Genomic DNA, 57,671 nt, shown 5'->3' with positions numbered 1-57,671 from the left:
GTGCCCGACTCTATATGGAGATTATCATGTGTTAGCGAAGTGTCTTTATTTATCATAATATTATTTATCCTCCTTATTCGAATTATTTATAAAAAAATAAGAGCCGCAAGAATTAATTATTCTTACAGCTCATAGATATACTTAGTTAAGCTAAGCATTATAGCATAGCACAAGTGTATATATTAAGAGAAAAAAGAATAACTTTCTTGCATGAGTACAACAAAACAAACAGAACATACCTGTCTATCTTTGTATTAATGTACCTTAAAAATTAGCAAGAAAAATTAATCATTTTTTCACCTCAAATTTCAATTTTTTTATCATTATACTATTATACGTCGAAAAAGTCAATAAAGAGTGAATCAACAAAATCTATTTCTTCTTTATCTTCACAACACACTCTACATGCTATTTTATATTTTTAGAGACTACTGGCACATAAAGGTCTGCAGTGAGTTGTCCCTGATTAAAATAGTAATATTCAATATCGTGAATACCAGCATGCTCATATTCCGATTCAATTAACCATACCGAATATATATAATCCCAGGTTTTTTGTACACTTTCGGTTATAGGGCCAAGAGTTCTAAAAATTGCATAAAGCGAAGATTCCAGTCTATATATCTCCATATTATCAGGAACGTAATTCGTGGAATTGACTTCATGACCTATCATATACTCAAAATCATCTCCACCAGAAAATATGCAAATGCCCATACATTCATCTGCATACTTCCGCTCTATTATTTTTTCGCCTTCCTTTTCACTATTCCACTTATGCCATAGCAGCGGTATATCCTGGAGGTTGCTCCCATCAGCCTTCACTTTTGCCCTTCTGCCTACTACATATCTTTCTGGAAGCTTCCTGTATAGAGGAGTTAATCCTTCTTTCATTAGTTTATACTTGAACAGCATATAATCAAAATTCATTGGTTCCCTTATAAAATAGAGCAATTTACTGTTTCGTACTTCAGAGGGATTTCTTCCATAAACCTTTTCAAAGGCTCGGCTGAAGGCCTCCCTTGATTCATAGCCATATTTTATACCTATGTCCACAATAGGCATGTTCGTATATACCAATTCCTTTGCTGCTTCCGTTATTCTTCTTTTCCTGATATAGTCTTTAAGTGAATCTCCTACTGCACCTTTAAAAATACGATGGAAATGATAAAGAGAATAGCCTGCTTCCTCTGCGATAGAAGATAAATCAATGTCATCATATAGATGACTCTCTATATAATTTATTGCTTTCTCTAGAGAATATACATAGGACATATTCAATCATCACCTTATTCCAGACCATTTATAACTTCACTTAAATCCTTGGGTACTTTTATTTTATCATTAGTTTGAACATATTTGTATAAGGCCTCGTAATTATTATCCACGTTTAAAGCAAGTATGGATAGTTCATCCATAACCTTATAATCTTTTTCTGTCCATTCTTCTATCGGAAGGCTCTTATACCCTTTCCAGATATCCCAAGGCTGCATAGGCACCTTTAGTAATGAATTAGCATCAAGGATTAGATTACATCTTAAATAATCATATCCCCACCATTTGAAAATGCCGAACAACTCAGGATTAAACCTTCCTTCTCTACACAACAACCAGGCTCTCGGCCCTGTTATAAAATAGTTCTCACTTACATCCAGAGGATCAAAAGACAGTTGAAGCGCCCTTTGCTGGAGAACATCCAGTTGTGCATCCACCATTACCCACTTTTTCTTCTCTTCATTCCAGTATTCAACTACCCAGTGGTCGATATATTTGTCTTTTACAAGGTAGCTTGCAAAGCCACATCTTGCTCTAGCAGGTATACCAGCTTCACGGCAAAGGGCTACAGCAACTATGGAAAAGTCACGACATATGGATATCATTTTATTTTCATTTGTTCTTTGCTCGGATACGTGAGTAAAACCTAGCTTATTTAAGAAAACAAGTTTATCTTCAAAACTCCGTATGAATGGTTCCTTCTTTCTTTCATCGCCGAGTTCTAATCCATAAACTTCACTCCAATGCTGATGTAAAAGGATATTTTGTACATAGGTAACAATAGTTTTGATATCTTTTGGTATATCTGCAACCATGTGTTTCATTGTTTTAATTTCTGTCATAATATCATGCTCTTGATAAAGCTTAAGGGTATCTTTCATTATAATCCTCACTCCAATCATCGATTAAATACTATATTACTTCTTACATTTCTTCTCTGTATTAATATAATTATAATGTGCCAGCCTACGATGATGAGTGATATTTTGTGCGGTTTATAATTAGTGCTTAAGGTCAATAAATATCTAGTATTTCTTTGGTGGTAGAATATACCTTGAAAACATGCAACTAAATCTCAATTATTCCATAACCACATTAAATTGTAAAAAATACAAACAAAGAGGCATTAATTAATGGGAAAAGGCGAATTATTATAAGATTTCATAAGTATCAGCTTCCCCAAAACTTCCATTAGAAAATTTCACATAAGTATATTTTTTATGTGATATAAGTCAATAGGTACTAACATTTTTCCAGTATATTAAAGACACCCATAATCAATTAAGGTGTCTTTAATATTTTAAGTCAAAAACATACAAGTGGGAAACTCCGCATATCGCAGCTACTGGGTTGACCTGTCAAAGAATTAAGATTGCTCCGTCTACCCAAATCGCTGCTATTTAACCTGGCACCGTTAGCATATCCCAGGCCACTTTATGAAAACCTATATTAATTTGTTTATCTTATACTAAATATTCTCTATTTTTAAGAAGCTGTAAAGTTGGCATCTCTATACACATTAGTATCTATAATTTGTCCATATCTATCAAAGGTATAGCCCTGATATCTAACAGTACATTTTCTATCTCCATTTTGAAGAGAATATCCATAACTCTCTGCAGCAAAACCAATATTTCCATTAACACTAGGAACGTAGCTTGTATAAGTATCATTTATTTCATTAAATCTCCATGCACCGCTATCCATCCCTACGACTGCTTCCAAATGAGCAGTCGCACCAGTAATCTTCTGTGTTTCATAATAGAATTTTGTATCTGACTGAATTCCAATTCTATTAATTGGTTTCCAGTCAGTAAAGTCTTCTTCATTATATTTAGATAATGCTTCCAATGTTTCTATATTAGATTTTATAGATTCTTCAACATCTGTTCTAAGTCTTTCTTCATATTCATCTAGAGGGATATGCATTATTCTCCCATAACTCCCATCATCTACATATAGTTTTAAATACTCTAATTCTTCTTCGGTACAAAATCTAACTTCTGTACCATACTCTTTGTTTATTTTATCCATTATTTCCTGATAAGTTTGCTTCTTTAATCTTATTTCTTCTTCAGAAGTTAAATATTCATACTCTAAATCATTCGAATTTAGGTCGCTAACGCCAGCAGTTTCATAAGATTTATTAGATACTTTATGTGCAAAAGTTGGAATCATTGAAGTTAATACAATTAGCATAGTTAAAAATACTACTGAAAATCTATTTTTCATAATGATAAATCCTCCTCATATAATTATAGTCTCTCGGAATTCTCCGAGTCGATAAGCCAAGGCTTTGCCTAACCCATTCAAACTTTTTTCCTCCTATTTATCTCCTAAAGGTGTCCCCATCTGTCCAATCGGTAAGAAGATGAAACCAAATGTATTCGATGTATCACAAAATCATCAAAAATGGAGATATCCTCTTGCATGTGTTACAAAAATACTTGTAAAAATCCTTGCTCTATTGCCAAATACGGTCGTACATTCCATACTTTTTCTGCGGCTGTTTACTAAAACGCCTAGGTCTTCAGACAAGTGGAAACTCAATTATAAACAATGTACTTCTGTTGAGCGTTCTAACAAAAGAGAAAAAATTGACTATCATTTGGAAGCAAGTTATCATCTGTCTACTAAAATGCGGTACATCCCATCTACTGTATTATAATGTACCAACACATAGATGTTTGATATAGTGAGCAAAAAGAAACTTTAAAGCTCTCTGACTTCATTTTCAACAAAACCACCTAGTTAGTACCATTTTTTGAAAATTCACATTGGTAGGTCTATTTGGTATGGCTTTTATCCTAAAAACATAGTTTTATTCTCTCAAATTAGGTAATTTCCAGTGAATTTTTCGCAATTTAACCTTTAAATGTCTGATGAACAACATCCTCTGATAAATATTTATCTCTGAGTATCCTATTGGCAACATAAAACATTGTTTGTTTATATGTAATATAAAGCTTTTCGAATTTATGCCTATCCTCTTCCAATTCAATCATAGCTAAATAAATCAGCATAAAATTCACCTCATTTTTTTAGTCCTGCACTTTATCATCTTAATCCACCATCATTCAAATTATATCTATGTCACCTATGTTTTACCCAAAAAACAAGGGTCAAAAACAGTGTTTTTTCACTGATTTTTGACCCCAAACTTGCTCCAAGACCACTATATATTATGGTCAAATCCTACTTTTTCTTCTTATCACCACAATACGTCCTCATTATTATACCCTCAGTTTTAGAATGTTACCAATCTCACTTCGCTTCACTCATGCTCTTGTAATTTCTGACATGAGACGCACATCTTACTTACTTCGACTTCAACATACCTCGAGAGTACAATAATGATGTCATAAGCATCTGGTATCCCCTTGCTGGTAGAATATCTTTCCTAAATATCATCAAAATGTTTATTCCTTAGCTTTAATAGACTTATTAATCTATCTAGTTTTTCTTTACATGTAACATAATGTCCATTATCTCTATAAAATACAGCATTTTTTACTCAAAGCAGAATTGTAACTCTTTTTATTTCATAACGATTTAATTCTGCCATAAACTCATTAGATTTTAATAAGAACTCTCTATTTTAAAACAATACATACAACATTTCATTTAAAATATTTTCTATTAATTCGTAAAAGATATTATCTCATAGAAAATATTTATTGTTAATGTAGACTAAAATTGACGCTTACCTTATTATAATATGGATGACAATACATCAGCCTTGGATAATATACCCTTTAGACTTCCATCATTATCTATTACAGCTATAGGATATCTAGTTTCTGCAGCCATGGGAATTATATCGTGTAATAATGTATCTGGAGCTGTGGTCATTATACTTTCTATAATTACATCTGATAATGATAATTTTTCATTTCTAGCTCGTACAGCATCATCAATTGTAACTATTCCCAATAATTTCATTTTATCCCCAACAACATAAGCACTAGAAACCCTATTGCTTCTCATGATATTTATAGCATAACTTAGGCTATCTGTTTTACGAACAATACTATTTGGAGTAGCCATTACATTTCTAACACTAATTACCTGAGTTTTATCTGCATCATTTATAAATTGTTTTACATAATCATTTGCTGGATGCTCAGATATCATCTCTGGAGTATCAAGTTGAATCAATTCTCCATCACGCATTATAGCTACCCTATCACCTAATTTAAAAGCTTCATTAATATCGTGAGTAATAAATATTATGGTCTTATCTAATTTCTTTTGAATAGACAGAAGCTCAAACTGCATATCCTTTCTAACTAAAGGATCTAACGCAGAAAATGGTTCATCCATTAGAAGTATATCAGGATCATTAGCTAGAGCCCTTGCTAATCCTACTCTTTGCTTCATACCTCCTGAAAGACTTGATATAGGTTCATTCTCCAAACCTTCCAAGCATACCATGGAAATCATTTCTCTTGCTTTAGCTTGACGCTCCTCTTTGGATACTCCCTTAATTTCAAGGCCATATTCTACATTCCCTAAAACATCTCTGTGAGACATAAGTCCAAAGTTTTGAAATACCATGGCTATATTATTTCTTCTATATTCATTTAATTCCTTTTTATTAAATTTACTTATATCCTTATCATTAAATAGGATTTCTCCTGAACTAGGTTTATTTAGCATATTAAAACATCTAACTAGTGTTGACTTACCAGAGCCTGATAGACCTATTATTACAAACATCTCACCTTTTTTCACATCAAAAGTTACATCCCAAAGTGCCACAGTTACCCCAGTTTTTTTATAGATTTCATCCTTAGATACTCCTGAGTTTTTCATTTTAAATGCTCTACTTTTTTCTACACCATATAATTTGCTTAAGTTTTTAATACTTAAAATATTATTATTCTTCATCTAAGATTACCTCCCTACCATTGACAAAGCCTTGGGTTATTCTATCTAATAAGACTGCAATAATTACAACCGCAGTACCAGATACTAGTCCTCTACCTATTTCTACTCGGTTAACACTTAATAGAACTTCCATGCCTAAACCAGTAGCTCCAATCATGGAGGTTGTAACAACCATGGACATTGCCATCATAAGGGTTTGGTTTACTCCAGCCATTATTGTTGGCAAAGCTTGTGGTATTTGCACTTTTATTAATGATTGTAATCTAGTAGAACCAAAAGATAAGGATGCTTCCACTACTTCTTTGTCAATTTGTCTAATTCCGTGACTTGTAAGCCTAATAATTGGTACTATAGCATAAATTGTTGTTGCTATTACTGCAGGTGGTTTACCCAAGCCAAAGAATAATAAAGCTGGAATTAGATATACAAATACTGGCATTGTCTGCATTGTGTCTAATACTGGTCGAATTATTCGATTTGCCCTTTCACTAGTTGAGATGATTATTCCCAATGGAAAGCCCAGCGCCAATGAAATTATAACTGAGGCTATGACTATGGATAGTGTTTCATTCATAAAATTCCATAGCCCTAAGGCTCCTATAAGGAACAGTAAACTCGCATATAGTATTCCTTTCACAATCTTTCTGCTTATTTTCCAACCTACTAAGAATACTAGTATTAAGGATATAAACCAGGGTATGAAATCTAATACCTTGTAGATTACATTTACTAAACTACCTAAGAATAATCTTATCTTACTAAAAAACGAATCATATTTTACACTAAAATTTCTAACCGAAGTATCTATATCATTAACATTTAAAGGTATCTTAAACGGAAAGTTCCTTAACCAATTTGATGTTTTAGCCTTTTCACCTGTATCTAAATAGGCTCTAATCTTTTGTGCATCACTTTGATTTAGCCACTGATCTATTAATTCATCATGTTGCTTTAGGAACCATTTTGCTGTTTCTATATAATTAGCTCCAGTTTCTTGCATATGTGCTAGAGCCTCTGAGGTTAAAGCACTTGAAGTCTTATATTTTGTAAGGAATTCAACCATTTCGGGACTTTGTTCATAGAATTTATTACTCACCCCTATATTTACTTTTACAGAAGGTAGTTCAGTTTTCCCTTCGAGATATGTGTTAGCATCAAAGGGTTTATCTTCCAATAATACAAAATCATATTTACCCATGAGCCAAGTTGGTTCCCAATAATATGCAACTATTGGTTCAGCCTTTTCATAGGCTGAAGTTAAGGCTGATGATAGAGCTGCATCTGAACCTGGTCTAAAATATACAAAGTTTTCGTCCAGATTATAGTGTAGATATTTATTGTGAATAATTTCATCAACTTCCCAGCCAGGAATTGCACCATAAACTCTACCCATATCCTTTATTTCTGCATCTGGAAATACATCTGGATATTTCTTTAAATCCCATACATATTTTAAATCAGGAGCCATTGCTTTAATTCCTCTTTCAGAATCCCCTTCAATTACATATCTTGGAACATAAAAGCCTTGATCATTATCATCAAAATTTACTCCTAAATCTTTAAATTTGCCTTCATTTAAATCCTTTTCATAAGTAGCTAGATTATCTGTCCACTCTTCCATATGAACATCAATTTCACCTTTAAGTAAGCCTTCGTGTAATACAGTAGTTGATCCAGGAACTTCTCTCCATTCGTACCCAAAGATTTGTTCTGCTATCAATCCTGCTACTGCATTGTGGAATTTCACACTATCCCAACCAACATCTGCAAAGGCTATCTCTTTTACTGTTACTTCTTCTGAATAAACAAAAGTAGATGTAATTACTAATATTAACAATAGAATTACACTGAAACACTTTCTCATAATTCAACACCCTCCCTTTTTTTATAATTGAAAAAAATCCATTAAGGGAATGATTAAGTTCACAAATATTGTGAAGCAACAAGGTTCCCGAGACCCATTAGCAACCTTTGATTGCGCTAATGGGTTGGGTTTTTATTATGTAAACTTAATTTTGGGTACAAAAAAGAACCATGGAGTTCCATAGTTCTAATAAGCAGAACATTACTCCCCTTTACACGCTTACGAGGTTAGCTGTCGGGTTAGGCTAAAGGGTTCTACCCCTCCAAAAATGGATACACCCCCGAAGATTGGGTCCCCCGCTTCATTTAAGAATTCAGCGATGTGATTTAATTTTCAATTGTAAATATTAAATTCGATTATAGCACACACTAATAATTTATGCAAATTACGTTTATTTTTGTATTTGGATATAAAAATAAATAAAAAACAAAAACAACCTTGATATTTTATCTATCAGGATTATTTTTAAATTTAATTTTTAATTGTGGTTTACCTTTACCTTCAAGAATTTCTCTACGTCTAAACTGTAAAAATTCATCAAGGGAATTATCCCAGTCATTCATTGTCATAGGTGTTTTACCTCCTGCCCTATCCGCTGCATGGTGTAAATATAAATATTATATCATATGGCTAATTGAATACCTTGCCTTTCAAAACCCACCTATGCTGTAATCTTTAATATTATTTCAATCTTAAATATATTATCTTTAAGACTAAATTCCAAATTATGATTCAATCTATGAGCTAACTCTTTTACTATAGATAAACCTAGACCACTTTTATTCGAACCTCTTGATAAATCCATAGCGTATGATCTTTCAAAAATCCTTTCCACGTTCTCCTGATCCATGAATACAACTTTATTCTCAAAAGAAATATAAGCATCTTTTTCCTTTTTAGCTAATTTAATTTTATATCCTCCAATACCATGCCTTAACATATTAGAAATCAAATTCGAAAATATTCTTCTCAAAGCGTCTATATCTGAAATTGTTTTAATCTCTTCCCTTGGAATATTAATATCTATTGAGCTATCTTTATCAGTAAAATCCTCATAATATTCAAATATTACTTCTTTGAGTAATTCGCATATAGAAACAAAGTCTATATTAATAGGATAATCTGTGCTCATAATTCTAGAAAAATCATAAAAATCCTGGATCAAATGATGCAAGGATTTTGCTTTTTTGTTGATTATATAGACATATTCTTTAGTTTCTTCTGTTAAATCAGATTTTAACAAAAGATCACAATACCCTAATATGGCTGTCAAAGGTGTCCTAAAATCATGAGAAATATTAGATATATTTTCTTTTAATTCTTGATCTATTTTCTTATATTCTAACTTCGTATTTTCCTTTTCTAAAAATAAATAATTTATTGTTCCAGTAAATTCTACAATCTCTCTGTTAGAGGATTGGGTGGTTAAAGTTGCTTTACTTTCCTTATCTAATCTATGTAAAATATCTTTGTTTAGTGCTTTTAAATCCTTCTTTAATAAGAAATATAGGGAAGCAAACACTAACGCAACTATCCCTACTATTATAGTTATGACTAACATTTACTCCCCTCCAATTTAAAAATCCTTTTTTCTAAATATGGTGATTAATAAAATTGTAGATATTGTAAACAATCCAAATCCAATAAGAACAGGAAATATAGCTATTACACAATATCCATCCATTCCTAGAACCCTCCTCATTTCTATTATATCTATCAAGCTACGCAATATTGAAAGTGGTTGTAATATATATAAAAATGTTAATTTAGGTTGTAAATATGCTATTACACGAGTTATATATGAAACTATGTATATGTATGTGAGTGCTATAAGACTTACAATAACCTGATTTTGTATAATTACAGAAAAAATAATATAAAAAGATATCAACCCTATCCAAAGTGGAACTGCAGACAAACAAACTAAAAAATATTGATTGATAAACTTAAGGCCTTCTTCATTTACTCCAAATAAAACTATGGATATAAGAATATGAACCCCTATGACAATAATAGAAAATAACATAAAAAAAGCTAAAATAGAAATAATTTTAGAAAATATTATTTTATCTCTAGAAATTCCATTAGCAATAACATTATTCAAAGTTTTATGCTTTATCTCATCTCCTAAAATAATATCGTGAATAATAAGAAGTATAATAGGTGATGCGAATAAAAAAATCAAAAGAAAGTCCATTGAAGTCAAAAATGGATCTGTGATTTTTGTTCCCAAAAATTTTAAAAATAAATTGACTACAATAGAAAATACAACAAATAATAATACAGTCATCTGATAATACTTACGGTGGATTATCCTATAAAATTCTGATTTAATATAATTACGCATTTATATGCCCTCCTATCAGTTTTATAAAATATTCCTCTAAGGTTTGAGTACCTTCATTAATCGATTTAATCTCTACATTGTTTTCAATTAGGATTTTTGTAATGAGATTTAGATTGTTTAATTCTTCATATATTTCTATTTCATTATTATTTAAAACCTTATAATGCAAAATATCTAATTCTTTTTCAAGAATAACAGTTGTTTTCTTTGCATCATTGACTTTCAATTTTAAATATCTTCTACATTTTTCATCCAATTCTTCTTTGCTTACTTCTTCTATTAACGTACCATCATGGATAAAAGCATATCGATTAGCAATCATGGACAGTTCATTTAATATATGACTTGATAATATTATAGTAGTACCTAGCTCCCTATTAATTTTCAATAGTAGCTCTCTTAACTCTACAATTCCTGTAGGATCCACTCCATTAATAGGTTCATCTAAAATAAGCAAGTCTGGTCGCCCCATAATAGCTTGAGCAATCCCTAATCTTTGCTTCATTCCCAATGAATACTTGCTAAATTTCTTCTTGTTTACATCGTAAAGTCCTACTAATTTCAGTGTTTCTTCTACCACTTTTTTATCTTTTAATCCCTTTTGAATACGATAGCACTCTAAATTCTTTTCCCCGTCAAAATAAGGATATAAATATGAATTCTCCACTAGAGAGCCAGTTCTTTTCCTAGCACGATTAAGACCATGTTCTGTAACCTCCCCTAGAATTTCCATACTTCCAGAATTTTGACGAATCAATCCAGATATAAGTTTTAGTATAGTTGTTTTTCCTGCTCCATTTTTTCCAATAAGACCATATATATCCCCCATCCTAACGTTTATGCTAATATCTTCAATAACTTTTTTCTTTCCATAGGTTTTAGTTATATGATTTAATTTTACCGCATAGTCCTTCATTATTATCCCTCCTGTTTCTTATACTTTAAAATCATTATAAAATAAAAGTTATAAGAAACAATAAATAAAGTCTTAAGAAAACATAAAGAAAACTAATATACCATTTAGCTTTAGCTCATCCTAAATCCCATTCCCCAAATAGTCTTAATATATTCAATTTCATTATCGATCCTACTTATTTTATTTCTTATATTGCTAATATGAACATTGACAGTATTTTCATCACCATAAAACTCATCATTCCAAACACATTTATAGATATTTTCCTTCGTAAATATCTTTTTAGGATAACTTAATAACAATTTTAATATTTCAAACTCTATTGGTGTTAGATTAATTTCTTGACCTTTTACACTAATTTTAATTTCTTCTAAATCCATCTCTAAATCTTTATATGTTAAGATTTCACAAGGAAGACTAGGATTAGAAAATTGTTTATACCGTCTTAAATTCGCATTTACTCTAGCCATTACCTCATCTGCATCAAAAGGCTTCATTATAAAATCATCAGCACCAATCCTTAACACATTAAGCTTTGTCTCCTTATCTATCTTGGCAGATATGACCAAAATCGGCATTTCTTTTTTCTTTTTTCTGATATACTCTATTATTTCTTCTCCAGACATTCCAGGAAGCATTAAATCTAAAAGAATTAGATCAAAGTCCTCAACATCAGTGAAAAGTTTACCTTCTATACCTGTGTATGCAGATGTAACCTCATAATTTTCTCTATTTAAAATTTTACCAAGTAATAAATTAATCTCCTTATCATCTTCTATAATTAAAACCTTCATCTCAATCCCCTCCTTCAAGACGAACTCATCAAATAAACATTAATAAACTTGTCCAAAAATGTCTGTTTCTCTGTTAGTAGAAAAATCCTTAAAATTCTTCAATAAACCAGACAGTATGCTTTCGCCTGTCTCTTGATTGACTAGAACAAAATGCTCATTTTTTAGGTAGGATTTACATAACATCAGCACCATCACATTCAAATTCCATATGAAATTTCTCTCTGGTTTTCTATTCATTTTTTCCTATGTTGTTCTTATACTTCAAAGTTTATATAGCACTTGTCACTATGATTTAATCTAGAACCTTTTCTACCTCTATTAACACATTGGTGTGATGGTGACCTGTAAGAGCTTCAAATAAAGTCCCTTGGATTTTAATGCGCTTATTTATATACTGTTCCACTATTTCAATATTTTCTGTGTTTATAGGTACTACTTGTATTTCAGTAACTTCAAATTTATCTGAATTATGGAGATCACCTTCTTGCACAAGAACATCAATTGGATCATCTAATTGCAATATAAATGGATATTCTTGAATATCAGTATCAGGATTCTCTCCGTATCCTGGAGGTCCATAGTACATTCTTGTAATTAATGTGCCTTCAATTGTAGAAACACTTGGTTCAAAGTAATATTCTACTACATTTATTACTTCACCTAGCTCGTCTTCAGTAAATTCAGTAGAATCCACAATATCCGTCGTTATTTCTTCATTAATAGCTTCTTGATTACAAGCTACTAAAGAAAATACTAATAAAATTGTAATCAATAACATAATAATTTTCTTCACCAAAATACCCCCTATTTTAATATTAGTTACGACTTTTACTACTTTTATTCATTAAATATCTTATTATTCCATCCTCATTCCATTCTTATTATCGTAAGAACGTAAACTTTTACCTACTAGTTTACGCCCATGCTGGGCACACCAATTTATGCAGATAAGGAATATCTTTTTCTGCAATTTCTTTATTTCTAAGTAAAGTAAACATATAGTCATATGCTTTTGCATGACTTACGGCTTCAAACATATCTCTTAGAAGTCTGCCTCCAACGGTTAATCTATGTTCTATTAAAACCTTTGTTTCACTTTCAGTCAAAGAATCGCCATCTAATGCGTTAGATGTCCATGTCAATCCAACCCTATAAAAATCTTTTATTTGTTTTAATAATTCTCCTTCAAATGGTCTTAATTCATTAATTGTATTTTGATATAAATCCAATTTTTTAAAGTTTTCCACCAGTTCATTCCCTTTTATAGATATTTTTATATAGATGCAATCTAATCTTCACGACCTTTTAATTGTACCCATTGTACCATATACCATTTATCAAATAAACTATATTTTCTATCTCTGCTTTATTTAGTCATTGAAAATTACCTATCTTTCCCTATCATAATCTTCATACTTTTCTGTTATTACATTCCGTTTGTATACTGTAATTTGTGATTTCATCGATGCCAATTAGTTACCTTGTAGATTGTTTTTGCTTTTATTTTTGCTCTTGTTTTATACTCAAACTTATAACCTCCATTCAAAAATTTGCTGTTTGAAAAGAAAAAGGGCACAAGCATACCGAATAAAATTCAATATACTTGTGTCCTCAAATTGTATGGTTAAAAAAGCATAGACTGCTGTTATTATAATTGGCAGCATAAATCCACATATTCTTCATCTGTAATTTTCAAATAATGCCTTTTAAATAAAAGATGTACAATTCTTAAAATATATTTGGATACATCTTAATATGTCATGCTATCGGTTGATTATCCTTCTTGGATGTCTTTATTCGAGTAATCAACCACTATCTTTTTACAGCTTTTACATATTTTCGCCTGTAGTAAGAAATCTCTAAAGGTATTGTTCTCTAGTAAAATTTCTCCATGTTTTGGAAGTAAAGAAACCTTATGCTGTCTTTTTACCCAAGCTACCCTTCGCATTCCTTGTAACAGTCCCTGCTCCATTTCATTATTGCAATACGGACACCTCATATATAACACCCACTTTGAAATTCTTGATTTATATTTATATTTCTATTTATCTATAAAGTGAATTTTTTCTTGTCTCGGAACACTCTAAGCAAAACACAGAAGACATTTATTGAACGTTCCCCGCAGACAAATTCCAAAATACTTTGGCGAGAATTTTGTTTTGTACTTCGTCAAACCTACTTTTCAATTATAAATTTTGATAAAAACAAAATAATGGCAAGGCGAAAATAAATTTTATAACATGCTTATAATTTTGTATGCTCGCTCAATTACACTTCCGGGTGAAATTTTTATACACGTATATCCAAAGGACTCATACGTTTTTTCATGAATATGCTCAAAACATAAAGCTTCCTCAAAGCTAATCTTTCTTGCCTCTGAGGGTTGGCAAAAACCCAAATTCTCAATAAAAAATACCGTCTTCTGATATATTTGTTCATTCTCAATTCTATTTATTTCTTCAATAATATCTTTAGATGGTTGATATCCAAGATATTCACTTAGAGCATATGTACAAAAAACTGAGCGGTCATAAATTTGAACTTCAGACGGAAGAACTGAAAGCTGTACTTGCCTTTGTTTTTGCAATGCCACAATTTTATTAATAAAGGACGCATCCTTCCATGGTTCAGTTTTACCTTGCACTTGCTCTAAAGCAATTATATCAGTTGCAGCTTCTTCCACTACCAAATAACCCATTGTTTCTAATAATCTAATAATTGAAGTTTTTCCACTTCCTGGTGTACCCGTTAAAATATATCGTCTCATAAAACACCTCTTAAAAATAGTAACTAGTGCGACTTTTGATTAAAAAGTTAAGTTGTACAACCTTTGATATTAATGGAAAAAACGGAATACATTTTGCGATTGATTGTTAATTTATAGAATGGTTTCGCCTGACTTGATGATAGAATGGTTTTTCACACAAAAAAATTATAGCAAATATCATTTAGCAAGTCAAACCATATTGTAAATTTCTATCCAAATGCCTTTCTATCTCTCCATGAAAAAATCGTGATTCTATGTTCCCATCCCTCTAAATTTACTATATCATCTATAAAATTGCTCAAAAAAGAGGCCAAAAATTGTACGTTTTGACCTCTTTTTTCTAATTTCTTATTCCGAAACCACTACATATTGTGGTCAAACCCTATCTTTTCTCCTTTTTCCACAGGATATCATCATTATTATACTTTCCGCCGTAGCTTGCTGCCAATCACATCTCGCTTTACTCGTGTTCTTGGGCAAGCCTAGCATGAAGCGTACATCAGATTCTTCAGTCGTTTCACTCCCTTACAATCCGTGTTACGACTTCAACATGCCTTGAGAGTACGATAATGATTTCACTTGAAGCTAGTATCCCCTAGAATATTTTCAAAGAATTAATTAATTCTAATAATTAGTATAATGAAAAATTTATTCAATTGTTTCATTAAAGATTTATAGTTCCATTAATTGAAATAATCGCTTTCCCCCCAACTTTGATGGTCGGATTAATTTTTCCTGCAATAATCTTTATTGTAAGTTCTCCCGGTCTTCCAGCTGCATGTCCTTGGCCAATTGTAAATTCATGGTCTATTTTAGGGTCTAAAATATTTTCCAATACTAAGTATCCTGCTAACGCACCATTCGCTGCTCCTGTAACCGGATCCTCAGCAATTCCGATTGCTGGTGCAAAATCTCTTGTATATATTTTATATCGTTCATCAAAACTATTAAAACTAAATAAATGTGTAGTAACAACATCCAATTTAAGATTTAAATCTTTTAATTCTTCAAATATCGGTACTGATGCATCGATTGCCTTACTGTTCTTTACTGGAATTAATAAATGCCAATTTCCTGTATACGCTAACCTGATCGGATATTTATCATCGATGTCCATTGGATTAATCCCGACTACACGGCAGATTTCTTCCTTATCCACCTCAAATTGTTTTGTTTTAGGTGCAACTTGAGTCATCACAACACTACTTAATTTTTTTTCTTGCATAGACCATTCAACCGGAACAATACCAATATTTGTTTTCAATCTAATTTGTGAGGCTTTTTCCATCCAGCCATACTCCATTGCCATAACCCATGACAGGCCTACCGTAGCATGACCGCAAAAATCAATCTCTCTACTTGGTGTAAAATAACGCACCACATAATCATAATTTTTGTCATCAGAAGGAAATAAAAATGCAGTCTCTGAAAGATTTAATTCTCTTGCTATCTTCTGCATGTCATGCTCGCTTAACCCCACTGCTTCGGGAACTACACCTGCGGCATTTCCGCCGAAAATTTGATCTGCAAATGCGTCTACATGATAGACTTGTATTTTCTTCATAATTAACACTCCTTTTTTATATTTGATAAAGTAAGTATATAACAAAAGAATTTCAATTGTAGATTCAATATAGGTTATTATAGTTCAACATTGGGGGGCGCTTCTTTAGAACCGTACAATGCAGTATCTTTTTTTAATCTCACATCAGAGATTTCTTTATCATCATCAATTGTATGTGTATAGCTTAGCTCTTTTGATCCCGTAAATCAAAAATTGTAAGCAATAAAACTCTCAAATGCTCTTTGCAAATGAACTTCATTCGTTGCAATTATTTAGCTATAGGGGTTGTAGAATTGCAGTAATCAATTTGGAACAATCCTTTTGGTGCTATTTGTTTTTATAGCATTAGCATCTAAATTTAAGAAAATAAGGTTTTAAATAGCCGCTCAAATACAGATATCCAATCTAAAGCTTCGCTTTAACCCCGTTTTCTAAATGTAATGTTACGTACGACATAATAAAATCTTATCAATTAACCCATATTCTTTCGCTTGCTCAGCCGTCATATAACAGTCTCTTTCCATATCCTCTTTAATCTTTTGGATCGGCTGACCTGTAAGCCTACTATATATTTCATTCAGAGTTTCTTTTGTTTTTTCAAGCCAATCACTATGAATTTTAATATCTGTGGCCTGCCCCTGAAGTCCCCCGGATATTGACGGCTGATGAATCAGCACTTCACTGTTTTTCAGGGCAAAACGTTTACCTTTCTTTCCTGACGCCAGAAGTAATGAAGCTGCGCTCCCTGATTGGCCTATACTGATAGTAGAAACATCGCATTTGATATAATTCATTGTATCCATAATAGCGAAGCCGTCCGTTACGGAACCACCTGGACTGTTTATATAGAAATGAATGTCCTTGTCACAGTCGGCGGATTCCAAGAAGAGCATTTGCGCAATAATTAAGCTCGCAGATTCATTCGTTACCATGCCATTAAGCATGATAATCCTATCGTTTAACAACCTCGAAAAGATATCGTAAGAGCGTTCTCCTCGAGATGTCTGTTCAATTACCATTGGTATTAGATTGCTCATATTAACCTCCTTACGCTGCTTATGCAGCCATATTCGTGATTTTGTTGAAGTTGGAACTGAGTTCGATAACATTATTGAATTTACCACTTCTATATACTCTCCGATATTTTCCAGGCGTCAAATCATAAATTCTCATAAAGGCTCTAGAAAAGGATTCCTGGGAAGCATATTGATACTTCAGTGCGATATCAATAATCGGCTGTTCTGTTTGAATAAGCTCTTCTGCAGCCTTCTCCATCCGCCTCTTAGTAATATATCTGGTGACAGATTCACCTGTTATTCTGTGAAAAAGTCTATGATAATGATATTTTGATAGATAAGCTTTTTGAGCGAGATCGTCAAGTTTAATCTTATTATCCAGATTTTTTTCAATATACTCAAGTGAATCACGCACTTTTGAGTGATAATCCATATGCATCCTCCTAGTATAATGGTATTTGCAAGGAAATATTATATATCTTTATAGAGATAATAGCCTTGCAATCTATTGTCTCTTTTCTTATTTCTTTGTATAGGCCACTAACAATGCCTGTAGTTTAATAATGGTAGAAACCATTAAGGAAAGCTCGATCGCTTTCGGGTTTATTCTCGGAAAATCAGTTCCCCTTGGCTGTGTGTTTTCTTCTAACCGTTAGACTTTCCAAGAGTATACCATATATTATATATTCAGCCATAAATTAATTCTTGATAATTCTTGCTCAAATTTTATCTGACGAAAATAAGTATAAATGTCAATATTAGAATGTAACCTTTTACTCATCTTCTTTAAGATATTTTTTAAACGATATGATTTTCCGTTGATAGGAATTACATGGGTATAATGTAAAATCCTATCTAAGATAGCATTAGCTATGACAGAATCATAAAATATATAATCTCATAATTTCATATTAATCTCACTAATTAAATTACATAAAGTTATATATGACATTAGCTTTTAATAAATATATTCTTATCAGAATTACTAACCCTTTTATTTATTCCTATATTATTTATATACCCTTTAACATTAGATATTCTACTTAATGTGGATATATCTAATGTATTTAATTTTGAGTTCCTACTTTCTGACATTGTGAAAAACACCTTTGATGAATTAGTCTTCAGAAATATCCAATTCATAGGTTACTCTTGCATCATAAATTATATATTGCTCTACAAACATAAAGCTTAAAACCTTTGATACATTTGCAATACTTTCAAAAGTTAATTTATTCGAATCTGACTTTCCTCTAAGAAGTACGTTACCGAGCTATATAATTTATTTATATTTTAATATTAATTCCTCCTCACTTATTAACACTCTATATAAAAATTATCTTTTTAATTTCTGCTAAATCCATTGATAAAATTATTTTGCATAACATCTTTTTAAAATTACATTTCTCTTAAACATGTTTTTTGTGATATTAGTTCATTAAACTATATATTATTAAATATTTTATTCTATATGATATTTAAAAGTTATGCCTCTGAAGGTATATTCCAAATATATAATGTATTTAAAAAGGTAGATATGGATCTATTCGTATAGGAAAAGTACTAGAGCAACGTGGAATTCATGTAAATCGTAAGCAAATATCTAGATTAATGCGTGAAGTGAATCTATGTCTTAAAGGAACCAAATATAATTATAAGAAATATAATTAAAAAAATAGAGGTGAAGAAAGACCTAATCTACTTAATCAAATGTTTGTTACAGATACAAAAATAAAATTTGGGTAGGTGATATTACATATGTACCAACTAGGAAAGGAACCCTCTATCTTGCAATATTTATTGATATGTTTTCTCGGAGGTAGTTGGATGACCGATGGGAAGTAGAATGAAGGATACCCTTGTGATTGAAGCATTTACTTAAGCTTATGGAAAAGAACGGCCTAATTGCAGGTTAATAATTCATGCCGAACCTTTTGAAAACGTTGATAACTCTCATACAACAAAACCCCTTCCATCTAACTTCCTTAAACAACTATTGTAATATTTATAAAAACTTTATATAATTTACATTATACTAATATGAACAACTAAAATTAACATGATTATACTATATTAAGCAACCTTTAAAACTATATTTGTTTTTTGTTAGGATTTATAAAACTTTATTTCAACATAATTCATTGATAATAAACTAAATCACAAAAGTTGCAGATTGTTATCTCTGAGATAATCTCAGTTCATTTTTAGCTCAAAGAATTATATCTATTTAGCTCCAATTTACCATGAGGAGAAAGGATAAGGAATATGGACAATTACTATGCCGAAAAATTAAATTCCAAAAAGTTGTTTCAGGCGTACGATACCCAAATTCCACGTATCAAGCAGTATTTACAAGCGGAGATAGATTTTGTCAAGGGAAATCTATCAAACACACAAAGTGTTTTGGAGCTTGGAGCCGGATACGGTCGAATTATTAGGGAATTGGCTCCCTACTGCAGATCTATTGTCGGGATAGATATCTCGCTGGAAAGCGTTGAGTTAGGCAAAGAGTACCTCAAAGACTATCCCAACGCGAGTATAGTTGCCATGGATGTTCACCAGATAAAATTCCCTAAGCCCTTTGATGTTATTTTGTGCCTGCAAAACGGATTATCTGCCATGCGTGCTGATTCCACTGTCATTCACAAAATTCTTGATAAAGTGGCACCAGGTGGAACGGCTTATTTCAGCAGTTACAGCACTAGATTTTGGGATTTTCGTCTGAAATGGTTTGAGGAGCAGGCCTCCAAAGGGCTTTTGGGGGAAATTGACTATACTAAAACCAAAAACGGTGTGATTATCTGCAAGGGGGGCTTTAAGGCGACGATCCATTCATCCGAGGATCTTGAAAAAATTGGCGAAGAGTTGGGATACCCCTATCAGGTGCAAGAAGTGGATGAGTCTAGCGTGTTTCTAATCATCCATAAGACCTAACTAAGCGGAGAGGTATTTCTGTAAAATCTGCTCTTTTAAGTTTGAATTATTTCGAGTGTCCGATCTCTATATTAGCTCATCTAAGTAAAACAAGATCAAAAATATTGTAGCACTTTCATGCAGTCATTAATCATTAACTACCAAAATTACCGTTCCTTTTAAGTTGTATAATAAAAAAAGACAATACTAGTACTGGACTGTGTCAAGTTCATTTATTCATCATGTTTGCTTATGAATTTCTTTGCTACTTCGCCTGCTGTAAGCGGAAGTTGCATCCACACATAAGCATGGATGGAATTTTCTATATGCTCAATTTCATATGTGTTCAGTAGACCAGTGAACGCAGATAGGCTACTTCTAATTCTCTCATCCTTCCATTCTTCTTCGCTTGGAAGGAATAGAATAGGACATTTTACCTTCTTATAATATTGCTCAAATTTCACATCCCAGTATTTCTGAATATATTCTGTTCTAACATGGTTTAAATAGCAATATGTAAAATTACCGTTTTGCATCTGTTGCAGATTGTGTTCAAAGAAGGCTAAGAAATATTCATTCCATAATCCTTGTTGTATTAATTCCACTCGTTGTTCCTCAATATACTCTTCTTTCGTTTTAAATACACGTTCCTCTCTTTCAGCAAGTACAGTCCGCATGACTTCTTTTTTATGTTCAATTTCCTCCTCCGTTCCATTAAATAACCCGTATTCTCCAAACTCATTATATAAAGCCCCTTCACATATGAGGGATAGAACGAGCTCTGGATGTGATGCAGCTAAACTAAGTCCAATCTCAGCCCCCATTGAACTACCTACGATATGGCAGCACTCTACGTTTAGTCTCTCCAACAATAGATAAATATCGTTTGCCATATCGTCTATATGATACCCTGCTAAGGTTTATCGGATTTACCATGTCCTCTAAGATCAGGAACAATGATACTATATTCATTTTCAAATTGGGGTAAAATACCTTCCCACATATTCAAATTTCCTCCACTAAAGTGAAGAAATAAAACAGCTGATTTATCGTTTAATGAATATCGTACATTAATCCCTATATGGTCTAGCTTAATCATTTCCTCTATCATTTCTCTGCCTCCACTACTATAATTTATTACCTGAAACTATACTCCCTGATTTTAAAATTGTCTGATGGGGTTTTATCCTGTTATATCCACTTTTATTAATTTTGCATTTTTGAAATAGACTCTTACTTTTTCGCACCCTGTACCCCTCATTCCTTCGTTCCATTATATAATAGTAATTTGCTTTTTTCCACTTATTTTTCCCATTTACCCCCAAATAAAAAAGCAAGACTTTATTAAAATTATAGTAAAGTTTTGCTTTTAATCAATCATCATTTTCACTTTTTTCAATCACTCATTCAATCTTTTTAATAAAAGCAAATGTTTATTACAAAAAGCAAGACTTAATTATACTAGGACAATTTTCTTGCAACAGGATTATAACTTCAACATGTCCATTAACTTTGCCTTATCTACCTTATATCCCCTCTCCATAAATACCTTCAAATCCCTCACTGAGGGTCCCACAAAAGCATACTTATCATAAAATGTTTCTGACATAGGTTGGAATTCTTTAGAAGTATAAACTATAGTAATATTATTATCATTCTCAATCAATATCATATCTATTTGCTCTCAAAAGTTGAGACTTCTTTTTTATTCGTGGCAGCCCAATAATCATATGTAAGATTTCCTCGGCTCCCTATTTCATCATTTTTACAGTGTACTTATTAAATGCAAATGTAGTCGCAGAACATATATATAATTCCTTCTAGTAATCATATATCTACTGGCTTATATATTCTAAAGAATTATCTAAAACATTATATTTTACAATTATGTGTTCAATTATTCCCATATAATTATAAGCAAGGCATGCCTCAAACTCTACTTATTATTGTCAATCCATTTTAGGTTGCCATACCAGCTATATTGTCCATCTGGATAGGTATTACTGTAATTTTTGTTAGCCATCGCACTTTTTCTATGGCTAATTTCATGATTTCAGGACTGGCTTTTTCATTGTTTAAATCAATAATATTGAGTGAGTTTATTCTCCTGGTAGATGTTTGTACTGCTATTTTATCATTATCTGGGGAAACTTTAATTGCTTCAGTCGTATCAATATATGTTTGCGACTCTGTAAAAGAATAAAGCTTTGATAGCTTATCATTCTTAATCATCCATAATTCATTATAGCTTCCATAGTCGGAGTAATCATTAAAAAGTGCAAAACCTTTAATGCAGTCGACGCTGTTCACTATATATGAACTATCAAATTTCTTACTCAGCATACTTATAGCAAATTCTGCACCATGCTTGATTGTATTGTTTGTACTGGTCAAAAAAGGTGTAATTTCAGCTATTGCATGAATTCTTATATTGAACATCAAACAAAATTCCTTTTAAATCATTCAATTCCGCTTTTATAACTTTTGAATCTTCATATAAAGGAACTATCTTAAGCTGTCCTTTATTTCCTATGACTATAAGGGAATTCTTATTACCATTCTCATCTTCTAAACATCTAATTTTCCTTATTTCATTATTTAGAAAATCAATTTTTTCTGTGATATTAATCTGAATAGCTATCTTTTTTCATTGAGATTATTATAGTAATCAATAATCCTCCCCAAAGTACTGTTGCACCTATACCAAAGAATATCGTTGCACTTAACGTCATTTTTATCACCACACCTTTATTCATTCTTTAAATTAATATTATCTCTCCAAGGTTGTTTACTTATTAAGACCGCTCCGGTAATTCCTATTAAAATAATTCCCCATCCATAAACAAACAATGCTTGCAAATCATATCCACCATAAGGTGTATGCATTTCTGTAATAAGACTTTGTACTAGAATGAAAGTTAAAACAATTGGATTTATACATTTAATAAATACATCCCACCATTTTCCTATTCTATAATAAGATACTGAATTTGTATGGTCACGAATTGTCTTAGGTTTTACAATCCATCCTACTAAGATAGTTTCTAGTAATCCAACTACAACTATTCCATAGTTATTAATAAAGTTATCCATAATATCTAATAAGTATAATCCTGCTCTAGTTGCAAAGGAGATACTTATAACAAATCCAACTAGCAAAATTCCTGTTACTACTTTTTTACGTTCCCATCCTGTTTTATCTATTATGGCTGAAGAAATCGCTTCAACTAAGGATACTGCTGATGTTAATCCTGCAAATATTAAGCAAGTAAAAAATAATACAGATAGTATGTTTCCCCAGCTGCCCATTACTGAAAATACTTTAGGAAATGCTATAAATGCAAGTCCTATACCATCAGATGCAACTTTATCAACAGATACTCCTTGATTTGTTGCCATAAATCCAAGTATTGCAAAAACCCCTATTGCAGATAAAAATTCAAAGCCACAATTGGCAAAAGCAGTCATAAATGCACTATTATTTATATCTGTTTTTTCAGGAAGGTAACTGGAATAAGTCATCATAATTCCTGTAGCTATACTTAATGAAAAAAATACTTGTCCATATGCTGCAATCCAAACTTTAGGATCTTTAACTTTTTGCCAATCAGGTGTAAACAGTGTGTTTAAGCCTAAAGAAGCACCTTCTAAAGTTACCCCTTTTATTACTATAATTATCATTATTATTAATAGAGCTGGTAATAATATTTTACTTAATTTTTCAATTCCAGCTTTTATTCCTTTATAACATATAAACCAGTTAATTAACCAAACCAAAGTTATTCCTATTAATATTGGAACAACTATACTTCCAAAATCGAAAGGTGATGATGATAAATTTAATACTTCATTATAAAAATAACTATTGGTGTCATTTCCCCATACTCTTTTAAAGCTTAATGTTAAGTACTTTATAGCCAAGCTCAAAATCATTGAATAATAAGATAAAATTATAACTGCGCTAATTATAGGCCACCAACCAATCCATTCCCATTTTTTATTTGCCCTTGATATTGCAAGTGGTGTTGAACCTCTAAATTTATGACCCATTCCATATTCAAGAATTAATAGAGGTATTCCTGCCGTGAATATGGCAAAAAAATATGGAATTAAGAAAGCTCCACCTCCATTTGAATAAGCCACATAAGGAAATCTCCATATATTACCTAGCCCTACGGCAGAACCAATAGCTGCAAGTAGGAACCCTGCTTTTGTCCCCCATTGTTCTCTGGATTTTTTCATTTTTATTCCTCCCAAATATTTTGTCTGAATTTTTCAAATGCTGATATTTATAAATAAAAAAGCCCCATAGTTTATACTATGAGACCTTTTTACCTAGGATATTACAAAAGTCCCATAGTTTATCTATGGGACTCCATTTATTTCAATACAAATAATTAGCCACCATAGATGCAAAACGCCTGTTTTTGCGATTGCACCTATAGTAGTATGTAACGTATCTATATATACAATCGCTATCCTAAGTTAGCTAATAAGAGTAGATTATTCAATTTTGAAACAGATATATTTATTTTAATATTCATAATAATCCTCCTCTTGGTAAATTTATATCATGGTATCATACTATTCTAGTAATGTCAACAAAATCTTAAAAATAATATAAAAAATATAATATAGTTAATTGTAAAACTAAATTAGACCCTGTACTGAACCCCTTTTAGTAGACGTATAGATTAAGTAGATTCAATCAATACTTTCATTAAGATGGGTGTTTTATGTCTAGAAAAAAGTATAGTAAGGAATTTAAAGTTCAAGTTGTTAAACAAGTTATTGAGGAAGGTAAGAAAACATCACGTATAGCTAAGGAGTTAGATCTATCTAGAGATATGATGTACAGATGGATAAATGAAGCGATAACAAAGTTTTGCTACACGAGAGGAAGCTAAAAAGGCTATATTTGAATATATAGAGCTATCTTATAATAGAAAGGGAAGGTATTCTGCTCTTGGATATTTATCTCCTTTAGAATATGAAAAACTGAACCTGACTAAATAGACTATTTATCAAGTCTACCTAATCGGGTTCAGTCCAGTCGTTTTATTATTTTAACTGTCTACTTGACAGGGTGCTGTTCAATTCATCCTATGCCTTTCATTTATTTCAATAGCTTGTGAACCATCCTCCTTACGATATTTAATCACTCAATAACGTCAATTTCCCCTTTGTCAATGATTTCCTTACAGTGAGCCAGCTTCTGCAGATAAGCAAAAATGACGCTTACGTAGGTTTAGGCTTCGTCATATTGCTCCTTAACCCTCTCCCCGCTCATATTGGCATCAATAATGGACTGTATCACCTTGTTATATTCCTGTGACAGATTATCGTTCGGATACTGATATAACGGTAGGCCTTTATATGATGAATAAATCTGTCCACCATGATCAGAAGAATTTCCTTTATGGCTTCGCCGCCATTGCGGTTAAGTTATATCAATGAGTTTCAGATTGCTGAATATTTCCTGCAGCATTTCGTATTCCGCCTCAAAGGCGATGGGATGTATGCTATCATAGTAACGGCTTTACTTAATCCGGCTTCATTCATAATGTCATTCATAGTTACATTATTCAGTCCTTTTTCCAGAAAAAGCTTTTTTGCCGTATCTATTACCTCTTTTTTCTTTCCTCCATAAGCAGCTTTCTCTGCTTCAGGTATTTTTCTTTTTTTATTTCTGCCATTCTATTTCATGGATACCTCTATCGTATTGTAAGTATCGTATATAGAATAAGCTGACTCATAATACCTTTAAATATGCTTATCCTGCAGGATTAATATGGATTAACTTTTCCATAATCTCTGATACAATACCATCTAATGATTTGCTGCCATCAATTACATAATCAGCCTTTTCTTTTGTTTCATCTAAACCATACAGATAAGCTTTTTTATCTTGTATTAAGTATTGTCTCATATCATCAAAGACATTCTAGATTGAAGTTGTACTATAATCCCTAATAATTCTTCTTGCCAATGCAATATCCAAAGGAGTATCGATGGATATAGAAAAATCTAAATATTTTGAAATCGTCTTGTGTCTATAACCAAAAGGATAATCCATAATAATATAATTAAGATTTTCCTTTATCAGTTTTTCAATATCCTCTGCTAACAAATCGAGGTTGAATTTATTTACATCTGCCCCCTCTTCAATCCACTTGCAGATATCTTCTATACCACTATCAGAGTAATAATTTCTGTCATCAAAAAACAACGCTTTTGACTTTGGTAATTTTCTTTGTAATTCCTTTACGATTGTTGTTTTTCCACCGCCTGATATTGCGTTTACAGCTAAAATAAATGGCTTATTGATCATGTTTAATACCTCTTTATCCATCACACACCCCTTTATATCCATTCTAGCTCCTTAACCCTGTTAATATTATCTATACTATCCACTTAACCATTCGTGCTTTTTCCTCCCCTCGATATGTTCCCTCAAAAGAAAAAACACACTTTTAGCTGAGTGGTTGATTTAGATGTAATTCATTAACCCCCTGTAAAATCAAGGCTTACGCCCTTGTTATCAATGCTACCGTCTCAACATGCCTTGAGAGGATAATAAAGATGTCGTATGTATATAGTAACCCCTTGGTGGAAAGGTTTCTAATAAAGTTACTTTTTAAAACCCAACTTCTAGCTATTTGTTGAATATAATCCAAATTAATAACTTTTATAATTAAACCTGTTTTCTTCTATTCAAATCACGCTAAATATCAATAAGAGTTTTGGCAAATTAGATATTATGCTCCTTTGTACAATATCTTCGTTCTAGGAAAATAATTATAACTAAAAGATCTTATATAATCATCAATACTACTCTCACTATCATTATTTCTGCATATTAGCAAAAATTACATTTTTTTATTATTACTTTTTGTATATTATTTAAAAGAAATCTGTTATGCTATTTCTTTTCACCAAGTAATCCTCTTTTAATTCTGGTATTCAATTCACCAAGGGCAGTTTTATTACTATCATATTTCAACAATTTTCTTGCTGATTCATAATCAAGCCATTCATATTTGATATGTTCATGTGATAATTTTAGATCTGCTCCATTTACATTCACTGCAAAAGAATATTCTGGAATAACAAAACAATTCTCTCCCCATCGCTGTCTATCAGCTTCACTGAAGCATTCAGCAGGAATACTACAACAAGTATCCAACATATAATATGAAGTTGTATACGCAATATTTGCCTCTTCATTAGATTCTCTTTTCGCAGCTTCTATGGGAGTTTCATCATCTTCTCCACCACCTGCAATAAATTGCCAAATACCCATATCCGCCCTCAAAAACATACAATATTTAATTTGCTCATCTTGTATAACATATGGTATTACTAATATTTGAAACTTTGCCCTTGGCATCATATCTCTCCTCTACAAATTTGAATTTATCCCTCTTTACAAATCTCTACTCAACTAATAATCTATTATGCAAGAATCACAACACTATTTTCTTGATAGTAGAAGAACGACTTCAACATGCCTTGAGAGTACAATAATGATGTCGTAAGTATCTAGTACCTCCTTGGTGGAAGAGTATATTTCTAAAACAATTGGTTTTTTATCTTTAATTTATTCGGGCTTTTTGTTACACCATCAGGATTATATTACACCCTCGATATCATCTTCTCAGTAATTAAAAACGTATACGGTTAAACATTCCTACCTTGTAAATTTATTACCTATCCCTCTCATTATTAATTCTTTTTATTCTTCTCTGATATTTTAATCTTTCATTATATCTTCTGCATTTCTTTAACATATTTCACCCTCAAATGATATTAGTTCATTAATGGTATTTTGATATATTAACACATGTAGTTTTTATAGCTCTTAAATTATTCCTATTATACCATAACTTCCTTTATTATTTCTCCCCTTACAAGCATTCCTTTAAGGAGTCTAATATATTGAAATTTAGAATAGATAACATTACTAATAATTTGCAGTCATTATCTTATGTATTAAGGTTAATAATACCCATAATTTGTTCAGTATCGAATAATGTATTTAAAGGTAATATATACTATTAATTGTCTAAAATTTTAATGATTCCTGAAGGTGATTTAATGAAAAAATCCAATAATTACCAAACACTATATAGGAGAAACTTTGATACAGGTCGTGTCATTATAGATATTGCTCTTGAAGATTATATTGATTTTTTTCATGAATGGGATAATTCTGCTTTTAAGAAGCGTGACATACATGCTGAGCTAGCACAATTTCTTGACTTATGTTCAGAAGATATTCCTTTGAGAAAAAAGTTGGAAATCGTCTTTTCTTTGAATACAGTTGAAATCAGTAAAGAAAAAGACGAGCTAATCCGCACGAGCTATCGATATTACTATAATTCTTTAAAACGGTTAGAGAATAGAAAAACAAAAAGACTCGTTAGAAATTCAATCCATTTGCTTTTTATATCCCTCATACTATTATCTGCATATGGGGCGTTAATCAATATTAAGAAAAACGGTATTATTTCAAGGGTTTTCCTTGAAAGCTTATTGATTGGCGGATGGGTTTTTACTTGGGAGGCCGTACACCTACTGTTCATTGATATCACTGAGCCCTTTCGAAGATCTCGTGAATTAAAGCGATTCCTCGAAGCAGATCTCAGTTTTAAATACTTAAATAAATAAATAAATTTTTAATGGTGTATGAGTAGATAAATTAATTATGTACTCATACACCACTGAGTATAGGTCAGGACTATTACATTCAATCTGACCACTTACTATCAAATCTGTTGCCTTGGCCATGCTCACACAGAACAATAAAGTTACGATTTTAATATCAAAAAAGCCTTGTTTTATCAAGACTCTTTGTATTCTTCCTACCCCATAAGTCTTTCATTAACTTTTCAGTATCATTAAATTTGTAATAAGTTTTACTATTATCATCATCAGATACAATAATTTTTTCTGGAATCTATTAAATACTTCTCGATTGATGTTGCCAAATATTAACTTCTCATCAGGATTATACTCTCAGTCGTAGCTTGCTCCCAATCAGCCTTCACCATGCTCGACTTCTTGGACAATCATGGCATGAGACGTACCTCTACTTACAACTCGTCACTCCTTGTAAGCAGAGGTACTGTATGCTTATCTCACCTTCTATCTATCAACTTTGTATAGTAGTATAAATGGTGAAAAAAGTCATTAAAAATTTGCACCTGTTGCAAAGGCCTCTGAACCCATTGGTGAAATTGTGACGTAAAGGCGTGAGACATCTTCGCCTATGTTTATAACCTGCATACTTTCCTTCACATCAACCTGCATTAACTCACCCACCTGCAACGAGGTTTCATTGCCATCCGTGATAGCCTTGGCATTACCCTCCATGACCTGCAGGAAAATGGTTGATTCCAGGTGTGTGTTCTGGTAGTATTTCCCCCTTTGCAATGTTTAGAACAAAGGCAATTACATTATCACTTTTGAAAAGCATCCGCTTGGCGATTTTTCCCTGAGGTTCATGAAAATAAACTTGTTCATAGATAAATCTTCCTTTAATTTAAGCTTAAATTTTAATATGCCCCAATTGGGGCATATAATAACTAATTTCTTTTCTATAAAATGTTCAGATATCCTATAAGGAACACTTTGAATAGTGAACCTCACATGACTAAAGTCACGTGCTTCTAGCATCGCTACTAGACCTTCCTGATTCTTCAACCTGGCAACCTACTATCTCCACAGGCGTTAATTCGGATAGTTCCTACCCTACATTTTTTTACACCGCTAATTCTAAATCCTTAATTCCTTGATTTAGGATATTTATACTGGCATTTATGTCTCTATTATGCTTAGTAGAACAATTAGGACATGTCCATGTCCTGATTGATAAGTCTTTTATATTTTTATTTATATATCCACAATTAGAACATATTTGGCTACTAGCAAAAAACCTATCTACTTTATGATATATCCTGCCGTTCCACTCAGCTTTATATTGTAATTGTCTTGTTAGTTCGTACCACGACGCATCATGTATTGATTTTGCTAGTTTATGATTTTTAACCATACCTTTTACATTTAAATCTTCACTAAAGATAAATTGGTTTTCTTTAACTATTTGTGAAGAAATCTTATGTAATTTGTCTTTTCTGATATTGGTTATTTTTTCATGCAATTTAGCTACTTTGATTCTTTGTTTATGAAAGTTCTTACTATCTTTTTGTTTCTTGACTAATTTCCTTTGTAGTTTTGCTAATTTCTTTTCATATTTATATGTTAGTTTGTTATTTTCAAAAGTTTCTCCATTACTTGTAATAAGCAAATTTGATACACCTAAATCTAGTCCTATTGTATTACTATTCTTAGGTAATTCTTTATGTTCACGCTCTACGTTGAAGCTAACAAAATATTTACCACTTGGTACGTAACTAATTGTTGCTGACAATATTTTTCCAGTGAACTTTCTATGAAGTTTGCATTTAACCCATCTTAATTTAGGTAATTTAATTTCGTTGTTGGCAAAGTCTAATTCTATATTGTTGTTTGTAAAGTTTGTCTTGTATGATTTATAGTTGTTTCTTTTAGATTTAAACTTAGGAAATCCTTGATTGCTATTGCCTTTTTTAATTTCCTTAAAGAAATTCTTATAGGCTGAGTCTAAATCTTTTAAACTATTCTGTAAAGCAAACTTATCTGACTCTTTTAACCATTCTTTTTCTTTCTTTAATTGGGTTAATATGTCTGAACATTTATTATAGAACAACGACTTTTGTTCTGTTTTATATAATTCAATCCTTATAGCTAAAAAATAATTATAAACAAATCTACAACATCCAAAAGTCTTATTTATTTGCAATTTTTGTTTCTCTGTTGGATATATCCTATATTTATAACCTTTAATTATTTTCTTCATAGATAAATTCACCTCTTTTCTATTTTGATTTTTGACTTTTTATATATTCTTTTATTTGTTCTTCTGTATTTTCAGATACAGTAGCAACAAAGTAACTAGGCTTCCATAAGTGTCCAACCCATAATTTCTTTTTTAACTCTGGAAATTCCTTAAATAACAATCTAGCACTTACACCTTTTAGAGCTTTTATAATGTTTGGGATATAGTGTTGTGGACTACAATTTATTAATAAGTGTATATGGTCTAAATCCGACTCTATTTCCTCTATGGTAAAACTATCCTACTACATAGGGCTTGCTATCTCGTTTATTATCTCTTTTAATTTATCGTCTATCTTACCTTGTAAAGTTTTATGTCTATACTTTGTACACAATACTATATGATACTTAATTGAGTATACATAGCCTCTTCCATGTGTTACTTTTGACATATGATAACCTTCTTAATCCCAGATTAGCATATGTAATTGAAGAAATCTAGTATATTACAGAATTAATTATGATATTCATGGTAACATATGCAGTTCGCCACTAACCCACGACTGAAGTCACGAGTGTGCGTGGCGAGTCATCAATTTTCATTTATACACATTGCGCTTTATTATTTTATACTATCTCAAAAATAAACTCACAAGGTTTTTGCCCCTTGCTGTTAATCGGAGATGAAACAACTTCTTTTGTTTTCAGCCCAACACCCAGTTGTAGCTGTAAGTGACGCCGAAATGAGCCGGCACAACAAAAGCAATAAGAAAGCGGCATAGCGCGATCAGCAGCATCGCCTGTGAGATCAGAAACCGTCATGCCCTTTTTTACGGCGGCGGAACAGACGCATTTGTATTTTTCATTTCCTTTGTATGAAAGAGTTCCTGTCAATAAATTGTTCCCGTTGAGAATAATTTTTTCTGAATCAAAAATGTTGTTATTCAGATGATTTACCTTTTCATCTAATGATTTACCAGTCAGGTCTTTTCCAATCTTTTTACATTGTTTTAAAAATTCCTGTCCGCCTCCACAAGCGCATGAATCTAAAATCTCATGCATCATATCGGGATCAAGCAATTTCTCCATTCGCACAATAACATCTACCAAATCTTCGTTGCCGATGATTTCTTTTATTATCTTTTCATCAACATTATTTAGCAACAACTTCTTTTTAATTCCATAAACTCTTGCCATTTTACTTTTCCCCCTTCAATTTAATTGGCACATAAATTTTAAGTTGATTTTCAATTTCTCTTGCCTTTTCATAAAGAAGTTTCACATCGGAATCTTTGCCGAAATCAGCATTTTCTACTTGCTTGATAAACTCAAGCACAATTTCTTTTAGTTCGTGTAAAAGAGAGACTTCGCCGTCTATATCGTCAACCTTTTTGCCAAGCACCTCTAATACCACATCAGAGCCATGAGTACAAAAAATACGTTGTATATCCTTAATGCTGATATTCAATTTACGCAAAATCAGTATTTGTTCCAACCGTTTTATCACTTCTTCATCATACATTCTATAAGCATAATCATCGCTACGAGTGCTGTTAATCAAGCCCATATCCTCATAGCAGCGAAGTACACGGGCTGATTTGGGTTGATACATATCTAATTTTAATTAGTTTCATTCATATATAAATCCTCCTTATCGTCGGTCTAATTATAGTATAAACTGTTACCCAACGGCAGAGTCAAAGGGTAAATAAATGTTTTTAGATAAAAAATCCTGAATTGGTCCAATACTTCCGCACATCCAACTTGCCCACACAGCCCTAGCAGAATCGGAAAAATATCTAAATCGTTTTATCACAAGGAAAAACGCTTGTCTGGACTTGTTCCCGCAGAGCGATATATTTAAATTTTCAAGCAGCTTTTTTCTATCCGTTAAGACTGAAAAGCCTTTATTTCAACGTATTTTCTTTTGCCCTTGACACCAACACCACACACTCCATATGCCTTGAGGTGACAATAATGATGTCGTAGGTATATAGTATGAATTATATATTTCTGATTACTTGCATTATTTGCTTTTATTTTTTATTGTCTTCCCTATCAATAATAATATCTGCAATAACTCTAGTAAAATCAACAGCACTTTTTTCTGTGAGAACAGGTTTACCAGTAGTGTTTTCAATTTCCTTCCGAGCATTTCCTGCAATACTTCCACCTTTTATTGCCACTCCTCTATTTTCATCAAAGTTTTTAGGTTCAGTGGTCTTTGATAATTCTGTAGTAGTTGCTTCAGCTAGCATATTTAGTACAAGCTCCAATGTAGACATATTATCTCTTAAGTTCTCCCTTTTTAATCCTTTAAGCTTCTTATATTGTCCTATACTTAATCCTGCCCATGCTTTTATAATTTTATCAGTAAGTATTGCATATTCAATTCCTTGTTTTACACCTCAATTATTCCATTCATCAGTTAATTCTTTACGTACTTGAATGGCTTGTAATCTTTGATTTATCTATTCTTTTTTAAGATATGTTTCCAGTGCTCTGTCAATGGTAAGTTCACCATTGGCTTTTGCTGTTTCAACTAGTGAATATACACATACACTTGCATTGGCTCCTTCAGGGTTACCACAAAAAGTCCAATTTTTTCTCCCTAATGTAAATGGCCATATACTATTTTCCGCTATATTATTTGAGATAACACAGTTGCCATCTTCTAAATAGGTTTCTAGTTTTTCTTTAAGATTTAGGTCATATTGAAGAGCCTTCCAAATATTAGATTTAGGAAGTACTTTTTCATTAGCACTTTCTACCCATGACCAAAAGGCCTCTAGGACTGGTTTTTCTTTCTCTAGACGCTTAATTTTCCTATCTTCTGGAGTAAGGTTCTTAAACTCTCTTTCCCACTCAAATAGCTGGTTACAATATGCTATTCCTGTTGCTGGTAAAGTTGCTTCAGGACTTTTCATATCCTTAGGAAGGGCATCTGAAAAATAGCGTCTGAGATGAGCCCAGCATAAACAGTGATGGATATCTTTCACTTTTCCGTATCCTGAGAATCCATAAGAATGAACCTTACACGCCTGATATTAGATAGTTGTATTGAAATAACCTTATCTTTAACCTTAAATAACTCTTTTTTATGTTTATTTGTTTTGCCCAATTTTACATAAGAATTTACGGCAGATTCTGTCAAGGAACTCTTTTTTCTTTGACGGAATCTGCGTGAATTCTATACTCTCACAGGCAAAATAAATTAAATTATTTCTTGATATTTAATAGCTGGTCTTTGATTGTTTATGAATACCACCTGCTTCATTTTTACGGGTGGTCATGATTTTGCAACCCATCTATTATTTATAGTTTACTTACTTTTGCTTATAAATCTTTAACAAAACTTTGTAAAATCGTATTATTGTATATTCATTAAAAGTTTATTTATGTAACTTTCATATCATCATCTTTTCAGCATCTGATAACAAAAGTTCAACATGGTTCTCTAAAAATTCTTCTACTTGCTCCACTGATCGTCCAATATAATCTTCAGGTCTTTTTATTTTTTTACTTAACTCTTCATATGTTATATTTAATGAAAAATTTTTTAAAATATTTGTTACTATATAATCTTTAACGTTAATATTAATATTATCATAGTTTGAAATACTATTCGACAAATCTCTCATATTTTTATGAAGTTCCTGCCTATCACCTCCATCCATTGTACCATTTACTATTAAATTTTCCATAATGATATATGGCATTTCTCTTAAAACATTGCTTAAGATTATATCTTCATTTACTTTTAAACCATTTATAATATTAATATATAGATCTAAGATAGTGTCCAATGCTAAAAACATTTGTGGTATACAAAGTCTTCTATTTGATGAATCATCCAATGTCCTCTCTAGCCATTGGGATGAAAAATTTAAATGAAAATTTATATTATTACTAATAATAAATCTAGCCAATCCACATATTCTCTCACTTCCAATTGGATTTTTTTTATATGGCATTGCTGATGAACCTATTTGCTTTTCCTTGAATGGTTCTTCTATCTCTTTCAGATGATGTAGAAATCTAATATCATTACTAAACTTCGCTGAACTTTGTGCAACATTACATAAAGCGTTCATTACCTTTGTGTCAAATTTTCTAGAATATGTTTGCCCACAAACTTCGACTGATTCTTTAAATCCTAGTTTAGTTGTAATTAATTCATCAAGTCTCTTGACTTTATTGTGGTCATTATCAAATAAAGCTAAAAAACTTGCTTGTGTACCAGTTGTCCCCTTTGAACCAAGCAGTTTTAAATTGCTTAATATATCATTAATTTCAAGTAAATCAATAAGTAAATCATAAATCCATAAAGTTGTCCTTTTGCCAACTGTCGTCAATTGAGCTGGTTTGAGGTGTGTGTAACTTAGTGTAGGTGTTTTTATATACATTTTAGCGAAATTAGATAACTCTGAAATAATTTTCAAAATTTGATTTCTGATTAGAATTAAACCTTCTTTTATAATAATAATATCAGTATTATCCGTAATAAAACAGCTTGTAGCACCTAAATGGATTATAGGTTTTGCTTTAGCACATTGTAATCCATATGCCATAATATGAGCTATAACATCATGGCAGTATATATCTTCATATTTCTCGACAACTTGGTAGTTAATATTAAATTGCTCTTTTTTTAATTCTTCTACTTGTTCCAAACTAACATCTAATCCTAATTCCATTTGAGACTCAGCTAATACAATCCATAATTTTCTCCATGTTTGATATTTATAATCATCCGAAAATATATATCTCATTTCTTTACTTGAATATCTTGAACTAAATGGACTATTATATATTTTTCTAATAATATTATCTCCCTTCCTAAACAGTTATTCCACCATCAACATTAATGATTTGCCCAGTTATAATCTCTGCCATAGAACTACATAAAAATAACACTGTATTTGCAACATGCTGTGTAGTGCAAATCTTATTCAATGCAGCAGTTTTTAAAATATATTTTTCCTGTTCCTTATTAATTTTATTGCTTAAAGGTCCTGGCGATACGGCGTTTACTCTTATTCCAAACGGCCCTAACTCTTTAGCTAATGCCTTTGTAACTGCAGCTAGCCCTCCCTTTGATGCAATGTAATTGACTTGCATTATTGATGGAGTGCATATAGCACCAGATATTACATTTATTATGCAACCTTTATTTGATTGAATCATCATTTTAGCTGAATATTTTGAACAGAGGAAAGCAGCCTTTAGATTTACATCTAAAACTTCATCCCATTGTTCTTCTTGCATATAAACTAAATAATTGTTATGCGCAATTCCCGCATTATTTATTAATATGTCTATTTTTTTAAACTTATTTGAAATCCCCTTAAACATATCAACAATTTCGCTATCCTGTGTCAGATTTGCTTTAACGATATAATAATTAGATGTTATTCTTTTTATTTCTTCTTCGAGTTTTTCAATTTCTTTTAGTGATTCGTTATAATGCAAAATTACAGTTGCCCCATGTCTTGCTAACAGCATCGAAATATCTCTTCCTAGGTACCCTGAGGAACCAGTAATTAAAGCTATCTGATTATTTAGATTTAACATGTTATTCTCCTCTATCAACTATATCTTTTTTATATTTTTTTCTATTTTTATTCATATTATAACTAATATTTAGATGCATTCTATAATCTTCTACTTTTTCTAAGAATTCTTTTGAAATCCATGGCGTCGTTATCTTGTAGTAATCATAGTTAGCCCAGTCTTCCAATGTCTTGGGTGGAATATAGCCATTTTCACATGCATATTGGTATAGAGGCGTTCCAATAAAAGGAGCATAAATATGAATTATAAATTCGTGCTCTAATGTTTTTTCGCGAATAGATTCAATTAATTCTTTAGTTTTTTGAAAATCATCAATAGGATTTTCAGGCCATCCAACAATCATCGTAAAATATAAGCTTATACCAAACTCTATAGATTTTTCTGATATATCAATTACATCCTTTGGTTTAAACTTTTTACCAATTAGATTGAGAATTTTTTCACTCCCTGATTCTGCACCAATTAATAAACGGGTACATCCCGATTTTCTAAGTAGCTCCCACTCTTCATTGGTTAGCCCCCTTAGAAACAAAATATCTGCTGCTGCTGCCCATTTAAATTTTAAATCTGATCTAATCACTAATTCACAAAATGTCAGTATTCTTTTTTTGTCTACAGTGAAGTTAGAATCATAAAATGAGATTCCATCGATATCATAATTCTTTAATAAAAAATTAATATCATCGTACATCTGATAAGCTGTATTTGCATACCAACCTCTTTTATACATTGCATTTTCACTACAGAAACCACAATTCAATGGACAACCTTGACTACTAATATAACTAACTGTTTTATCACTTATAGCTTTATCTTCAACAATATATTTTTTAACATCTATTAATTCCCAATTATAATTAGGAAGCTCACTTCGTTGCACAAACTTTCTTTCTTTATTAACTTTTATCAAACCATTATCCATATATATTAAACCATCTATATCAGAAAATCTATTGTCTTTACTAACAAGCTTATTTGCTAATTCAAGTATAATCAATTCTCCTTGCCCTTGAATAATAAAATCAACATATTCCGATTTGATTGTTACTTCTTTTAGTATTGATGGATGCCATCCCCCCCAAACAATTGGTACTTTGCAATTATAAGTGCGAATTATCTTAGCAAACTTCAACCCGTTTCGTATCTGATTACCAATAAAAGAACTTATTCCAACAAATAAAGTATCCTCAATATTTTGTTCTACGATTTTTTCTATTTCTCTAGGATTTTCAGCATATAATACTTCATCAATAAGTACAACTTCAAATTCATTATCCGCTAAAATAGTTCCTAATGTTAATATAGCGTAGGGTAACCAATGTGCTTTATCTTCTGCATTTGGATAAAACAATAGAACTTTATTCATAATAATCACCTTTTAGATTATTAATAGAATCCTTGTATTTTTCATACCATTTATTCTGGAACGTTGAGCTCTTATAATTATCAAAAAAATTATTAACTTTTTTCTCTGTATCATTATTATTATGTAGTAAGGGCTTCAAATCTAAGTTAAACTCGTTAGATAATGTACATAGCTTTAAAAATCCGTCATGTGTTAGAATTAAAGAGACTATGCCAGATTGACATGGATATTTTTGACATTCTAAGCATTTTTTTGAGTAACAAGTTCCAATAGTATTATCTTTTATAAATACTTCTATTGGATCAATTTTAAAGACTGTCATTGGTGTTCCAAAATTTCCTATATGGTTGATTATATTTTTTTCTGAAGATATCTTCTCTAATTCCTTCATAACAATATTTAAATTTAAAAATTCTTTATTCCATTCATTAAATTCATTTTGTACTAAATCCAATACTTTCAATTTTATTTCGTTTCTTCTGCAGTAATTTATAAGGTCTTTCAAATCATCTATATTAGACTTACTAATTACAGAATTAATTCTAACTGGAATTTTTCTTAAAACTAATAATTCAATGCCGTTTAGGACTATATCAAGAGAATCTTTTCCTACTATTTTATAAAACTTCTCTCTATTTAGCGTATCTAAGCTAACCGTTACATTACTAATTGAAGATGCCTCTATCTTATTAACATTTTCATAATTCAACAAACTACCATTCGTAACAAGAGAAACTTGCTCAATGTTAGGAATTGATGATATATCATTTGCTATATTATCAAAATTGCTTCTTAATAAAGGTTCACCTCCAGTTAATCGTACTGAAGAAACTCCATATTTTACTAACTTTCTTAAAATTATAAGTAAGTCTTTTTCTGACAATAATTCTGTATCTCGTGAGCTACCTTCTCCACCTGGCTGACAATAAGTGCAATTAAAGTTACATTTATTCTCTAAACAGACTCTTATTTCTATCTCTTTCATTTTTAATTCTCCTTTATTTAACTAACATTTTTAAACTTAAATAAAATTGAGTATTTCAAACCCTCTATAGTACAATGTTTCTGCTGAAATAGCCATACTTTCCAGAAAAGATGAAGTTCTTGTGTAAAAAATTGTACTAGTTAAATATCTAAAGTGCAACAATAGCTACTCATTCATCATTTTGGCAAAGATAAGGATGGATATCAAAATATTTCTACCGTAACTGCAATCAACAATTTATACTCGATAGACCACTAGTCAAGCAGATGTAAAATTACCATCTTTGCTATATTTATGATAAAGCAACTTTTGTTCACCACGGTTGTGATTATTATTCTAATTTTAGGTGTGGTGATAAAAACTATAACCATTCTGTACTTGTAGCTAAACTAACGTCTATATCAAATCTTATTAATAAAATTGATTTTAAGCGTATGTGATATCCTTTACACATTATTACTGTTCTTTCTATATTTTATCCTAGTAAGAATTCCTTAGAAATATTTCTTTAATTCTTAAGGCTATTAATAGTGTAAAAGTCTCACATACTATATTATTAGAAAACCAGTGTAAAAGATTTGCATCTTTATTTAATAACCTTGCCTTAGAGCTTATACTAATGATGAATTTAAAGCTTGATGAGATTGTGGTAAAGATTTCAGGTAGAAAAATGTAATTAGTTTGTTATTATTTCTGAAATTTACTTTGTTTTAGGTCTTATTTTATCCCCTTATAGAGATTCCAAAAGGCTTTAACTATCTTTAATTCTATTAGAGAATTAGGGACTGTACATTCTATTGTTAGTGATCGTTATAATTCTTACAAAATGTCCATTAATCCTATATTGGGTAATAACATTAACCATATCTATGTTGAAAGATTTAAAGGCGATATTTCCAACAATCTAATTAGATTTTTTCATCATCAATTTAAAGCTTGATACAAAGTTAAACAGAGTTTTAGCTCATATTACTCTGCAAACAACTTAGTTAGTATGTTTATTTTATGGTTTAGACCTCATTAAACTCCTAATGGACTTACACTAGTTCAAGTTTCTAGATTAAATCTAGCAAAAAAACATCTTCTTGTTGCTTAAATTTTGCTTTAGTTTCACAAAATATTATTAAATAATCATGCTTGAAATTGTTAAGAGCGTGCATTAGCATGTACATTTTACCCTTGACAGTTTCAAAGCGAGCTTTTACAATCTTTCAATCATAATTTAAAGATATTGTATGAAACATCGTGCTATTTTTTCATATTTTATTTATATACTCTTAACTACTTGCACTTATATATGATTTAATAGATTTTTTCCATATTTGACTACTTATAAAACTAAATATTAAGGCAATGAAAAAAAGATATAGTAACTTACCTAATGGCAAGTCTTTAACTAATATTCTTACAGGGAAGTCAACAATGATTCCTACAGGTATAAAAATTATTATGATAATTTTAAATAAACCATTATATATGTCCAATGGATATATCATACAACCTATAAATGATAGAATTATACTTCTAACAAAGTTCGTCTTAAGATATCTAAATGACAAAGAAACACAAATTAAATAAATTGAATGTAGTATTATAACTCCAATGATTATTAATGTAATAACAATTATATACTGATATATATTGATTGTTATATTAAGCTTTATTATTGAATATATAGAAATAGCAAGACCAAATATAACTGGAGTTATTTGAAACATGTCAATTTTATTTAATGATAAATAAAACTTTTCATTTACTGGCTTTATTAGTACATAATCCATCGTTCCTTTTACTATTAAATCATCTACTCTACTAAGGCTTGAATATGAGAAAGCTATGAAAAAAGCAAATATAATTTGATCAACTCCAAATAGCAACATCATTTCATATTTTGACCAACCTTTTAAAGATTTTGTGTTGTAAAATATTAATGAAATAAATATTATTTGAACTAATGTCCATATAGTACTAAAGATTCCTCTGATTACAAAATTAGATCGATATTCCATGTTTATAATTAAATTATTTCTTATAAATGATTTTAAAATTAATAAATAATATTTTAATGAACTTTTCATTTTAACTATTATTCCTTTCTCTATGTTCAAGGCCCGAAAATTAGTGAAAGCTAATATCGGCATCGCCTCATAAATTTATACAAAAGCTTAGAAATACTTCACTTGTTGTCCAATATATTAATGCTCACGAAGGATAATAGATGTTTTCCTATTACCACAGACCCTTATTTTAAGCTAAATATATTTGGATTACAATAATTCTAATCCTTAGATTTTAAGATACCTTTAATCTTCTTATTTCACAAGATATCATCAAACCTTCCAATATTAAATATTGGATGAATTAAACTCCTGTTTCCCACCCTAACTACCAACTGCTGTATATTTTTTAACACCTATATTAAATACGATATTATTTATTATCAAAAAAACAAATTATATATATAGTTCCTAACATTAATTCATTTCTAACATCTATTGATCCCATAAATGCATTTACTGGTATATATATATAAAATTTAAATGGCAATACATTAAATATACTTTTTATATTTATTGGTAATAAATCTAGTGGTATAAGATTTCCAGATACAACAGTAAAAACTGTTGTTAGAATAAAATTAATTGCTGATACTTCAGTCATCCAAAAAGCTAAATTATGTATTAGTAATTGTATGCTAAAAGATATAGTAAAGCCAATAAATAGAAACAAAACACCATAAACGCTAATAATAGGCATTGCAAAAAAATTTCTAAATAGTAATATTAATAAAATAAACATTGGTATAAATTTAATGAAAGATATTATTTTATCTGATAAAGCTTTAATATACTCCATTATGAAAATATTTACAGGTTTAATTAAATGATTTGATAATTCTCCAGTTCTAATGCAATAAGATAAGTTTATATTCAAATCTGTTGTTTGAGAAACTAAAGAAGCTATTATAAAATAAGTAATAATAGTTGACATTTGTATGTTGCCTGAACTATATATAATGGCCTGCCATAAAAAAATCTTAACTATAATTGTAATAAATTGAGATAAATATTCTGTAAAAAAATCAAATCTAAATACCAGATTTTTAGATATATTGCACTTGAAATACGTCAAATATTTAATCATTTACTTTAGCATCTCCTTCTTCTAATAAACCTAATATTATTTCTTCAATAGGTTGATTTATTATTTCTAAATTCTTAATTTTATTTGTTCCAATAAGTTTAATTATTATATCGTTCACATTATCCTCAGTTGTTTTTATTTTATAAATGTTTCCTATTAGCTCATATGAAGCTATCTTATCAGTTATTTCTTCAATAACTTCTTGTTCTGTTTCAACAGATATATATTTATAATTAGATTTAAAAGAATATAAATCATTTAGCTTTCCATCAAATAATATCGTACCACTATTAATCATTACCACCCGATCACATAAAGAAACAATATCCTCCATATAATGACTTGTTATAATGATAGTTACTTCATTTTTACTTGCATAGTCTTTTATAAAATTTCTTAAACTCATTTGACTCTTTAAATCTAGTCCAATTGTAGGTTCATCTAAATACAAAATCTTTGGGTCATGTATTAAAGCCGCAATAAGTTCCATTTTCATCCTCTCACCTAATGATAACTGCCTTACTGGAGTTTGTAAACAATGTCCTACATCTAAAATTTTAGTTAATTCATCTAATTTGTTGTTAAAATAGTCATTATTTATTCCATAGATATCTCGATTTAAAATAAATGTTTCTATAGGGGCTATATCCCAAATCAACTGACTTCTTTGTCCCATAACAAGTGATATTTTTTTTTTGAATTCATTTTTTCTCTCTTTGGGAATAAAACCATTTACAAATATTTCACCACTTGTAGGATATAATAAACCAGAAATAGATTTTAATAGTGTTGTCTTACCTGCACCATTAGTCCCTATTAAACCAACGATTTCACCTTTATCTATATTCAAGTTAATACATTTTAAAGCTTCTACATATTCATATTTTCTTTTAAATATGCCCTTAATAGAACTTACAAGTCCTGGTTCTTTTTTATATATTTTATAAGTAATATTTAAATTTTTAATTTGAATCATAAACTTCTCCTTTTAACATATAGTAGGTTTATTTTTAATATGAGCCCCGCTTTTTAATTTAATCTCAACACCAAGTTCTTTAGCCCACTCATCTGTATCTGTAGTTAAGATGCTAATAATTTTGCCAGAATGTTTTCCCCACATATCAGTACAAAATGAAAATATCTCTTCATCATTCATATCCTTTGTTTCTATATAAAATGTTTTTAATATTGTTCTAACAAAAGAATCAATATGTATTATGTCAAATCGTCTAAAAACAACATTTAAAATTAAATTAGAAGTATATTTGCCGATACCTTTTATTTGTTCTAATATTTCACAAATTTCACTATTAGTATAATCATTCAGTCTCTCTAGTGTGATTTTATTTTCATCCAAAAAAATAGCGCTTTCTTTAATAGTTTTACACCTATATCCTACTTTTGTCTTTTTAATATCTTCAACTGGCAAATCTTTTATATTGTTTTCTTTGGGAAAGCTATAATATTTACCCTCTGGCAATAAGATCTCTTTACCAAACATTCTTGATAGATTGTATGACATTACGTATATTCTAGAAAATTGTATATTTTGTGCACAAATCACATTTAATATCCCCTCAAATAAAGTCGGAGAGCTCTTGTCTCTACGTCCCCACTTCTCTTGATTAGCTGCAATTAAAATAGGATCCTTCTTAATAATATCTTTTAATTCATTATTATCTTCCTGGCATCCTAAGCACCATGATATTTTTTTCTTTATCCAATGAACATCTTCTTCCATAATAATACTATTTGATTGAATTTTTAATAATAATTTATTTTCTATCTTATCCGATTTATAAATTGTTACTTTGTAAACTACACCATTATTATCTTCTAGAATTCTTACTAGATTATTATTTTCATTAATCCAAGGGTATATTACATAGTACTTAAGAAGATAATTAAAATCAAATGGTAAAATCACATCAATAATTTCTGCATACTCTACATATTCTTTTACATTACTCATGCTTAACTACCTCACCCACAACGAAAAAGCTTCCATAACTTACATACTCATTTTCATTATCAATTATTTCCTCTAATTCTTCATAATATTGTTTTATTTCTTCTAATGTCATTAACCCAAGCTTAACATATGTATGATTCTCATTTGGCTCTTCTCCCCATAATTGTCCTTTTTTGAGAATTTCTCTTCCTGGCGAAATAACATCATTAAATAATTGCTTTACTTTAATATTTTCCAATCCAAAATTTCTGAACATACTATATAGTTTTCTTCCAAAATATAAATCACCATCAGTAAATCTTCTACGTGTATTTTCTGCTTTTAGATATTTACTATATAGCTTCGGTGCCTTGCTAAAACAAGTTAAGCCTTCATCCCACTCATATATCCCAATTTTTCCACCATTCTTTGTTACCCTAATTAACTCACGCATAGCAAGCTCTGGCTTATAAAGATGTTGAAATACAAATCTAGAAAATGATGCATCAAAATAATTATCTTCAAATTTAGTATTTGAACAATCACTTTCTAGAAAAGTAATATTAGGATTTCCAGCCGAGCTACCATCAGCGTAAGCGATATATCTTGGTTCACGGTCAACACCATACACTTTTATTTTGTTATTAAATTCGGCTATTTTTTTAGTTGTCCCACCAGGCCCACAACCCAAGTCCAAAACTTTATCCCCATCACCAAAATTCATTAAGCTAAGACAATTATACATGTTGATTTTATCGTTTTCTATCCCTTCAATTAATCTATTTATTTCTTTTTTCACCCTAATTTCATTATATAAATTTGCATTATATGATCCTGTCTTCATCTTCTAATTTCCCCCTTAGTTAACACTTTATAAAGTGTATCTCCTATAAATAATTCATAATATAGTTAAGTTGCTCGGATAATGTTTTGTTTTCATCAATATAGATAGTATCATTAGGAAGTATCTTTTGATACTTAGTATACACTTGATTTTGAAAGTATAAGTATCTTTCTCTTAACTCGTCAGAATTAAAAAAACCATTTTTAAATCTTTTTAATCCTTCATTTAAGTGATTAGAGTATTCTATATCTAATCCACATTCAAAGAAAGTCGGAATACGATAATGTATAATTCTCTCATATGCCGTTAAAGGTTTTGTATCCATAAAAAATATTATATTTGGGTTTAATATAAATGATTCAGTATATAACATATTTAATAGTTTCTCTGAACTTCCTCTTACAGAATCATGGCTTAATGGAGTATATATATATCTATGCGATATAACATTATTATCTCTATTTAATTCCGGAAGTATTTGTAATTCAAGCCTTGCATAAAACTCTAAAGCATAGATCAAGCTATAATAATCAGCACTCATTGTGACATAATTGTCAATTTTGCCTGAAATCTCCTTAATGCTATTTAGTGAAAACCAATTTGTAATAATATTATCTTTACTATCTCTGTGTTTCAAATAGCTATCTATAATTGAGGTCTTGCCTGAACCACTCACTCCTTCAAACACGATTAATTTACTTTTCATTTTTTACCTCTCCAATATACCTTGCAAATTTCTCTATACTATGCTGAATATCTCCTTCATTTATTATGAATTTATTTACTACTGGTAAAATTACGCTCATGCCAAATCTCATCTCCCAATTATCATGATTTATAAACTCTTCGTCATTTTTAGGATCATTTTTTCTCTGCCTTGTTAATATTCTATTTCTTCTAATACTTTGATTTGCCAATATCATAATTAACTTAAAATTTGGACTGAGCATATTAAAAAATTTCAAATCTTCCTCTGTTCTAATACTATCAACAATTAATATTTGGTTAAGTTCTCTACATATTTCTATCTCTTTTATATAATATTGACCAAGCGATTTTATTTTCTTATTATTTTTTATTTTCAATGCTTCATTATGTAAATAATTAATAGTATCCGTTTCTTCTTCAACTTTCATATTACTTCTCAAATATTCTCCTAATTTTATGACTTTATATCCTGCATCATTGATAAAGAAATCAGTTAGTGAGCTTTTACCACTACCCATCAGACCAGTTAAGCCAAATATATAGAAGTTACTCATTAAATCATCACCTACCTTCAGGGAATGCCAAAAAATTCATCACCTTAAAGCTTTTATCAGGATTTACAAACAACGTCAGAGATGTATCAGCCCCCTTCAACGTACCTGCTACCACCAATATTTTTTCGTTGGAGTTCACATAGCTATTATCTATTAAGTAAAGTGCTAGTTCTATACAGACCTTTGTACCTTCTGAAAACTGACGTAAAATGTTCACTGTTTTGGAACCAATTTTATTTTTTAAAAATTGCTTGGGAATATCTACAATAGTTGCATATCTACATATTTCATCCATAACATTCTTATTCATAGAATATTTCTCATTTAAATCTTGCTTGCATATAATAATATTCCTACTAAATTTTAATAATGATTCAATGGCCTTATATGCTGTAAATCCTGTTGTACTTGAAATCACTATATGATCAATATGAATATGGTTATTTTTCAAATAATTTGAGACGGTATCTAAAACTCTGTCTGAATTTTGTTCGCCAGCATGTACGTAATACTCTGTCGCTAATAAATATTTATCCATGTAAAACCCCCTTTTCTGAACGTAAATCTATAATATCTTCCACATTAGGACCTGTACCGATTAATGTCACAGGTACATTATATAAATTCTCTATTTTATCTATAAATTTTTTACTCGTATCTGAAAGTATACTGTAATTATTTATTTTATAATCATTTGAGTTTAGGTAATCAACAAAATTTAATGCAATCTGTGTAGGTCTATTTATTCTTATAGATTTTTCCACCAATTCCTCGTCGAATAACCCAACTCTGCGTAACCTTTTAGTAACAGAAGTAACTTCTTTAATTTCCCTTAATGCTCCAGAAGATTTTGTTACATTATCCCATGTAGTTTCATTATATAGTGGTCCATTTGATGCTCTAATAGGATATGCCCTTAAAACCATCACAATGTTCGAAACTTTTCTAGGGCTAATACCTACTTCTCCAATAAAAGAACCTGCAGTCGTATCTCGGCTTGTGACATATGGATAATGTCCATGGTGTACGCTTAAATCAAAACCTTGAGTTCCTTCTATCATAACTCTTTTTCCATTATCAATAAAATTATTTGCAATTTCTTCGACGGTAGCTAAATATTTCTGAAGTTCCGGAACGTCTTTTGCTAATCTAAAGTCGCTCTTTCTTAATGCTTTATCTGCATGTGCAAACCCAACTCCCTTGCCTGTTGATAGTAGATGTTTTAACATATCTTTTTCAGCCGCTATATGTCTTTCTTCAATAATACCAGCATTATTATCAATTAATATCCTATTTTCAGCTATATTAAGTTCAGTTATTTCTTTAAGAATTAATTTAGGAATAATCAGCGATCCTGCTGACATAGCCAACAAACAATTAGGATTTACAAATGAACACGGAATTAATTGCATTACATTGCTGCTATTTTTATAATTAACAGTATGACCAGAATTTGGGCCGCCAGATCTTATACTCATTTCGTGCTCAAAAGATAAATATGCCGACACTTTGCCCTTTCCTTCACTTCCGATTTGTCCTCCTAAAATAATTGTAACCATATACATACCTCACTTTATATTAATTATATTTTCAAAAATATTTCTATAATATTCTTGTTCCTCAAATGAATCTGAAATTATTAAAGCAAAAATTCTTCCCAGATTTATATCATTTCTTCCCCTCATATAGGAGTAAATAACTATTCCCTTACCTTTTTCTTTAGTATAATTTATTTCTGACATAAAATCCCAAATATATTCTAAAGTAATATCATATTTTATATTATAATAACAAGAAAATATAAGCTTGTCTTCTCCCAATAAAAAAGGTAATAAAGAGATATATGTAGATAAAGAGAACCTTCCATTAATCTCTAGTACAGGAATAATTTCACCTTCTAATGTTATGATTGAATCAATACTTGCAACGCCTTTATAATCTAACTCTTTTAATTTTTCACCAATTATTTTAGCATAATTTTTATAAAGATTCCTTTGTGATTTATTTAAATCAGAGTCCCTATTATATAGTTGACTTCCTATATAAATATTGTTATTCAAAACTTGCCGCTTTGGTGGAATGTAAAAGATATCTCCCGTTTTACTTATTACTATTTGGTAATTAATATCATATTGTTTCTTATACCATTTTTCTACTAAAAAATTAACTGACTTTGTGTCTAACTTCCTTTTAATAAAATTAACAAAAGACTGTAATTCTTTTTTATTGTTAATCAAATACAAACCTTTTCCAGAGGCATTGTATTCATCTTTTATAACTATTTTTTGAGAACCGTTAAATTTATCATAATAATTCTCAAGTTCCTCTATATCTGAGCAAATAACTCCCTCTGATACTGGTAGGTCTAAACTTTCAGCTATTAATCTTGAATTAATCTTACTATTAACATAGGAAGTCGTATTATAGTTAGCCCCAAATAATTCACAATTTGTAATCCTTGATATCTCTTCTTCATATTTTGTTACCGCATAAGGTATTAACACTACATTAAAATCTTTACAATTCAATTTCAGTTCTATTATTTCATTAATTATATCTTTATCTTGAATTATCAATTTAGAAATTGATTCGGACTTATTGGAGTTCTTCACTATTCTTATTTGTGGAGTTTTTTTTCCTAGATTAAATAAATTTTGAAATATTATATCTGATGGCATATCTCTTAAAATTACAATATCATTCTCATCTGCCAACAACAAACATAATTGTTCAATTGAATTAGCTATGTAATCATTACTTTTAAAATTTGGGAAATAAGTTCCCTTATCCCTCCATAAATCTTCAGCACCTACATTCATCCACCAAATTTTTATATTTTTTTCTGAAAAATCGTTTATATCAGATAAGGTTAATTCTTTCATTTTAGATCCTTTCTATCAAATAATCCATTAGTTTCCTAATAGTTCTAAAATTATCAACTATTAAGTCATCATCTGAAAACTCAAGGTTAAACTGTTCTTCAATATTTATTATAACTCTAATTGTGTTTAGTGAATCCATACCTACATTTAATAAGTTATCATCTAATTTAATTTCTTCAATGGGTACTGTTAGCTCTATGTTTTCATCTATAATTTTTCTTAGTTTATTCTCCATATTATTTATCATTTCCCCCCCCTTTTTTATACTAATACTTTAATTTGATTTTGGAAAATATCATCCAAACTATCTCTTTTCCTAATTTGATAATATTTATTATTATATACTAATATTTCTGCTGGCTTCCCATGACTTATTAAACCGTAAAAGCTGGATGTCAAACCGTACGCACCTGAATTTAAAATTACTATTTTGTCATTTATATTAATATGCGGTAATTCTATATTTTGACCCAAAACATCCGTTGGAGTACATAGCGGACCTACAATATCAACTATTTCTTTTCTATTTTCATTTTCCTTATTTAAAACTTCAATAGGGAAGTTATTTCTAAGAAATCTACCTATCCCAGCTGAAGCAGAATGATGATTTGATCCTCCATTAACAACAATAAATGTTTTTCCTCTTGATTTTTTTTTATATAAAACTTCTGTTACATATAAACCACTATTAGCTAATATGAATCTACCACTCTCTACTATAAACTTATAATTCTTGATATTTTCATCTCGTATATATTTTTTGATAAATAAGTTTAATGATTCTTTGACATTGCTTAAATCCAACTCATATTCTCCATCAAAGTACGGTATTCCAAATCCCCCACCAAAGTCTACCAATGAAATATTTAACTTGTAATTATTTTCTAAGTTGTCTAAAATCTTAAATGAATTTTCAAAATTATTTATTAGAGTTGTAGAATTTAAAACCTGTGTACCTAAATAAAAATGGATTCCATTAATCTTTATATTTTTACATTTAAAAGATTCTTTAATCACAAAATCTATAAGTTCTTCATCTATACCAAATTGTTTCGCTCCTCCTCCCATCTTAATTCTAGCATCATTCATTTTAGCTTTCGGATTTATTCTAATTGAAATACTCATCACAGTATTGTATTTTTCACAGATTTTATTTATTATAAAAATTTCTTCTAGAGATTCTGCAACTATCGATAAAATATTTTCCTTAATAGCATATTCTAATTCGTAATGTGTCTTCCCAGGACCTACAAATATTATTTCTTTGCTGGTGTAGCCGCTTTTCATAGCTGTATATAATTCACCTAAGGATGCAACTTCAATTCCATTAACGCTTTTCTTCAAATTGGCTAATATCCCGATATTAGGATTTGCTTTCATTGAGTAGAATATGTTAAAGTACTCAGGTAAATTATCTCTTAACTTATCCAGCTGTTGTTCTATTATATTTAGGCTATAAATATATATAGGAGTTCCATAATCTTTTATAATGTTAGTAATTATTGTTTCATTGATCAGCACAATACTCACCTCCTGTTATATATTAAATTTTAAGATAATTAGGTATAGATTCTAATTCATCTTTATTATTTAATGAAAATAACCGTTGAAAAAATGCTTTTTTCCATTTTATCGCTCTTCCAAAATCCTTTTCTCCATATTTAAAAATAAATGAATTATCGTTGATAGCTAGTTCATTTAAAGCTTCTTCCTCATAACCATCGTGATAGATTTTATCCAAATAGTATAAAACATAATATACGGCTTCGGCACAATTATATCCTTTAGCAATTGATATAGCATATTTTAGTTTATCACTATCCATCCTTTGCAATATAAATTCTCTTATATCACAAAACTTAATGAGATTTAGATCTTTTTCAATAATAATCCACATACTATTTGTTGCTTCTTTATATAAATGGCTACATAGCTGAATAAAAAATCACATGTTTCTAGTTCTTTATATTCTTGAGCCCTTTGAAGCATGGTACTAACTGGATTAATATCTAAGTTTAAATCTAAACTAAAACAAAAATCTAACTCTATAAATGATACAAACTTGTCGTCAACTTTTTTTATAAATGGTAAAAGATTATTCATATTCATAGCCCACAGAATCTTTTTTTCTCTAGATACAGGTTTAATAATATTTACCTCACTATCATACTCTCCTTGATCATAACCCAATGAGAACAATATTTGGCTAATGGTATCTGCATTTTCTTTATTAATCATAAAATCTAAATCATTCATATTTCTAATGCCCAGATCCTTATAAATATTAGGTATTAAATTAGCACCCTTAAGTGGTATACAAGGAACTTTATTTATTTTCATGACGTTCATTATATTATTTAGCTCTTTTAACAATATAGTATTTCTATTTTGTGTACCTAAATAGTTAAATATTAATATTCGTTCAAGATTAGGCGATATAAATTTATCATAATTAAACCGTTTTAAATTATAATAAATTAAATTTAAAACTTTATTTTTAGTTGACATATTAAAAATATCATACCAGTTTAAATTTTCCTTGATAATCTTCTCAATTTCAATCAAATTTTCTTCGAAAAAGGTTAATCTACTTAATAATATTACAAGATTCTGCTCGTTTGAAAGATCACTGAACATTATAACCACCTCTATCTAATTTTTTTGTTAATTAGCTAATGTAATAGCAAATATATGTATATTTAAACAATTGGGCAGCTCAATACAACATACATTTCCGTTTGTTTTTAATTTATAACATTTTGCAAATAATGAAGTCCTATTATCTAATATCTCCCATTTACCATTTATCTGTTGCCCTAACTTTCCATCTAAAGCTTTTACTTCATCATACTTAGATAATTTATTCCCCCACGAAGATACAACAAATTTTATATCTTCACTCTTTCCATTACTAAAATAAACTTTAATTTCTTCATTATAGTTACCATATTCAGAGCAGCTAAGAAACATTATATAGTTTGCCTTTATATTATCTATTGCGATTTTCTGCCCTTTACAAATTATATTATCTTTCTTCCTATGAACATAAGAAAATTTGAATTTCATGTTAGATATATTAATTACATCAACATCTTTGACCTCGTCAATAACCATTATCCTCTTAGGATTTGAAAGTTCTGCAAAATCATATATTTTTTCTTTTAAACCTAAACCCTTATTGTCAAAATGCTCATATAAATCAATTATTATATGTTCTTTTATTACTTTATTATAGTTTATATATTCATTCAGGTCCTTAAGTATTCTATCACTTTTACCTCTATCCAAATAATCCTTAATAAAAAAAGCTAACTTCTGTTCTTCTTCAGATATAAATAATATTTTATCTGAAATCTTTTTATACATTAAACCTTTCTCTTTAATATAGTAGGCTTTTAATAACATCCCGAATACTGCCATCCACATATTATTTAATTCCTTTAACTTTCTAATTATTAGGGTTATCTCAGGTATATTGTCCATATCATAAGATTCTAATAGCATTGCAAACTTATTTCTTCCAGAAGCAATTTCATATAATTCCCTAAAGAAAGGCGAAGCATCCGGTCGATCAGTAAATTTTTCGGTCTCTTTTACAATATCAAAAATATTTATTATATCTTCGCTAAAATATATCATTTCATTAAATCTATTTATTCCTATACTTTCATCTTCCAATCGTAAAAATGCATTTTTTAAGATATCATTTATGTTAATTTTTTTAACAGGCAAATCGTGCTTAATTAGATAGTATTTAATTATTCCTTTATTAAAATGACTTGAGTCTAGCCACATACCCGCCTTAGCTTTTTCTGAGTCAATGCATTTAATCTTATTTGTATCAGAATCAAAGTCTACTGCAAGTAACCAATGATTTATATTATTTTTTTGGTAATTTATAATATCCCATGGACACCAAAACGTATTAATCATAAGTATTACTGGTCTATTATTACTAAGCTCACTCTTAATAATATCTATTACTTTATATATATTACTTATATCTTTTTCTATTATATCTATTCCACAATAAATTCTTAATAGTTCAAGTTTTCTATAAGAATTATGTGATAATCCTGATAGTCTTCCATCATTATTAAACTCTCTAGAATATTGAAATCCCCATGAGTCCCCAAACATTAATAAATAATCAGTATCAATCCATTTTGACACACCAGAAATAACTGCATCAATGCATGAAAAGCCATCTATTTGTTCAATTGATATATCACTCAACATCATAACAATTTCCTCCATTACATAATAATTTAATTATGCATAATATGTAAATATTCAATTTATTTTCGTAATCTATGATTTAATGTTTTTAAAATAATTTTATCACTTTATTTATTGTTGTTTTCAATATCTGCCTTAGTTCTTAGCAAAAGCATGATATTTACAATACGGATTGTTAACATTTTTTAGGCAGTTTTTTTAAGGTTATATAATTTATATTCTTTACGGCTTAAATATCCCACTGTAAAATGAATCCTGATATTATTAAACAAATTAACATATATTCTAATTGCTCCAAACTTTCAAAATGATAGTTATTAGTGAATTCAGTTTTAAGCATTTTGAATGTAACTTCAGCTATAACATTGTCATAAGGCCAACCCTCATGCTTAAAGAACACTTGATTTTGAATGTATCTAGAACTCTATCTATTATTTTGTTTTTTAATTCGTTACCTTTATCAGTATGAAATAGGGTAATATCATCTAGTCTGATATTAGCTCTTGAAAACGCTTTATAAACGGGGGCTGTATCTTTATTAGAACCAACATTATAACCTATTATTTCTCTATTAAATAGTTCGACTAATAAATATACATAGTTCCTCTTTTATTAACTCTTACATATGTCAAATCACTAGCTACAGCCGTATAAATCCTATCTATATTAATTTTTTTAGATACTATATAGCCTGCTTTCTTAAACTCAACCTTGCTTTTTTAAGTTTAATAATTATTTCTACGTGATTTAAATATTTCTATTATCTTTGTTGTTATTTCATCTGTACTTCTGATCGATAGTAATAAGGACTTTATTGACTTATAGGACTTTTTACATTGCCTATATATTGTATTTATGAATATTACTTTTTTTCGTCTTAATATCAATACTACTTGCTTTAAAATATCATTCTCCATCTTTAACTGCAGTTTTCTTTTCTTAGCCCAATTAGCTCATTTTCTTCTGAGGAACGATTGTCTTTTTCCTTAAATGATCCAGTAATTTAGCTTTTTTAAATCCAACTATTAAAAACAGTAGGTGTTAAGTCTCATTCATCCATAATATCTTTTTTTAACTTACCCCTTTCATATAGTTCTTTGAACTCCTCAATACAGGTTTTTCTTGCTCTCTTTATTATATAAACGATTCTCCTTTTAATATTGATATTAGCTCACATGACCTTAATTTAGGTTGTCTAGTTTATTGTAGCCTATCCAATATCAGTATACCTAATGGTACAATCTTCCTCATAAGCTACTATATAGGCCCCTCCACAATAATAGTACGGCTACACTAAATCTCTAGATAGTATTAATTTTAGCTTTTTTCTGTTCAATTATTTCTTTGACTTCTTCTTCCTTACATCGGGCTAAATATTACATATGTTGGTAATGAATAATTTTTTGTGTTTCTAGTCTATCCTTCTAGATGTTTTTCTCTTGCTTCTTGATAGTTTTTATACAATTTCCTATTATCTCTATATCTAGTCCATAATGTCTTTCCAAACGATAGTTTCTCAAGCATAAGAGAAGCTAGAATGTGGGGGCAAGGTTTTGTGGACCGGTATAATTGTACTCATCTGCATAGTTGAATTAATTCTTAGCATCTTATCAAAGATCTGTATTTTAAATAATGATTCTAAATATAGATTGTCATTACTTACTCTTGGTTTTGAGAAAGAACTTTGTACTCCTAATTTTTCTAATATTGTTGCTTCCATAGGACTACCATTATCTGAATGTAACACTAAGGGTCTAACTGTCATTACTTCAGATAATGTTGTTTTCCTTATTAATTTCTCTATGCATTCGGATTTTCTGTTTCTCATACTTTATAGATAACTATTAGTCTACTAAATATATCTATATTTAAATAAATATTGTAATCTTGCCCCCTAGCAAGTGCATTTAACCAAGCGATACCCCAAAATCCTCACATGGCCTAGAGCTATTGTTGCATGGAATTAAGTTCTCTCTTTACTAGCTCCTTAGTATTAATACGATGAATTTTCATTATTAGCTCTTTTGATATTCGAAGAATTGTTAATTCTGATGCTAATTATTTTCCTTCATCTACTAACTTAGGAACCATCTATGATGACAGTAAATCAGCAAATTTAAGGTTGCTAATTGCTTCTATTATCTTTGAATGCCTTTCCTCTGTTATTTTATTTCTCTCTTTAGTCCATCTTTGATATGTTTGTTCACTGATACTAAGCTATTTTCAGGCTGGCTTTAATCTGATACCGATAATCAGCTTTACTGTCGTCACGCAATCTTAATCACTAATCACTAATCACTCTTCCTCGGTGTCCTCCAAATCGCATTATTATGAATACTAAAAAAATAGTCAAATAATTATACAAAAGTAAAATTCTATTCCTCTTCTATTTCTTTAATACCTAGAAAGAACATTCAAATTCTTATTTTAGATACCAAAATCTATGTCTACCCAAATTATATCATTCATATAAAATATAATCCAGAAATTAAATTAAGAATTTTCCGACATTTCTCTACATTTTTCACCATTTTATCTGTTAGAAAAGTCACAATTAAGAATTGTAACTTTACCTTCTAGCTTCCATTTCAACTTCTCCTATTCAATTCTTCATTCAATTCAATAAACTCTCTTACTTATATCTACTTAATTCACCCTTATGTTCCCTATCCTTTACCCTGACCTCTGGACAGTAAAATGCTTAAAGTATGATAATAAGAAATAAAATGTATATATTACCTTATATTTACACAGACAATATATTCAGTATTATCCATATAATCATAAGTATATATATCATTTTTATGGAAATTAAAATGGTCATATTTGTCCTACATGACTTGAATCCATATATTTACTTTTTATTTATACTAAATATCATAAAGGACAGAATTAAACTTTAAATTGTATTTTTTTCTGTTTGAATTATAACACCTATTAAACCAAATTATTCCACTACTAAATAAGCTATATATTCTAGTCATTTTATTTTTAATCTTTTTTGTTGCTCCTATTATTTTACTTTTCTTGTTTTTAGAACAATCTGCTCCTAATATTATCATCCAAGTATGAGCTGTACATAAACATAGATATAGATTTTCAAAGTATTTAATACTTTCTGTCCAAGTATCTTCCATGTTAAATCCATTAGGCTTAAATCTCTAAACATCTCTTCTATATCAAATCTTTTTTTATATTCAGTTACAGCAATTTTACTATTCATATTATTAGCTAAATACCATATATCCTCTGACTCTATACCTCTACATACTGCTAAATTGCATTTATATTCTTTTTCACTTAATAAGATATCATTAAATTTTTTTACTCTATTTTTAATTGGATTTATATCTTTGGGATATCTTACCTTTTGATTATCTTCAATCTTAACAATCATATCATTAGTGCATCTTATACAATATTTCCAACCAAAATCATCTATATATCTAAATAAATCTATACTCTTAAATCCTCTGTCTGCCAGTAACAAAATTTCATAATCATATGGAGTAAAGATCTCATTAAGTTCAGATATTCCTTGTTTTACATGTTCAAAGCTTTTATTTCCTTTTTCTTTATAATTAAATATTTTATACCATAGGGGTATTGTTCTTTTTCCTAATTTCAAATAAAATTGTAATATTAAAAATCTATCATCCACGATTATATGGTCAAAGATTATTACTATTTTATTAGAATTACTTCTTTTTACATATTTTTTTATTATTTCTTGAATAAAACAGAGTATAGATAATCTAATTTTATTGTTGATGTTGAAAAGAATCTGTATATTCTTTTTATTTTACTTTGTTCTATTGCATTAGTATAATTGTCTTTTAATTTTTGTGATATTTCTGAGATTATTATTGATCTAGTTAAAAATATTCCTATAATGATTGCCACTAGATTTTTCAACCTTTTATCTGATATACGTAATATTTCATGTGGACTTTTTTCTAATCTTGAGGTAATATATTCTTGATTATTTAAAATAGTTAAGCCTCCTATGAATAAGTTTTTGTCATAAACTTTATTTTAGAGCTTGGCTATCTTTTTTCTATACTTTTTTATTGGTGAGTTTATACTAGTTTTATATTATTGTATCTAATGGATAATTTGCTCTTTTTACTGTCCGTAGGTCACCTTTCTTTCTGTTTTTAGGTACAAAAAAAGAGGCTAAGTCTATTTGGTCTTGAAGTG

At 30.0% G+C, this 57,671-nt stretch carries 59 protein-coding genes, 5 pseudogenes and 1 riboswitch; of the genes and pseudogenes, 6 read left to right on the top strand and 58 right to left on the bottom strand.

Features of this window, described 5'->3' with window-relative positions:
- Nucleotides 1-408 precede the first annotated feature (408 nt).
- From CIW83_RS05765 to CIW83_RS24650, 19 genes and pseudogenes are all read right to left on the bottom strand, one after another.
- Nucleotides 409-1,275: a helix-turn-helix domain-containing protein gene (locus CIW83_RS05765; RefSeq protein WP_094899909.1), complete on the bottom strand. Its 867-nt coding sequence runs from the start codon at nt 1,273-1,275 to the stop codon at nt 409-411.
- 14 nt (nt 1,276-1,289) lie between these two features.
- A complete protein-coding gene (locus tag CIW83_RS05760) occupies nt 1,290-2,156 on the bottom strand; it encodes a transglutaminase-like domain-containing protein (protein WP_094899908.1) in 867 nt (288 codons plus the stop codon).
- Nucleotides 2,157-2,760: 604 nt separating this feature from the next.
- Nucleotides 2,761-3,507 carry a hypothetical protein gene (locus CIW83_RS05755; protein ID WP_094899907.1) on the bottom strand — a complete coding sequence of 249 codons (747 nt, stop codon included), beginning with the start codon at nt 3,505-3,507 and terminating at the stop codon, nt 2,761-2,763.
- A 632-nt stretch (nt 3,508-4,139) separates the two neighbouring features.
- The gene (locus tag CIW83_RS05745) at nt 4,140-4,298 is read right to left on the bottom strand and encodes a hypothetical protein (protein WP_201259693.1); all 159 of its coding nucleotides are present in this window, start codon (nt 4,296-4,298) and stop codon (nt 4,140-4,142) included.
- Nucleotides 4,299-4,986: 688 nt separating this feature from the next.
- Nucleotides 4,987-6,165, bottom strand: a complete 1,179-nt coding sequence (locus CIW83_RS05740) for a glycine betaine/L-proline ABC transporter ATP-binding protein (protein WP_094899906.1) — start codon at nt 6,163-6,165, stop codon at nt 4,987-4,989.
- Nucleotides 6,155-8,029, bottom strand: a complete 1,875-nt coding sequence (locus CIW83_RS05735) for a glycine betaine ABC transporter substrate-binding protein (protein ID WP_094899905.1) — start codon at nt 8,027-8,029, stop codon at nt 6,155-6,157. Before CIW83_RS05735 ends, CIW83_RS05740 begins: the two co-directional genes overlap by 11 nt.
- A gap of 200 nt (nt 8,030-8,229) precedes the next feature.
- A riboswitch (cyclic di-AMP (ydaO/yuaA leader) is annotated at nt 8,230-8,358 on the bottom strand.
- Nucleotides 8,359-8,475: 117 nt separating this feature from the next.
- A pseudogene (locus CIW83_RS05730) lies at nt 8,476-8,631 on the bottom strand (hypothetical protein); the annotation flags it as partial.
- 59 nt (nt 8,632-8,690) lie between these two features.
- Entirely contained in the window at nt 8,691-9,590 is a 900-nt protein-coding gene (locus CIW83_RS05725; RefSeq protein WP_094899903.1) for a sensor histidine kinase KdpD, read from the bottom strand.
- A 15-nt stretch (nt 9,591-9,605) separates the two neighbouring features.
- Nucleotides 9,606-10,376 (bottom strand): ABC transporter permease, encoded by a 771-nt coding sequence (locus tag CIW83_RS05720; RefSeq protein ID WP_094899902.1) that lies wholly within the window; start codon nt 10,374-10,376, stop codon nt 9,606-9,608.
- Nucleotides 10,369-11,292: an ABC transporter ATP-binding protein gene (locus CIW83_RS05715; protein WP_094899901.1), complete on the bottom strand. Its 924-nt coding sequence runs from the start codon at nt 11,290-11,292 to the stop codon at nt 10,369-10,371. Before CIW83_RS05715 ends, CIW83_RS05720 begins: the two co-directional genes overlap by 8 nt.
- Nucleotides 11,293-11,402: 110 nt before the next feature.
- Nucleotides 11,403-12,086, bottom strand: a complete 684-nt coding sequence (locus tag CIW83_RS05710) for a response regulator transcription factor (protein WP_094899900.1) — start codon at nt 12,084-12,086, stop codon at nt 11,403-11,405.
- 292 nt (nt 12,087-12,378) lie between these two features.
- Nucleotides 12,379-12,879, bottom strand: coding sequence for a DUF4431 domain-containing protein (locus CIW83_RS05705; protein WP_094899899.1), 501 nt, complete (start codon nt 12,877-12,879; stop codon nt 12,379-12,381).
- Nucleotides 12,880-13,000: 121 nt separating this feature from the next.
- Nucleotides 13,001-13,333 (bottom strand): hypothetical protein, encoded by a 333-nt coding sequence (locus CIW83_RS05700; protein WP_094899898.1) that lies wholly within the window; start codon nt 13,331-13,333, stop codon nt 13,001-13,003.
- 527 nt (nt 13,334-13,860) lie between these two features.
- Nucleotides 13,861-14,085, bottom strand: coding sequence for a PF20097 family protein (locus CIW83_RS05695; RefSeq protein ID WP_094899897.1), 225 nt, complete (start codon nt 14,083-14,085; stop codon nt 13,861-13,863).
- A 234-nt stretch (nt 14,086-14,319) separates the two neighbouring features.
- On the bottom strand, nt 14,320-14,853 hold the full coding sequence (locus CIW83_RS05690; RefSeq protein WP_201259692.1) for an AAA family ATPase: 534 nt from the start codon (nt 14,851-14,853) through the stop codon (nt 14,320-14,322).
- Nucleotides 14,854-15,517: 664 nt separating this feature from the next.
- Complete coding sequence (locus CIW83_RS05685; protein WP_094899895.1) at nt 15,518-16,417, bottom strand: PhzF family phenazine biosynthesis protein; 900 nt, start codon at nt 16,415-16,417, stop codon at nt 15,518-15,520.
- A 443-nt stretch (nt 16,418-16,860) separates the two neighbouring features.
- A complete protein-coding gene (locus CIW83_RS05680; RefSeq protein ID WP_255374286.1) occupies nt 16,861-17,526 on the bottom strand; it encodes an ATP-dependent Clp protease proteolytic subunit in 666 nt (221 codons plus the stop codon).
- Nucleotides 17,474-17,866: a helix-turn-helix domain-containing protein gene (locus tag CIW83_RS05675; RefSeq protein ID WP_235601235.1), complete on the bottom strand. Its 393-nt coding sequence runs from the start codon at nt 17,864-17,866 to the stop codon at nt 17,474-17,476. Before CIW83_RS05675 ends, CIW83_RS05680 begins: the two co-directional genes overlap by 53 nt.
- Before the next feature lie 246 nt (nt 17,867-18,112).
- Nucleotides 18,113-18,325 carry an ATP-binding protein gene (locus CIW83_RS24650; RefSeq protein WP_304440615.1) on the bottom strand — a complete coding sequence of 71 codons (213 nt, stop codon included), beginning with the start codon at nt 18,323-18,325 and terminating at the stop codon, nt 18,113-18,115.
- 647 nt (nt 18,326-18,972) lie between these two features.
- Here CIW83_RS24650 and CIW83_RS24800 point away from each other — a divergent pair.
- Both CIW83_RS24800 and CIW83_RS05660 read left to right on the top strand, forming a co-directional pair.
- Nucleotides 18,973-19,104 (top strand): annotated as a pseudogene (locus tag CIW83_RS24800) (IS3 family transposase); the annotation flags it as partial.
- A gap of 594 nt (nt 19,105-19,698) precedes the next feature.
- Entirely contained in the window at nt 19,699-20,367 is a 669-nt protein-coding gene (locus CIW83_RS05660; RefSeq protein ID WP_094899892.1) for a bifunctional 2-polyprenyl-6-hydroxyphenol methylase/3-demethylubiquinol 3-O-methyltransferase UbiG, read from the top strand.
- Between the two features lie 212 nt (nt 20,368-20,579).
- On the opposite strand, the gene CIW83_RS05655 is transcribed toward CIW83_RS05660, so the two are convergent.
- The 6 genes from CIW83_RS05655 to CIW83_RS05630 form a co-directional block, all read right to left on the bottom strand.
- Nucleotides 20,580-21,248, bottom strand: coding sequence for an alpha/beta fold hydrolase (locus CIW83_RS05655; RefSeq protein ID WP_255374285.1), 669 nt, complete (start codon nt 21,246-21,248; stop codon nt 20,580-20,582).
- Between the two features lie 11 nt (nt 21,249-21,259).
- Nucleotides 21,260-21,457, bottom strand: a complete 198-nt coding sequence (locus CIW83_RS05650) for an alpha/beta fold hydrolase (RefSeq protein ID WP_094899890.1) — start codon at nt 21,455-21,457, stop codon at nt 21,260-21,262.
- Nucleotides 21,458-21,832: 375 nt separating this feature from the next.
- Nucleotides 21,833-22,018, bottom strand: a complete 186-nt coding sequence (locus tag CIW83_RS05645; protein ID WP_094899889.1) for a hypothetical protein — start codon at nt 22,016-22,018, stop codon at nt 21,833-21,835.
- 287 nt (nt 22,019-22,305) lie between these two features.
- A complete protein-coding gene (locus CIW83_RS05640; protein WP_094899888.1) occupies nt 22,306-22,785 on the bottom strand; it encodes a hypothetical protein in 480 nt (159 codons plus the stop codon).
- A 185-nt stretch (nt 22,786-22,970) separates the two neighbouring features.
- Complete coding sequence (locus CIW83_RS05635) at nt 22,971-23,078, bottom strand: MetS family NSS transporter small subunit (protein ID WP_143598524.1); 108 nt, start codon at nt 23,076-23,078, stop codon at nt 22,971-22,973.
- A gap of 16 nt (nt 23,079-23,094) precedes the next feature.
- Nucleotides 23,095-24,588, bottom strand: a complete 1,494-nt coding sequence (locus tag CIW83_RS05630) for a sodium-dependent transporter (RefSeq protein WP_094899886.1) — start codon at nt 24,586-24,588, stop codon at nt 23,095-23,097.
- 494 nt (nt 24,589-25,082) lie between these two features.
- On the opposite strand from CIW83_RS05630, the gene CIW83_RS05625 reads away from it, so the two are divergent.
- On the top strand, nt 25,083-25,253 hold the full coding sequence (locus CIW83_RS05625) for a transposase (RefSeq protein WP_094899885.1): 171 nt from the start codon (nt 25,083-25,085) through the stop codon (nt 25,251-25,253).
- Nucleotides 25,254-25,260: 7 nt separating this feature from the next.
- Complete coding sequence (locus CIW83_RS05620) at nt 25,261-25,362, top strand: IS3 family transposase (protein ID WP_094899996.1); 102 nt, start codon at nt 25,261-25,263, stop codon at nt 25,360-25,362.
- A gap of 444 nt (nt 25,363-25,806) precedes the next feature.
- Here the strand turns inward: CIW83_RS05620 and CIW83_RS24795 are convergent, their stop codons facing one another.
- The 4 genes from CIW83_RS24795 to CIW83_RS05605 all read right to left on the bottom strand — a co-directional run bounded on the left by CIW83_RS24795 (nt 25,807) and on the right by CIW83_RS05605 (nt 27,736).
- The gene (locus tag CIW83_RS24795) at nt 25,807-25,971 is read right to left on the bottom strand and encodes a TetR/AcrR family transcriptional regulator (RefSeq protein ID WP_369819363.1); all 165 of its coding nucleotides are present in this window, start codon (nt 25,969-25,971) and stop codon (nt 25,807-25,809) included.
- A gap of 148 nt (nt 25,972-26,119) precedes the next feature.
- Entirely contained in the window at nt 26,120-26,275 is a 156-nt protein-coding gene (locus CIW83_RS22125) for a hypothetical protein (protein WP_158220030.1), read from the bottom strand.
- Between the two features lie 15 nt (nt 26,276-26,290).
- Nucleotides 26,291-26,698 carry a hypothetical protein gene (locus CIW83_RS05610; RefSeq protein WP_143598523.1) on the bottom strand — a complete coding sequence of 136 codons (408 nt, stop codon included), beginning with the start codon at nt 26,696-26,698 and terminating at the stop codon, nt 26,291-26,293.
- A gap of 570 nt (nt 26,699-27,268) precedes the next feature.
- Nucleotides 27,269-27,736, bottom strand: a complete 468-nt coding sequence (locus CIW83_RS05605) for an NUDIX pyrophosphatase (protein ID WP_094899882.1) — start codon at nt 27,734-27,736, stop codon at nt 27,269-27,271.
- Between the two features lie 707 nt (nt 27,737-28,443).
- Here CIW83_RS05605 and CIW83_RS05600 point away from each other — a divergent pair.
- Nucleotides 28,444-29,016, top strand: a complete 573-nt coding sequence (locus CIW83_RS05600) for a hypothetical protein (protein ID WP_094899881.1) — start codon at nt 28,444-28,446, stop codon at nt 29,014-29,016.
- 783 nt (nt 29,017-29,799) lie between these two features.
- Here the strand turns inward: CIW83_RS05600 and CIW83_RS05590 are convergent.
- The 11 genes and pseudogenes from CIW83_RS05590 to CIW83_RS05540 all read right to left on the bottom strand — a co-directional run bounded on the left by CIW83_RS05590 (nt 29,800) and on the right by CIW83_RS05540 (nt 39,149).
- On the bottom strand, nt 29,800-30,051 hold the full coding sequence (locus tag CIW83_RS05590) for a hypothetical protein (RefSeq protein WP_094899880.1): 252 nt from the start codon (nt 30,049-30,051) through the stop codon (nt 29,800-29,802).
- 58 nt (nt 30,052-30,109) lie between these two features.
- Nucleotides 30,110-31,246, bottom strand: a complete 1,137-nt coding sequence (gene tnpB / locus CIW83_RS05585; protein ID WP_201259691.1) for an IS200/IS605 family element RNA-guided endonuclease TnpB — start codon at nt 31,244-31,246, stop codon at nt 30,110-30,112.
- A 19-nt stretch (nt 31,247-31,265) separates the two neighbouring features.
- A pseudogene (gene tnpA, locus CIW83_RS05580) lies at nt 31,266-31,676 on the bottom strand (IS200/IS605 family transposase).
- 175 nt (nt 31,677-31,851) lie between these two features.
- Nucleotides 31,852-32,421 carry a hypothetical protein gene (locus CIW83_RS05575; RefSeq protein ID WP_094899879.1) on the bottom strand — a complete coding sequence of 190 codons (570 nt, stop codon included), beginning with the start codon at nt 32,419-32,421 and terminating at the stop codon, nt 31,852-31,854.
- 1 nt (nt 32,422) lies between these two features.
- Complete coding sequence (locus tag CIW83_RS05570; protein ID WP_094899878.1) at nt 32,423-32,836, bottom strand: MerR family transcriptional regulator; 414 nt, start codon at nt 32,834-32,836, stop codon at nt 32,423-32,425.
- A gap of 424 nt (nt 32,837-33,260) precedes the next feature.
- On the bottom strand, nt 33,261-33,509 hold the full coding sequence (locus CIW83_RS05565) for a hypothetical protein (RefSeq protein ID WP_094899877.1): 249 nt from the start codon (nt 33,507-33,509) through the stop codon (nt 33,261-33,263).
- A gap of 237 nt (nt 33,510-33,746) precedes the next feature.
- Nucleotides 33,747-34,256, bottom strand: a pseudogene (locus CIW83_RS05560) (transposase); the annotation flags it as partial.
- 375 nt (nt 34,257-34,631) lie between these two features.
- Nucleotides 34,632-36,038, bottom strand: coding sequence for an adenylosuccinate lyase (purB, locus tag CIW83_RS05555; protein ID WP_255374284.1), 1,407 nt, complete (start codon nt 36,036-36,038; stop codon nt 34,632-34,634).
- A gap of 25 nt (nt 36,039-36,063) precedes the next feature.
- Nucleotides 36,064-36,798: an SDR family NAD(P)-dependent oxidoreductase gene (locus CIW83_RS05550; RefSeq protein WP_094899874.1), complete on the bottom strand. Its 735-nt coding sequence runs from the start codon at nt 36,796-36,798 to the stop codon at nt 36,064-36,066.
- Nucleotide 36,799: 1 nt separating this feature from the next.
- A complete protein-coding gene (locus CIW83_RS05545) occupies nt 36,800-38,164 on the bottom strand; it encodes a radical SAM protein (protein ID WP_094899873.1) in 1,365 nt (454 codons plus the stop codon).
- Nucleotides 38,157-39,149 (bottom strand): radical SAM protein, encoded by a 993-nt coding sequence (locus CIW83_RS05540; protein WP_094899872.1) that lies wholly within the window; start codon nt 39,147-39,149, stop codon nt 38,157-38,159. Before CIW83_RS05540 ends, CIW83_RS05545 begins: the two co-directional genes overlap by 8 nt.
- Before the next feature lie 130 nt (nt 39,150-39,279).
- On the opposite strand from CIW83_RS05540, the pseudogene CIW83_RS05535 reads away from it, so the two are divergent.
- A pseudogene (locus CIW83_RS05535) lies at nt 39,280-40,245 on the top strand (DDE-type integrase/transposase/recombinase).
- Nucleotides 40,246-40,426: 181 nt separating this feature from the next.
- Here CIW83_RS05535 and CIW83_RS05530 read toward each other — a convergent pair.
- The 18 genes from CIW83_RS05530 to CIW83_RS05450 form a co-directional block, all read right to left on the bottom strand.
- The gene (locus CIW83_RS05530; RefSeq protein ID WP_158220029.1) at nt 40,427-41,227 is read right to left on the bottom strand and encodes an ABC transporter permease; all 801 of its coding nucleotides are present in this window, start codon (nt 41,225-41,227) and stop codon (nt 40,427-40,429) included.
- Between the two features lie 352 nt (nt 41,228-41,579).
- Nucleotides 41,580-42,293, bottom strand: coding sequence for an ABC-2 family transporter protein (locus tag CIW83_RS05525; RefSeq protein ID WP_094899870.1), 714 nt, complete (start codon nt 42,291-42,293; stop codon nt 41,580-41,582).
- Nucleotides 42,286-43,269 (bottom strand): ATP-binding cassette domain-containing protein, encoded by a 984-nt coding sequence (locus CIW83_RS05520; protein ID WP_094899869.1) that lies wholly within the window; start codon nt 43,267-43,269, stop codon nt 42,286-42,288. Before CIW83_RS05520 ends, CIW83_RS05525 begins: the two co-directional genes overlap by 8 nt.
- Nucleotides 43,270-43,281: 12 nt before the next feature.
- Entirely contained in the window at nt 43,282-44,265 is a 984-nt protein-coding gene (locus tag CIW83_RS05515; RefSeq protein WP_094899868.1) for a hypothetical protein, read from the bottom strand.
- Nucleotides 44,258-45,088 (bottom strand): methyltransferase domain-containing protein, encoded by an 831-nt coding sequence (locus CIW83_RS05510; protein ID WP_094899867.1) that lies wholly within the window; start codon nt 45,086-45,088, stop codon nt 44,258-44,260. Before CIW83_RS05510 ends, CIW83_RS05515 begins: the two co-directional genes overlap by 8 nt.
- Nucleotides 45,089-45,131: 43 nt before the next feature.
- Nucleotides 45,132-45,794: a hypothetical protein gene (locus tag CIW83_RS05505; protein ID WP_094899866.1), complete on the bottom strand. Its 663-nt coding sequence runs from the start codon at nt 45,792-45,794 to the stop codon at nt 45,132-45,134.
- Nucleotides 45,784-46,350 (bottom strand): AAA family ATPase, encoded by a 567-nt coding sequence (locus CIW83_RS05500; RefSeq protein WP_094899865.1) that lies wholly within the window; start codon nt 46,348-46,350, stop codon nt 45,784-45,786. Before CIW83_RS05500 ends, CIW83_RS05505 begins: the two co-directional genes overlap by 11 nt.
- A 7-nt stretch (nt 46,351-46,357) precedes the next feature.
- Nucleotides 46,358-46,888, bottom strand: coding sequence for a hypothetical protein (locus CIW83_RS05495; protein WP_094899864.1), 531 nt, complete (start codon nt 46,886-46,888; stop codon nt 46,358-46,360).
- Nucleotides 46,881-47,909: an adenylosuccinate synthetase gene (locus CIW83_RS05490; RefSeq protein WP_158220028.1), complete on the bottom strand. Its 1,029-nt coding sequence runs from the start codon at nt 47,907-47,909 to the stop codon at nt 46,881-46,883. Before CIW83_RS05490 ends, CIW83_RS05495 begins: the two co-directional genes overlap by 8 nt.
- 9 nt (nt 47,910-47,918) lie before the next feature.
- Nucleotides 47,919-49,232, bottom strand: coding sequence for an ATP-grasp domain-containing protein (locus CIW83_RS05485; RefSeq protein WP_094899862.1), 1,314 nt, complete (start codon nt 49,230-49,232; stop codon nt 47,919-47,921).
- 1 nt (nt 49,233) lies between these two features.
- A complete protein-coding gene (locus CIW83_RS05480; RefSeq protein WP_094899861.1) occupies nt 49,234-49,479 on the bottom strand; it encodes a phosphopantetheine-binding protein in 246 nt (81 codons plus the stop codon).
- A 14-nt stretch (nt 49,480-49,493) separates the two neighbouring features.
- Entirely contained in the window at nt 49,494-50,753 is a 1,260-nt protein-coding gene (locus CIW83_RS05475) for a diaminopimelate decarboxylase (RefSeq protein WP_158220027.1), read from the bottom strand.
- 22 nt (nt 50,754-50,775) lie between these two features.
- Nucleotides 50,776-51,066 carry a hypothetical protein gene (locus CIW83_RS05470; RefSeq protein WP_369819362.1) on the bottom strand — a complete coding sequence of 97 codons (291 nt, stop codon included), beginning with the start codon at nt 51,064-51,066 and terminating at the stop codon, nt 50,776-50,778.
- A 35-nt stretch (nt 51,067-51,101) separates the two neighbouring features.
- On the bottom strand, nt 51,102-51,869 hold the full coding sequence (locus CIW83_RS05465; RefSeq protein ID WP_094899858.1) for a nucleotidyltransferase family protein: 768 nt from the start codon (nt 51,867-51,869) through the stop codon (nt 51,102-51,104).
- A gap of 27 nt (nt 51,870-51,896) precedes the next feature.
- Nucleotides 51,897-53,474, bottom strand: a complete 1,578-nt coding sequence (locus CIW83_RS05460; protein WP_094899857.1) for a hypothetical protein — start codon at nt 53,472-53,474, stop codon at nt 51,897-51,899.
- A 226-nt stretch (nt 53,475-53,700) separates the two neighbouring features.
- Nucleotides 53,701-53,871, bottom strand: a complete 171-nt coding sequence (locus CIW83_RS24790) for an IS3 family transposase (protein ID WP_369819361.1) — start codon at nt 53,869-53,871, stop codon at nt 53,701-53,703.
- 1,116 nt (nt 53,872-54,987) lie between these two features.
- Nucleotides 54,988-55,299: a hypothetical protein gene (locus CIW83_RS05455; RefSeq protein ID WP_094899856.1), complete on the bottom strand. Its 312-nt coding sequence runs from the start codon at nt 55,297-55,299 to the stop codon at nt 54,988-54,990.
- Nucleotides 55,300-56,529: 1,230 nt separating this feature from the next.
- Entirely contained in the window at nt 56,530-57,132 is a 603-nt protein-coding gene (locus CIW83_RS05450) for a transposase (protein WP_158220025.1), read from the bottom strand.
- Nucleotides 57,133-57,671 lie beyond the last annotated feature (539 nt).

This window comes from Tissierella sp. P1, from assembly GCF_002266425.1.
GTDB lineage: Bacteria > Bacillota > Clostridia > Tissierellales > Tissierellaceae > Tissierella > Tissierella carlieri.
Note: the sequence above shows the minus strand (reverse complement) of the source record. Positions and strands in the feature narration are given on the sequence as shown.

Coding starts and splice junctions, on each gene's coding strand:
- CIW83_RS05575 (WP_094899879.1), bottom strand. CDS start 32,421: ATGGCAAGAGTTTATGGAATTAAAAAGAAGTTGTTGCTAAATAATGTT.
- CIW83_RS05740 (WP_094899906.1), bottom strand. CDS start 6,165: ATGAAGAATAATAATATTTTAAGTATTAAAAACTTAAGCAAATTATAT.
- CIW83_RS05550 (WP_094899874.1), bottom strand. CDS start 36,798: ATGTTAAATCTAAATAATCAGATAGCTTTAATTACTGGTTCCTCAGGG.
- CIW83_RS05505 (WP_094899866.1), bottom strand. CDS start 45,794: ATGAAAAGTAAATTAATCGTGTTTGAAGGAGTGAGTGGTTCAGGCAAG.
- CIW83_RS05755 (WP_094899907.1), bottom strand. CDS start 3,507: ATGAAAAATAGATTTTCAGTAGTATTTTTAACTATGCTAATTGTATTA.
- CIW83_RS05625 (WP_094899885.1), top strand. CDS start 25,083: ATGTCTAGAAAAAAGTATAGTAAGGAATTTAAAGTTCAAGTTGTTAAA.
- CIW83_RS05660 (WP_094899892.1), top strand. CDS start 19,699: ATGGACAATTACTATGCCGAAAAATTAAATTCCAAAAAGTTGTTTCAG.
- CIW83_RS05545 (WP_094899873.1), bottom strand. CDS start 38,164: ATGAATAAAGTTCTATTGTTTTATCCAAATGCAGAAGATAAAGCACAT.
- CIW83_RS05765 (WP_094899909.1), bottom strand. CDS start 1,275: ATGTCCTATGTATATTCTCTAGAGAAAGCAATAAATTATATAGAGAGT.
- CIW83_RS05530 (WP_158220029.1), bottom strand. CDS start 41,227: ATGAAAAGTTCATTAAAATATTATTTATTAATTTTAAAATCATTTATA.
- CIW83_RS05520 (WP_094899869.1), bottom strand. CDS start 43,269: ATGATTCAAATTAAAAATTTAAATATTACTTATAAAATATATAAAAAA.
- CIW83_RS05485 (WP_094899862.1), bottom strand. CDS start 49,232: ATGAAAGAATTAACCTTATCTGATATAAACGATTTTTCAGAAAAAAAT.
- CIW83_RS05675 (WP_235601235.1), bottom strand. CDS start 17,866: ATGGATTATCACTCAAAAGTGCGTGATTCACTTGAGTATATTGAAAAA.
- CIW83_RS05760 (WP_094899908.1), bottom strand. CDS start 2,156: ATGAAAGATACCCTTAAGCTTTATCAAGAGCATGATATTATGACAGAA.
- CIW83_RS05680 (WP_255374286.1), bottom strand. CDS start 17,526: ATGTTATCGAACTCAGTTCCAACTTCAACAAAATCACGAATATGGCTG.
- CIW83_RS05500 (WP_094899865.1), bottom strand. CDS start 46,350: ATGAGTAACTTCTATATATTTGGCTTAACTGGTCTGATGGGTAGTGGT.
- CIW83_RS05635 (WP_143598524.1), bottom strand. CDS start 23,078: ATGACGTTAAGTGCAACGATATTCTTTGGTATAGGTGCAACAGTACTT.
- CIW83_RS05570 (WP_094899878.1), bottom strand. CDS start 32,836: ATGTATCAACCCAAATCAGCCCGTGTACTTCGCTGCTATGAGGATATG.
- CIW83_RS22125 (WP_158220030.1), bottom strand. CDS start 26,275: ATGAGACAATACTTAATACAAGATAAAAAAGCTTATCTGTATGGTTTA.
- CIW83_RS05460 (WP_094899857.1), bottom strand. CDS start 53,474: ATGATGTTGAGTGATATATCAATTGAACAAATAGATGGCTTTTCATGC.
- CIW83_RS05745 (WP_201259693.1), bottom strand. CDS start 4,298: ATGCTGATTTATTTAGCTATGATTGAATTGGAAGAGGATAGGCATAAA.
- CIW83_RS05510 (WP_094899867.1), bottom strand. CDS start 45,088: ATGAAGACAGGATCATATAATGCAAATTTATATAATGAAATTAGGGTG.
- CIW83_RS05525 (WP_094899870.1), bottom strand. CDS start 42,293: ATGATTAAATATTTGACGTATTTCAAGTGCAATATATCTAAAAATCTG.
- tnpB (WP_201259691.1), bottom strand. CDS start 31,246: ATGAAGAAAATAATTAAAGGTTATAAATATAGGATATATCCAACAGAG.
- CIW83_RS05725 (WP_094899903.1), bottom strand. CDS start 9,590: ATGTTAGTCATAACTATAATAGTAGGGATAGTTGCGTTAGTGTTTGCT.
- CIW83_RS05480 (WP_094899861.1), bottom strand. CDS start 49,479: ATGATAAATAATATGGAGAATAAACTAAGAAAAATTATAGATGAAAAC.
- CIW83_RS05715 (WP_094899901.1), bottom strand. CDS start 11,292: ATGAAGGACTATGCGGTAAAATTAAATCATATAACTAAAACCTATGGA.
- CIW83_RS05640 (WP_094899888.1), bottom strand. CDS start 22,785: ATGTTCAATATAAGAATTCATGCAATAGCTGAAATTACACCTTTTTTG.
- CIW83_RS05710 (WP_094899900.1), bottom strand. CDS start 12,086: ATGAAGGTTTTAATTATAGAAGATGATAAGGAGATTAATTTATTACTT.
- CIW83_RS05720 (WP_094899902.1), bottom strand. CDS start 10,376: ATGCGTAATTATATTAAATCAGAATTTTATAGGATAATCCACCGTAAG.
- CIW83_RS05605 (WP_094899882.1), bottom strand. CDS start 27,736: ATGCCAAGGGCAAAGTTTCAAATATTAGTAATACCATATGTTATACAA.
- CIW83_RS05490 (WP_158220028.1), bottom strand. CDS start 47,909: ATGGTTACAATTATTTTAGGAGGACAAATCGGAAGTGAAGGAAAGGGC.
- CIW83_RS05650 (WP_094899890.1), bottom strand. CDS start 21,457: ATGATAGAGGAAATGATTAAGCTAGACCATATAGGGATTAATGTACGA.
- CIW83_RS05465 (WP_094899858.1), bottom strand. CDS start 51,869: ATGTTCAGTGATCTTTCAAACGAGCAGAATCTTGTAATATTATTAAGT.
- CIW83_RS05690 (WP_201259692.1), bottom strand. CDS start 14,853: ATGAGACGATATATTTTAACGGGTACACCAGGAAGTGGAAAAACTTCA.
- CIW83_RS05630 (WP_094899886.1), bottom strand. CDS start 24,588: ATGAAAAAATCCAGAGAACAATGGGGGACAAAAGCAGGGTTCCTACTT.
- CIW83_RS05565 (WP_094899877.1), bottom strand. CDS start 33,509: ATGTCTACATTGGAGCTTGTACTAAATATGCTAGCTGAAGCAACTACT.
- CIW83_RS05540 (WP_094899872.1), bottom strand. CDS start 39,149: ATGAAAGAGATAGAAATAAGAGTCTGTTTAGAGAATAAATGTAACTTT.
- CIW83_RS05685 (WP_094899895.1), bottom strand. CDS start 16,417: ATGAAGAAAATACAAGTCTATCATGTAGACGCATTTGCAGATCAAATT.
- CIW83_RS05495 (WP_094899864.1), bottom strand. CDS start 46,888: ATGGATAAATATTTATTAGCGACAGAGTATTACGTACATGCTGGCGAA.
- CIW83_RS05515 (WP_094899868.1), bottom strand. CDS start 44,265: ATGAGTAATGTAAAAGAATATGTAGAGTATGCAGAAATTATTGATGTG.
- CIW83_RS05695 (WP_094899897.1), bottom strand. CDS start 14,085: ATGAGGTGTCCGTATTGCAATAATGAAATGGAGCAGGGACTGTTACAA.
- CIW83_RS05455 (WP_094899856.1), bottom strand. CDS start 55,299: ATGAGAAACAGAAAATCCGAATGCATAGAGAAATTAATAAGGAAAACA.
- CIW83_RS05735 (WP_094899905.1), bottom strand. CDS start 8,029: ATGAGAAAGTGTTTCAGTGTAATTCTATTGTTAATATTAGTAATTACA.
- CIW83_RS05645 (WP_094899889.1), bottom strand. CDS start 22,018: ATGATATTGATTGAGAATGATAATAATATTACTATAGTTTATACTTCT.
- CIW83_RS05610 (WP_143598523.1), bottom strand. CDS start 26,698: ATGGATAAAGAGGTATTAAACATGATCAATAAGCCATTTATTTTAGCT.
- CIW83_RS05600 (WP_094899881.1), top strand. CDS start 28,444: ATGAAAAAATCCAATAATTACCAAACACTATATAGGAGAAACTTTGAT.